This is a genomic window from Lactobacillus sp. VURO6/B1 (VP7), assembly GCF_058139575.1.
Window position 1 is genome coordinate 57,672 of record NZ_JBVOWJ010000009.1, and the last position, 52,033, is coordinate 109,704.

45 protein-coding genes, 1 tRNA gene and 1 pseudogene (1 of these 47 running past the window's edge) are annotated in these 52,033 nt (G+C 36.7%); 16 read left to right on the plus strand and 31 right to left on the minus strand.

Going from position 1 to position 52,033, the window contains the following annotated elements:
• From celB to ACZ2M0_RS06330, 7 genes are all read right to left on the minus strand, one after another.
• Positions 1 to 348, minus strand: partial view of a PTS cellobiose transporter subunit IIC gene (gene celB, locus ACZ2M0_RS06300; protein WP_490058903.1) — the start only. 957 nt of this gene lie to the left of the window's left edge; the window shows 348 of its 1,305 coding nt (coding positions 1–348); it begins with the start codon at positions 346 to 348; its stop codon lies off the left edge, out of view.
• Positions 349 to 888: 540 nt separating this feature from the next.
• Positions 889 to 1,812: a type II TA system antitoxin MqsA family protein gene (locus tag ACZ2M0_RS06305; RefSeq protein ID WP_490058904.1), complete on the minus strand. Its 924-nt coding sequence runs from the start codon at positions 1,810 to 1,812 to the stop codon at positions 889 to 891.
• 13 nt (positions 1,813 to 1,825) lie between these two features.
• Entirely contained in the window at positions 1,826 to 2,116 is a 291-nt protein-coding gene (locus tag ACZ2M0_RS06310; RefSeq protein WP_187160663.1) for a type II toxin-antitoxin system MqsR family toxin, read from the minus strand.
• Between the two features lie 300 nt (positions 2,117 to 2,416).
• Entirely contained in the window at positions 2,417 to 3,469 is a 1,053-nt protein-coding gene (locus tag ACZ2M0_RS06315) for a Fic family protein (protein WP_490058905.1), read from the minus strand.
• Positions 3,470 to 4,468: 999 nt separating this feature from the next.
• Complete coding sequence (locus ACZ2M0_RS06320) at positions 4,469 to 5,629, minus strand: GmrSD restriction endonuclease domain-containing protein (RefSeq protein WP_490058906.1); 1,161 nt, start codon at positions 5,627 to 5,629, stop codon at positions 4,469 to 4,471.
• A 3-nt stretch (positions 5,630 to 5,632) separates the two neighbouring features.
• Positions 5,633 to 6,811, minus strand: a complete 1,179-nt coding sequence (locus ACZ2M0_RS06325) for an adenine-specific methyltransferase EcoRI family protein (RefSeq protein ID WP_490058907.1) — start codon at positions 6,809 to 6,811, stop codon at positions 5,633 to 5,635.
• 315 nt (positions 6,812 to 7,126) lie between these two features.
• Positions 7,127 to 7,199 (minus strand) — tRNA-Thr (locus ACZ2M0_RS06330).
• A gap of 154 nt (positions 7,200 to 7,353) precedes the next feature.
• On the opposite strand from ACZ2M0_RS06330, the gene ACZ2M0_RS06335 reads away from it, so the two are divergent.
• Positions 7,354 to 8,055 (plus strand): MgtC/SapB family protein, encoded by a 702-nt coding sequence (locus ACZ2M0_RS06335; protein WP_490058908.1) that lies wholly within the window; start codon positions 7,354 to 7,356, stop codon positions 8,053 to 8,055.
• A 117-nt stretch (positions 8,056 to 8,172) separates the two neighbouring features.
• On the plus strand, positions 8,173 to 9,372 hold the full coding sequence (locus ACZ2M0_RS06340; protein WP_490058909.1) for a DUF2974 domain-containing protein: 1,200 nt from the start codon (positions 8,173 to 8,175) through the stop codon (positions 9,370 to 9,372).
• A gap of 77 nt (positions 9,373 to 9,449) precedes the next feature.
• Here ACZ2M0_RS06340 and ACZ2M0_RS06345 read toward each other — a convergent pair whose 3' ends face one another.
• The 14 genes from ACZ2M0_RS06345 to ACZ2M0_RS06410 all read right to left on the minus strand — a co-directional run bounded on the left by ACZ2M0_RS06345 (position 9,450) and on the right by ACZ2M0_RS06410 (position 26,421).
• Positions 9,450 to 9,608, minus strand: coding sequence for a CsbD family protein (locus ACZ2M0_RS06345; protein WP_109585634.1), 159 nt, complete (start codon positions 9,606 to 9,608; stop codon positions 9,450 to 9,452).
• Positions 9,609 to 9,776: 168 nt separating this feature from the next.
• A complete protein-coding gene (gene dnaB / locus ACZ2M0_RS06350; protein WP_490058910.1) occupies positions 9,777 to 11,156 on the minus strand; it encodes a replicative DNA helicase in 1,380 nt (459 codons plus the stop codon).
• Between the two features lie 36 nt (positions 11,157 to 11,192).
• Positions 11,193 to 11,648, minus strand: coding sequence for a 50S ribosomal protein L9 (rplI, locus tag ACZ2M0_RS06355; protein WP_490058911.1), 456 nt, complete (start codon positions 11,646 to 11,648; stop codon positions 11,193 to 11,195).
• A gap of 12 nt (positions 11,649 to 11,660) precedes the next feature.
• On the minus strand, positions 11,661 to 13,682 hold the full coding sequence (locus ACZ2M0_RS06360; RefSeq protein WP_490058912.1) for a DHH family phosphoesterase: 2,022 nt from the start codon (positions 13,680 to 13,682) through the stop codon (positions 11,661 to 11,663).
• A 253-nt stretch (positions 13,683 to 13,935) separates the two neighbouring features.
• The gene (rpsR, locus tag ACZ2M0_RS06365; protein ID WP_490058913.1) at positions 13,936 to 14,178 is read right to left on the minus strand and encodes a 30S ribosomal protein S18; all 243 of its coding nucleotides are present in this window, start codon (positions 14,176 to 14,178) and stop codon (positions 13,936 to 13,938) included.
• Between the two features lie 22 nt (positions 14,179 to 14,200).
• Positions 14,201 to 14,722: a single-stranded DNA-binding protein gene (gene ssb, locus ACZ2M0_RS06370; protein ID WP_490058914.1), complete on the minus strand. Its 522-nt coding sequence runs from the start codon at positions 14,720 to 14,722 to the stop codon at positions 14,201 to 14,203.
• A 54-nt stretch (positions 14,723 to 14,776) separates the two neighbouring features.
• Positions 14,777 to 15,070 (minus strand): 30S ribosomal protein S6, encoded by a 294-nt coding sequence (rpsF, locus tag ACZ2M0_RS06375; protein WP_034978626.1) that lies wholly within the window; start codon positions 15,068 to 15,070, stop codon positions 14,777 to 14,779.
• A 201-nt stretch (positions 15,071 to 15,271) separates the two neighbouring features.
• The gene (gene gyrA, locus ACZ2M0_RS06380; protein ID WP_490058915.1) at positions 15,272 to 17,758 is read right to left on the minus strand and encodes a DNA gyrase subunit A; all 2,487 of its coding nucleotides are present in this window, start codon (positions 17,756 to 17,758) and stop codon (positions 15,272 to 15,274) included.
• A gap of 9 nt (positions 17,759 to 17,767) precedes the next feature.
• Positions 17,768 to 19,732, minus strand: a complete 1,965-nt coding sequence (gyrB, locus tag ACZ2M0_RS06385) for a DNA topoisomerase (ATP-hydrolyzing) subunit B (RefSeq protein WP_490058916.1) — start codon at positions 19,730 to 19,732, stop codon at positions 17,768 to 17,770.
• On the minus strand, positions 19,722 to 20,861 hold the full coding sequence (recF, locus tag ACZ2M0_RS06390) for a DNA replication/repair protein RecF (RefSeq protein WP_490058917.1): 1,140 nt from the start codon (positions 20,859 to 20,861) through the stop codon (positions 19,722 to 19,724). Before recF ends, gyrB begins: the two co-directional genes overlap by 11 nt.
• A gap of 3 nt (positions 20,862 to 20,864) precedes the next feature.
• The gene (gene yaaA / locus ACZ2M0_RS06395) at positions 20,865 to 21,074 is read right to left on the minus strand and encodes a S4 domain-containing protein YaaA (protein WP_046331322.1); all 210 of its coding nucleotides are present in this window, start codon (positions 21,072 to 21,074) and stop codon (positions 20,865 to 20,867) included.
• Positions 21,075 to 21,300: 226 nt separating this feature from the next.
• Entirely contained in the window at positions 21,301 to 22,431 is a 1,131-nt protein-coding gene (gene dnaN, locus ACZ2M0_RS06400; RefSeq protein WP_462985146.1) for a DNA polymerase III subunit beta, read from the minus strand.
• A 172-nt stretch (positions 22,432 to 22,603) separates the two neighbouring features.
• A complete protein-coding gene (dnaA, locus tag ACZ2M0_RS06405) occupies positions 22,604 to 23,971 on the minus strand; it encodes a chromosomal replication initiator protein DnaA (RefSeq protein WP_419512634.1) in 1,368 nt (455 codons plus the stop codon).
• Positions 23,972 to 24,579: 608 nt separating this feature from the next.
• The gene (locus ACZ2M0_RS06410; RefSeq protein WP_490058918.1) at positions 24,580 to 26,421 is read right to left on the minus strand and encodes an FAD-dependent oxidoreductase; all 1,842 of its coding nucleotides are present in this window, start codon (positions 26,419 to 26,421) and stop codon (positions 24,580 to 24,582) included.
• A gap of 357 nt (positions 26,422 to 26,778) precedes the next feature.
• Here ACZ2M0_RS06410 and ACZ2M0_RS06415 point away from each other — a divergent pair, with 357 nt between their 5' ends.
• The 9 genes from ACZ2M0_RS06415 to ACZ2M0_RS06455 all read left to right on the plus strand — a co-directional run bounded on the left by ACZ2M0_RS06415 (position 26,779) and on the right by ACZ2M0_RS06455 (position 37,356).
• The gene (locus ACZ2M0_RS06415) at positions 26,779 to 27,060 is read left to right on the plus strand and encodes a hypothetical protein (protein WP_462985148.1); all 282 of its coding nucleotides are present in this window, start codon (positions 26,779 to 26,781) and stop codon (positions 27,058 to 27,060) included.
• Positions 27,061 to 27,304: 244 nt separating this feature from the next.
• Positions 27,305 to 27,445: a 50S ribosomal protein L34 gene (gene rpmH / locus ACZ2M0_RS06420; protein ID WP_003549412.1), complete on the plus strand. Its 141-nt coding sequence runs from the start codon at positions 27,305 to 27,307 to the stop codon at positions 27,443 to 27,445.
• Between the two features lie 52 nt (positions 27,446 to 27,497).
• The gene (gene rnpA, locus ACZ2M0_RS06425; protein ID WP_223902273.1) at positions 27,498 to 27,866 is read left to right on the plus strand and encodes a ribonuclease P protein component; all 369 of its coding nucleotides are present in this window, start codon (positions 27,498 to 27,500) and stop codon (positions 27,864 to 27,866) included.
• A gap of 1 nt (position 27,867) precedes the next feature.
• Positions 27,868 to 28,731 (plus strand): membrane protein insertase YidC, encoded by an 864-nt coding sequence (locus ACZ2M0_RS06430; RefSeq protein WP_046332870.1) that lies wholly within the window; start codon positions 27,868 to 27,870, stop codon positions 28,729 to 28,731.
• A 104-nt stretch (positions 28,732 to 28,835) separates the two neighbouring features.
• Positions 28,836 to 30,221 (plus strand): tRNA uridine-5-carboxymethylaminomethyl(34) synthesis GTPase MnmE, encoded by a 1,386-nt coding sequence (gene mnmE, locus ACZ2M0_RS06435; protein ID WP_490058919.1) that lies wholly within the window; start codon positions 28,836 to 28,838, stop codon positions 30,219 to 30,221.
• A gap of 10 nt (positions 30,222 to 30,231) precedes the next feature.
• The gene (gene mnmG, locus ACZ2M0_RS06440) at positions 30,232 to 32,130 is read left to right on the plus strand and encodes a tRNA uridine-5-carboxymethylaminomethyl(34) synthesis enzyme MnmG (RefSeq protein ID WP_223902275.1); all 1,899 of its coding nucleotides are present in this window, start codon (positions 30,232 to 30,234) and stop codon (positions 32,128 to 32,130) included.
• 276 nt (positions 32,131 to 32,406) lie between these two features.
• The gene (spxB, locus tag ACZ2M0_RS06445) at positions 32,407 to 34,218 is read left to right on the plus strand and encodes a pyruvate oxidase (protein ID WP_419512627.1); all 1,812 of its coding nucleotides are present in this window, start codon (positions 32,407 to 32,409) and stop codon (positions 34,216 to 34,218) included.
• Positions 34,219 to 34,328: 110 nt separating this feature from the next.
• Positions 34,329 to 35,714: an NADP-dependent phosphogluconate dehydrogenase gene (gene gndA / locus ACZ2M0_RS06450; protein ID WP_490058920.1), complete on the plus strand. Its 1,386-nt coding sequence runs from the start codon at positions 34,329 to 34,331 to the stop codon at positions 35,712 to 35,714.
• A gap of 85 nt (positions 35,715 to 35,799) precedes the next feature.
• Entirely contained in the window at positions 35,800 to 37,356 is a 1,557-nt protein-coding gene (locus ACZ2M0_RS06455; RefSeq protein WP_490058921.1) for a ClC family H(+)/Cl(-) exchange transporter, read from the plus strand.
• Between the two features lie 84 nt (positions 37,357 to 37,440).
• Here ACZ2M0_RS06455 and ACZ2M0_RS06460 read toward each other — a convergent pair whose 3' ends face one another.
• The 5 genes from ACZ2M0_RS06460 to ACZ2M0_RS06480 form a co-directional block, all read right to left on the minus strand.
• Complete coding sequence (locus ACZ2M0_RS06460; RefSeq protein WP_490058933.1) at positions 37,441 to 38,769, minus strand: MFS transporter; 1,329 nt, start codon at positions 38,767 to 38,769, stop codon at positions 37,441 to 37,443.
• Positions 38,770 to 38,899: 130 nt separating this feature from the next.
• A complete protein-coding gene (locus ACZ2M0_RS06465) occupies positions 38,900 to 39,190 on the minus strand; it encodes a hypothetical protein (RefSeq protein WP_490058922.1) in 291 nt (96 codons plus the stop codon).
• 146 nt (positions 39,191 to 39,336) lie between these two features.
• On the minus strand, positions 39,337 to 40,647 hold the full coding sequence (locus tag ACZ2M0_RS06470; RefSeq protein ID WP_223902280.1) for an NCS2 family permease: 1,311 nt from the start codon (positions 40,645 to 40,647) through the stop codon (positions 39,337 to 39,339).
• A gap of 138 nt (positions 40,648 to 40,785) precedes the next feature.
• Positions 40,786 to 42,231: a DASS family sodium-coupled anion symporter gene (locus ACZ2M0_RS06475; RefSeq protein ID WP_490058923.1), complete on the minus strand. Its 1,446-nt coding sequence runs from the start codon at positions 42,229 to 42,231 to the stop codon at positions 40,786 to 40,788.
• A 101-nt stretch (positions 42,232 to 42,332) separates the two neighbouring features.
• On the minus strand, positions 42,333 to 43,640 hold the full coding sequence (locus tag ACZ2M0_RS06480; protein ID WP_046332855.1) for an NCS2 family permease: 1,308 nt from the start codon (positions 43,638 to 43,640) through the stop codon (positions 42,333 to 42,335).
• A 226-nt stretch (positions 43,641 to 43,866) separates the two neighbouring features.
• Between ACZ2M0_RS06480 and ACZ2M0_RS06485 the strand changes: the two genes are divergently transcribed.
• On the plus strand, positions 43,867 to 44,658 hold the full coding sequence (locus ACZ2M0_RS06485; RefSeq protein ID WP_490058924.1) for a Cof-type HAD-IIB family hydrolase: 792 nt from the start codon (positions 43,867 to 43,869) through the stop codon (positions 44,656 to 44,658).
• Here the strand turns inward: ACZ2M0_RS06485 and ACZ2M0_RS06490 are convergent.
• The 5 genes from ACZ2M0_RS06490 to ACZ2M0_RS06510 all read right to left on the minus strand — a co-directional run bounded on the left by ACZ2M0_RS06490 (position 44,655) and on the right by ACZ2M0_RS06510 (position 48,417).
• Positions 44,655 to 45,509: an amino acid ABC transporter substrate-binding protein gene (locus tag ACZ2M0_RS06490; RefSeq protein ID WP_490058925.1), complete on the minus strand. Its 855-nt coding sequence runs from the start codon at positions 45,507 to 45,509 to the stop codon at positions 44,655 to 44,657. The genes ACZ2M0_RS06485 and ACZ2M0_RS06490 overlap by 4 nt on opposite strands.
• On the minus strand, positions 45,510 to 46,163 hold the full coding sequence (locus tag ACZ2M0_RS06495; RefSeq protein WP_490058926.1) for an amino acid ABC transporter ATP-binding protein: 654 nt from the start codon (positions 46,161 to 46,163) through the stop codon (positions 45,510 to 45,512).
• An 18-nt stretch (positions 46,164 to 46,181) separates the two neighbouring features.
• Positions 46,182 to 46,823: an amino acid ABC transporter permease gene (locus ACZ2M0_RS06500; RefSeq protein ID WP_462985157.1), complete on the minus strand. Its 642-nt coding sequence runs from the start codon at positions 46,821 to 46,823 to the stop codon at positions 46,182 to 46,184.
• Between the two features lie 241 nt (positions 46,824 to 47,064).
• On the minus strand, positions 47,065 to 47,754 hold the full coding sequence (locus ACZ2M0_RS06505; protein WP_109586950.1) for a deoxynucleoside kinase: 690 nt from the start codon (positions 47,752 to 47,754) through the stop codon (positions 47,065 to 47,067).
• Positions 47,755 to 47,766: 12 nt separating this feature from the next.
• Positions 47,767 to 48,417, minus strand: coding sequence for a deoxynucleoside kinase (locus tag ACZ2M0_RS06510; RefSeq protein ID WP_306268991.1), 651 nt, complete (start codon positions 48,415 to 48,417; stop codon positions 47,767 to 47,769).
• A 697-nt stretch (positions 48,418 to 49,114) separates the two neighbouring features.
• On the opposite strand from ACZ2M0_RS06510, the gene ACZ2M0_RS06515 reads away from it, so the two are divergent.
• The 4 genes and pseudogenes from ACZ2M0_RS06515 to ACZ2M0_RS06530 form a co-directional block, all read left to right on the plus strand.
• The gene (locus tag ACZ2M0_RS06515) at positions 49,115 to 50,743 is read left to right on the plus strand and encodes an ABC transporter ATP-binding protein (RefSeq protein ID WP_490058927.1); all 1,629 of its coding nucleotides are present in this window, start codon (positions 49,115 to 49,117) and stop codon (positions 50,741 to 50,743) included.
• A 217-nt stretch (positions 50,744 to 50,960) separates the two neighbouring features.
• Positions 50,961 to 51,326, plus strand: coding sequence for a hypothetical protein (locus ACZ2M0_RS06520; protein WP_490058928.1), 366 nt, complete (start codon positions 50,961 to 50,963; stop codon positions 51,324 to 51,326).
• A gap of 124 nt (positions 51,327 to 51,450) precedes the next feature.
• Positions 51,451 to 51,576, plus strand: a complete 126-nt coding sequence (locus ACZ2M0_RS06525; protein WP_490058929.1) for a hypothetical protein — start codon at positions 51,451 to 51,453, stop codon at positions 51,574 to 51,576.
• A gap of 169 nt (positions 51,577 to 51,745) precedes the next feature.
• Positions 51,746 to 51,907 (plus strand): annotated as a pseudogene (locus ACZ2M0_RS06530) (IS3 family transposase); the annotation flags it as partial.
• Positions 51,908 to 52,033: the final 126 nt, after the last annotated feature.

The following is a 52,033-nucleotide window of genomic DNA, read 5'->3' on the forward strand; positions in this document are numbered from 1 at the left end:
AGCTCCTATCGCTACAATCATTGCTGAAAATGGATCAATATTTTTATAGCTTCTGGCCAAACTGTATGAAATACCGGCTACAGCCACTAACCCCATAATATGAAATGACGCATTGGTAATATACTGTACTACATTAGACCAATTTGGGCCGAAAATACTGGCCATAAAGTCTAAATAGCCTTTAACGGGAAACTGACCAATAATCATAAAAATTGAGCCAATAATGATCATTGGTACAGCAGCTGTCATCCCATCACGCAACGCTACCATGTGTCTGGCACTAGATATTTTGTTAAAAAAAGGAATCAATTTTTGGTTAAGAAAATTATTTTCTTTTTTCTCAGACATTTTCCTCACTCCTACTACTAATTTAAAAGCAACTATGCAATCGCTTACATATAAATATAATCATTTTGTTTCAAAAAGTCAACTTTTTATGAAACATGTTTCAAAAAAGGCTCTAAAAATTGAATAATTATGGCTCGCAAAAAAATATAGAGTTTAAATGAATGATATTATATTTTCACTATTAAGCATGTTTGAGAGTTTAATTTTTTCTAAATCGTTTTTGGCGGCATTATTTCCTATGAACTGCAGCTGTAGCTACTGGCTGTTTAACAACTTTTCAAGACCAAAAAATCCGTTTTTTTACATTGCTTAAAGCTCTTCTGCTTTCTACAACAATTTCTTGCACAAGACTAATTTATTCATGTTATTGCCTAGATATAAAGAAAAAGAAGCCTTGTAAACAAGACCTCTTCTCTGAATTTCAAGCAACCGCTTTTAAGGCGGTTAGCTCAGTTATATGTTAAGCAAAAGACTGATACTACAACTCAGTAAATGTATTGAGCCCCAAATTAGGACACTTATTATTTATTTTTTATTAAACTATTCTTCTACTCCTCGTTTAAACGAATCAAAAATCAACTGGTCTTTAATTATCTCTCGATCAGGAGTTAAATCCCATGGTGATCCAGGTCGATGAGTCTTCTTACTTAATCCAGCAGCATTGTAATTAATGTAATCCTCATTAACTTTATCTAGTAAATTTGCAATCTCACCATTTTTAGAAACCAGGTTATAGTCATCCATGGCCTCTTTGTCTGGTTTACCAATATCTAAAACACGCTTACCATTAAACTTTTTATGTACTTCAGTTATTACTGGACCATATTGTAAATGAATAATAGGAGAAGAAAACAGTCTACTTCTAGTTTTAGCTAAAAATCTACCATATGCAAAATAGAGAAGCTTATCGACTTTCATTTGCGTTAATGGATCAATGTTCAAATCATTATCCCGCTCAAAGTAATTCTCAACTCGAAACCAATTGGCTAACTGCACAGCAGTGAATCTAGGTTGCTCAGGTTGTGATTCCACAACACTATCACTATGGTTCAAATAAGAATTAACCTTTGCTATCAATTCATCAGAATATTTATTCTTCTCATCAGAAATATATTGTTTAAGTACATTATCGCTTTTTATGAGAGCTTTTAACAACCTATTATTAGCCTTTGTTGGAAATGCACCCGCTTCGTAAAGAGCAATCGTATTTGGACTCAATCCGGTTAACTCTGCTAAATTACGTTGTGTTAAACCAACTTTAGCTCTATATTGTTTTATTTCTTTTGGTGACAATAAACCCATTTCGTCACGATATTTTTGACGGGCAATTTCAGCAGCTTGATCATCTAATGCCTTATCTGGAATCAGTTCATTGGTTTTACTGTCAAAAAGAGCTGGTGCTTTTACTGTATACTTATGTCCATTAATAGTATAAATAGTAGTGAAGTCCTTTTGGTAAGCCATATAAACCCCTCCTTTAATAATCAAGATGGAAACTAATAAATACTACTTTTTGATTGTCTTCAGTAAATACGAATTTAATGTAGTAAACTTGTCCATCGCTTGTTTTAAATACCCAGACAAATTGTAATGGATTACTTCTATTCGGTTCATGTTTAACAAAATCACTGATCGATAACTGTTTAACTATTTCTTTCGCCAAAGTTACTGAAACTGGCATTGCCATTTTGTCTCTTCTTCGGACCATTTGAAAATGATCATGCTTCACCAAGAATTTTAGCCTCGCCAATGCCTCAGCAACTTCCATTACAAACCTCCAAATATCATTTCTACATTATTATAGCATCTACTACTAATCAGTAGCAACTAGCAAATATTATACTTTGTAGTTCTATACAGGTTCGAAAAAAGAGGAGATAGAGACAACGTTGCCCTATCTCTTCTACGACTCTATAATTTATCCTGTTGGCGACCTCAACTTCAACTTTAAGTATAAAAAAGCAGATAAAAATATTGTCATACTTCTATCTGCTTCCTATTTAGGATGTTTGGCAAAGAGCCAAAATTTAATTAAATTTTGCACCGATAATTTATTTATTACACTGCTTTAGTCATTGGCAATATAGCGACTTGCCTTTCCTTTGCCTACTAAATCTATTTTTCTTTCTTTGCGCAACTTGGCTAAAGCATGCTTAATGGTACTTTCACCATATTGAGGCACTAAATTCATTAGTTCCTGTCTAGATAACGGCTTTAAACTATTAATAATTTTACTCAATAGCAATGATTCCGGATCCTTTTCCGTATTACTAGTGATGTCAATTCGTGAATCTAATTCACGGTAAGCTTGCAAAACGATACTTAAAAAGTAGTCAACATATGGTTCATAATCGTTTTCATTATTAATCCATGCTTTACCTGAACTTTCTAGCAAAGTCCGATAATATTGCGCCTTGGTTTTTTCAATTAAACGTTCCAAACTAATATACTTACCAACTCCGAAACCTAATTGTTGTAATTCAAGTAGCATTAACAAGCGTGACATTCTGCCATTGCCATCTCTAAATGGGTGAATTGATACAAAGTCCAACATAAATGCTGCCGCTAGTATTAATGGTGGGAGGGAATTATCACAAATTGCATTATTATAAGTTTCACATAAACTTTGGACTAATTTGGGTGTCATCCAAGCTGGTGGTGGAGTAAAGCGAGTTTCTTTATGACCATCTGCAAAGGTAGTAATAATTGCATTATCAATGTCCTTAAATTTACCACCCCAATTGCTTTCAGTAAAACCAAACAATTGCTTATGGAATGCCAATATATTATTGGGCGTAATCTTGATATATTTATAATTATCATGGATTATAGCTAAAACATCACGATAGCCAGAAATTTCTTCTTCACTGCGATTTTTCGGAGTCGTTTTTTTATCCATTAATTTCTTAAGCCGTACGTCACTTGTTGCAATTCCTTCAATTCGATTTGATGAGTCTGTACTCTCAATCTTTGCTACCATTAATAACTTATCCATTGTGTCTTTTGACTTTAAGGAGATATGATCCGTTTTACCTTTGAACTCATAGATCAGATTGAGTTTTTCAATCATCTTCGTGGTTACTTTCAAACCATTTAAAGTTTGGTAATCAAAAACTTTCAAAGTATTACGTCTCCTTTATAAACTAGTTTCTTCTTACATATTTTATACCAAGTATCAGTGCATTTAAAAGATTATCGGTGCAAAATTTAATTATTTTACACCGTAAATTTGTTTATTGCACCGAAAAATATTTATTACTACACAAAAAATCAGCCTTAACTTATCTGCGTAAAATGCTAATAAGTCAAGGCTAATCAGATCAAATGATTCTTCTGAATAAGACAATTATTCAAGCTCACATTGCCATATAGTCATCTGGTTTTTATCTTTTTAAAGAAATGAAAGGCAGACATAAAAAATAAGATAAATACCAAATACGAAATTAATATTCCCCATGTTAATGAAAAATTAATGTTTAAGGAATGCTCATTCATATTCGTAATTATTTTTAGTCCTAATGCGGTAGTCTTGATACCTGAACTGTTAATACTAAACAGCTCTATAATATAATCAATCATAAATGCAACCAGATATATACTACTTCCAGCATCAAAGGCTTTATAATAATTCATGATTTTTCACATCCCTTTTTTAAAACAAAGATTAAAATAATTAATAAAAAGACTGTTAGTGTACAGTAATCTGATTTTTGCTATAAGCAATGTCAAAAGAACTATCACACTTGCTATAAGCTAAAAAATATACTTTCATCACACTACCATAAGCTTTCGGTACAAAAATCCTAAAATAAATAAAAAGAAAGCCCATTAGCAGTATTAACCCATATAACACGTTACTAGTTATAAAATTTGTACCAACTATTATTTATAAATTTATATTTATTTAATAATAGCATTAAACAGGTCTTAAATCAACAAAATAAAATTAATAGTTTATTTTTATAACGCTGAAGTACTACTATTATTATGTGAGAATAGCCTTTAGTACTTGCTTTCAAACCACCAGTAAAATCTTTCATGAATGATGTAGGGATAATACAATATATTATTAAAGAAGTTTTCTTTACTCAAATTCAGTAAAAAACTAATTTTTTGTAAATCAATAATTAGATTTCATACTATTATGATGTTTACATAACATTTGAAGATTTGAAAGTTCAGTTCTTCCACCATCAGACCAGGCTTTTATATGATCTCCTTCCATTTCCTTGTACTTCCAAATATAATCTGTATGCTTATACTTTTTATCAGTATTACAAATTGGACAATTAGAAGTTCCTTCTTTTCTAGCTCGATTTGTTTGAGACTTATATTTTGACTTTTTATCATTATCCGAAAATTGTCTAATACTTAACAATTTAGGATCTTTTTCTCCACCTAATACGTACTCAAAAATTCCGGCTTTTTTTGTAACATCCGAATCTGCCATTAACTTTTGTACAAGTTTATTTATTTTATTAGGGTCATACGAATTATCATGATACTCTTCATATAGTTCACCCCAATTAGGCTGATTCATAGGTTTTTCTACTGTAATAAATGTTTCTGAAATCCAATCAATAACAGTATTAAAGTAAGATTTTAATTCATTTATATCATTATCATAACGATGCTTAGACATATATTCATCAATATGATCCTGACTAACCCAGTCTAATGCTGCTCTAAGGTAATCTTGTCTATTAGCTACACCTTTAATATATGCACTCCATTTTTGAATGTTTGAATTTTGACTATTAGAAAACTCTTTTTTAGCCATAGTGACAAACGGTCCTGAGTAAATAGCATTTAATAATTCTTGAGAATTAAGTGGAACACCTACAATATTGACAGTTTTAAACCATTCTTTCATCTCACTCTCTGAACCCTCACAAATATAAACTAATAATTTAGAATTCATAATCTTATTTTTTTGATCTTGACTTAAACCTGAAAAATAAGTTTCATTACCATTGATATTGATAGCAAACTTGCCTTTCGTGAATCTACCAATTGAGGTTATACGCTGCTGACCATCTAAAACTTCAAACTTGTCTTCTCCAACTTTATTAAAATAAATCAGTCCCAACGGATAACCTTTTAAAAGCGAATCAATAACCGCTTCTTCACGATTTTTTTCAGCATAAATATAATTTCGTTGATATTCCGGTTGAATTGTTAATTTACCAGATAAGCCAAACAATCCTTTTCCTTCATATTCATTGTAAACGAACCCATCTACTATTTTGCTAATTTCATATTGTTTTAAAGTTGTCTTCATAAGTTATCTTCCTTTCATTACAGCTTTATTTTTAATCAAAATTCTGGCATACTTTCTTTTATTGTCCACTACTCCACAGCCACCACGATCTAATCTATGTGGTGTATATTCAACATCTCCATAAAGACCAGTTTTACGAGAATTACCAGCAGCCAATCCTTCAACTTTAAATTGATCAGGATTATATTTATCTAAAAAAGTTATAGGAACACCCATGATGCCATTATAATCAGCTGGAATAGAATCAGTAAACGGTACTTCAATAGCATTATAATTATCATATTCTTGATATTGATGATCCTTAACCTGCTTATGTTTACTAAATTTTATATTGTCTGCCATAGACATCAGTGATAAAGGTTCGTGTCTTCTTCCATGATCAAGATTTGTAAACCAGCAAACACCAGGAACACGATTAACCTTCTGACCATCTATTTCTTTTAAGAAATGATAAGACTTTTTATATTCAAAATTATTAGGAACATTAAAATAAATTCCAGTATTAAAATTTGTAGCCCCAAGCCATAAATTATTATTTTTAATTAATGGGAAAATTTCTTTGTATGTAATGGCATTTACATTACCAATAATCAGGAACTGCTTTTCCTTTGGATTGATCCACTTAACAAATTCTCTGAACAATGAAAAAGGTGGATTAGTAATTATAATATCAGCTTCATCACGAAGTTTTGTTACTTCTCTACTTCTGAAATCTCCAGGAACATAATCCTTATCACCATGTAAATAGCTAAGTATTTTTGATCCTTTAGAACTATTTAAATTTAATTTTTCAGCTTGAAGAGCTTTTTCTACATCTTCAATATTAAAAACGCCATCATTATCAAAGTCATCTACATGAGTTAACTCTATTTTATAAGCCTTACCTGTTCTCATTTCTTTATCATTGTCTCCAAATAAAGAAAGTTGTTGGTTAACAATAGGACTAGAATCATAGCTTGTAGCAATAAGCTTTTTTAGCCTGTAATCATTAAAATGAACCGCAAAATATTTAAAAAAGTTACTTTCAAATGGATCATCTGCTGGTAATAAAATAGTCTTTCCTTTAAAAGCATCCCAATTGTACTCAATATAGGCACTAACTTCTTTTTCTATTTCTTCCCATCTGGTATAAAATTCATCTTTTTTATCTTTTTTAGCGTTGGTCAAATTTTGATTTGCCATTAATCCACCTCATAAATATCCATAAATCCATTTTACAACAAATATGCACACAAAAAAATGGTTCTATAACTTTTCCTGTTGATGACTTATCCATGTGATAGGCTGTTAACATGTTTTTTATTTTACACAAAAAAGGGGTTATAAATACCGTTATATCAGCCATAGTGCCTACCTAAAAGTTTTTGCATGGAACACAGCTAAAAACGTGTTCCGTATTGTGTGCATAATTATCTTTAATAAACAAAAAATAACCTTAACTTACCAACAGAAAACATTGATATATCAAGGTTATTTTACTAATTTTACTCTTCCGAATGCTGACTAGAGGATTCGAACCTCCGACCTCATCATTACTAATGACGTGCTCTGCCAACTGAGCTAAGTCAGCATTGTCATATCTCGACAACGATATTAATTAAAACATATTCTATTAGTTTACGCAAGCATTTTTTGACTTTTTCCCAGTTTTTGTGATAACTAATATTTAGCGCGCTTTTTTAAGAGTATAATATAAGAATAGATTTAGAAATGGAGTGGATGTAATGGCAAATTTAGCATCGATTAGCGCAGAACTGCCATGGCTATTGAGAATTGTAGTAGCTTCTTTGTGCGGAGCGTTGATCGGTTATGAACGTGCGATTCAAAGAAAAAGTGCCGGAGTGCGGACACATATTGTAGTTGCCTTTTCTTCCGCGCTATTTATGATAGTTTCAAAGTATGGTTTTGGCGATTTATTAAAAATGTCAGACGTTGCTTTGGACCCATCCAGAATTGCTGCGCAAATAGTTTCAGGTATTTCATTTATTGGTGCCGGCACTATTTTAATTAAAAAGCAACAGATTTCCGGTTTAACAACTGCTGCTGGTATCTGGGCAACAGCAGCTATCGGGATGGCAATTGGTTCTGGGTTATACTTTATTGGCATTCTAGCAACTGCCCTGCTCTTTGTTATCCAGATGATGTTTCATGATGATACTATCATTGATAAAATCATCATGCATATCAGGTTCAATATCCAGATAGAGGCCATCAATAAGCCTGATATCCTGAATACAATTGAGCAGGAACTGGAAATAAATCATGTTGAAAATGTTTCCGTTAAGATACTTTTTGTCAGCGATGAAAGAATCATCTTTTTCGTAGACGGCATTATTAACAATAATATTGATGAAAACGATATTATTATGGCCTTACGCAAGTATCCTGACATCAAGCGCATCAGTTATGCCAGTGTAGGTAAATAAAGCAAGTTACTTTTTAAGCAATAGTTAATTCTATTGTTTTTTTTGCATAATTTTTATCTTAACTGAGCAAACTCACTACAATATTGATATAAACTTTTTTGTGAAAGGAGAATTTATATGGCTGGACCACTTGATTATTTACGCTGGCGTGGTGATTTAACTTTTTCTGAAAAACCATTTAACAGTGTTGATGCATCACTGCTATCATCTATTGCTTATTTACCAGCTGACAGTTCTGCCACTGGTCATACTTTAGGAGAGGTAGCTGAAAAACTGTATAAGCTGCCCTCTTTTCAACATCAAATGTATGCTGAAACAGCAACTGAAGTCATGTTATTACCAGAAAGTCCTAGAATTGGCAACATTAAAATTCTGGATTGGACTGACAGACTGGAAAAAGAACCGCATCCCTTGCAATTTACTGCTGTCACCTTTTTTATTGATTCAAATACCATAGCCATTGCCTTTCGGGGAACCGACGGCACCATGATCGGTCTAAATGAAGATATGGGCATGAATTATTTACCGGAAATTTATGGTCAAGAAGTGGCCGCTAAATATCTTACCGAAATTGCACATAAGTTTAATGACCAGCAAATTTACCTCTTAGGTCATTCAAAAGGAGGCAATTTTGCTCAATTTGCTTTAAGTGCAGTTAGCCCTGAAATACAAAAACGGGTAATAAAGGCGATTAGCTTTGATGGACCGGGCTTTTTCCATAAAGTGTATACGAGTCCTGGCTTCACTGCTTCTATGCCTAAAATGAAAACCTACATCCCTCAAGGCTCAATCTTTGGTGCAATGCTGGATCATCCTGAACAAGTATTGGTTGTAAAAAGTACTGTGCCTATGCGCAACCAACATGATCCGCGCCGCTGGTCAGTAGGGCGCGACAGTTTTACCCTAGCTGACGGGTTATCATCAGGCAGTCGTGTTATCAGACATGCTCTTATTAATTTTAATAATTCAATCCCTGATCAAGAAAGAAGCGATGCTTTTTCTGATCTTTTCGAGGCATTTGAAAATTACGATATTGATGAATTACACCAGTTAACCAGTAATAAAATAGTAGGAACTTATCGCTTTGGCCGCGCCTTTTTATCCTTGGAATCCGAAGAAAGAAAATTGCTGACGCAGGTACTAAGCAACATCTGGAATTCATATAAAAAGAACATGACTCTACCATTGATGAACAGCAACTATGAACTTTATCCTAAAAGTAATGATTCTAATAAGGCTCCAGTCTTTTATGAATTTTACGATCCGGAACGTCCCAATATCAAGTTGCCAAAAAGCATCCAGCGTAAATTACGGTAAATTGTTTCATGTGTAACCCAAAAAAGAGGCTGAGAAAACATTTAGTTTTCCAGCCTCTTTTTTTGTTAATTAAACAATTATTTTTTCATTTTATCCTTAACGTCATCAACTTTGTCTTTGACGTTTTCAGTAGCTTCTTGAGCTTTGTCTTTGACATCACCGGCAGCTTGTTGAACTTTGCCTTTGACTTCTTTAGCTTTACCAGCTACCTTGTCTTTAAAACCTTTATCAGCCATTTTAATCGGTCCTTTCCCAAAAAATTAGCGAAATTTTGCTATTCACACCTTAATAGTACAATTTTGTATAATTATTGTCATTAAAAACGCCTTATTTTTTGTTAAAAGAAACAACAAATCAAAAAGCCATGGTATTTATCTTCAAAGAACCATGGCTTTTATTAATTTCTATTCGTTAGGCTGATCATGACTATAATCGAGGTTCGAAAAGCGATTATAGGGTTTAGAAAACATTAATTTCACTGTGCCCCTGCTACCAGAACGGTTCTTTTCAATGATAACTTCCACTTCACCATTATCATCTTCAGCCGATACTTCTTTATTTTCTTCGCCCTCTTCTTCATCACGGTAATAATCATCACGATAAAGAAAGGAGACAATATCCGCATCCTGCTCAATTGAGCCGGACTCACGAATATCGGACAAAACTGGTCTTTTATCCTGTCTCTGTTCAACTGAACGCGATAATTGTGACAAGGCAATCACAGGCACGTGCAGCTCCTTGGCCAATTTCTTTAGTTGCCGTGAAATAGCTGAAACCTCCTGCTGGCGTGATTCACTGTGCGGACCTTCAATTAACTGCAAGTAGTCAATGACAATCAAGCCTAAATTGCCTTTTTCTTTAGCTAAGCGGCGAGACTGCGCTCTGATTTCACTCATCTTAATACCTGGAGTGTCATCAATATAAATATTAGCTGTTGCTAAAGAACCCGATGCCGCAACCAGCTTAGGCCACTCATCTTCGTCCAGCTGGCCAGTCCGCAAGTGCTGCGAATTAATCAAGCCTTCTGATGCCAGCATTCTCTGCACTAACTGTTCGCCACTCATTTCCAAAGAAAACATTGCCACAGTTTTATCAGTATGCAAACCGACATACTGGGCAACATTAAGGGCAAAGGAAGTCTTGCCCACTCCGGGACGAGCAGCCACAATTACCAGTTCATCATCATGAAAACCCGTAGTCATTTTATCCAGTTCCACAAATCCGGTTGGTAGACCCGTAACCATATTGCCATCTTCAGGAATGTTGTTAATTTCATCAATCGTGGAATTAACAATATCCTTGATACTGCGAAAGCCATTGGCGTTATTTTCCGATGAGACATTCATAATCTCGCTTTCGGCGTTATCTAAAATGTCAGTAACATCATCGGAGTCCTGCATTGCATTCGTAATAATTTTTTGACTGGCAGAAATAAGCCGCCGCAATAATGCTTTGCGGTGAACGATTTTGGCATAATAAGTGACGTGAGCAGCCGTCGGAGTCGCCAGGGCCAGCTCAGAAACATAAGCAATGCCGCCAATATCATCAAGCTGGTTTTTTTTGGTTAATTCATCCTGCAGAGTTAACGGATCAATTGCATCCTCACGGTCAGATAAATCAAGCATAGCCTGGAAAACCAACTGATTTGCTCTCTTATAAAAATCATCCGGCTGAACCTCGGCACTGGCATCAGCTATTGCAGCAGGATCTATAAAAATCGCGCCTAGAACCGCTTTTTCAGCTTCATCGTCATGCGGTATCTGCTGTGAGACAATATTATCCATTAATTACGCCCACTTTTTTCAGAATTCAACTAAAGGCTAATCCTGTTCGGTAACATGAACGCGGATTTTGCCTTCTACACCCTTAAACAACTTAACCGGTACATTGGTGTAGCCTAATGATTTAATTGGTTCAGGCAGGCTTAATTTGCGTTTATCAATCTTAATACCAAATTGCTTTTCTAAGCCTTCGACAATTTTTTTACCAGAAATCGAACCAAACAGTCTAGAGTCTGAACCGGCTTTAGATTTAAAGTTAACTACTGTTTCATCTTTATCTAGTTCAGCCTTGATTTTTTCAGCCTCAGCTTTTTCAGCTTCATAAGTTGCCTTTTCGTTAGCAGCAACTCTTTCCAAAGTATGCATATTTGCTTTAGTAGCAGCTTTGGCTAAGCCCCTCTTAAATAAAAAGTTTTGGGCATAACCATCAGGAACATTTTTAACTTCACCGCGCTTACCACGGCCGTTAACATCTTTAGTAAAAATAACTTTCATTGTGCTCTCCTTTTATTCATTTTCTTGTTCATAAGTATCCACCGCATCCATCAATTTGGCAAGTGCCTCTTTAACAGATATCCCTTTAATTTGGGTAGCTGCATTAGACAAATGGCCACCGCCGCCAAGTTTCTCCATAATTACCTGGACATTAATATCACCCATTGAACGGGCAGATATACCAATTGTATCCTTATTCCGCCTGGTGATTGCAAAGCTGGCTTCGACATTTTCTAAATCAAGAGCCGTATCTGCTGCTTGAGCCGTGATAATAGGATCAATTTCCTTGTCATCTGGCCCGCATAAAACAGCCATTTTGGGCTTGATCATCTTTAAGCTGCTGACCAAACGAGCACGCTGCAAGAAACTGTCAATATCTTCCTTCAGCAGTTCACTGACACCCATTGTGCTTGCACCAATCGAACGCAAGTAACTGGCAGCATCAAACGTCCGAGTACCAGTACGCAAAGAGAATTCTTTGGAATCAACCGTAATTCCCGCCAGCATTGCCGTAGCATCAAGGTCAGTTAACACGCGCTTGCCGGAACTTGGTTGCTGATATTCCACCATTTCAGTTACCAGCTCACAGGCCGATGAAGCATAAGGTTCAACATACGTCAGCATTGGATTTTCAGGAAATTCTTCGCCGCGACGATGATGATCAATGACAATTATCCTATCTCTCAACCGGTCATATAATTCTTTTGCATAAGTAATAGAGTATTTCGAGTGATCAACCATGACCAGCATGGACTTGTCAGTCACTGCTTCCAAGGCATCCCCAGGAGCAATAAAAATATCATTATCTCCCTTTACCTTTGCCATTTTAGCAACTAAACGGCTGACATCATAATTGGTTTTATTAACATCTAAGACAAAATTTGCCTTCACATGGTGCAGACGAGCGATTTTAACGACACCAATGCCACTGCCGATTGAGTCCATGTCAGGGCTGGCATGGCCAACTACAAAAACGCGGTCTGCCTCTTTAAACAGCTCACTAATCGCCTGTGAAACCATTCTGGCTCTAACTCTGGTTCTTTTCTCCATCGGATTCGATTTACCACCAAAGAAACGAGCAGCCTTGCCTGGTTGACTGAGAACAACTTGATCGCCGCCCCTGCCTAACGCGAGGTCAAGGTTTGACTGCGCTTGATCAGCTAACTCGGTAATTAAGCTGCTGCCAAAAGCAATACCAATTGACAAAGTTAGAGGCGTATTATTACGACTGGTTTCCAAACGCATTTTATCCAAAACAGAAAACTTGTCTTTTTCCATTTTAGCCAAATCTTGCATGTGCAGTAACAACAAAAAGTGATCTTCATCAATGCGCTTAAGATAGGCGTTAAAATTTTTAGCATAATCACTCAAAGTATTCTGAACATATGCACTAGTTGTCGTTAGCTCCTGGTCATGCATGGTTTCGCTTAATTCATCGTAATTATCGATAAAAATCTGGCCAATAGCCAATAGTTCATTATTATACTTTTCCTCGATTTTGGCATAACGCGTAATATCAAGTAAATAAACAACACCGAGATTGTCCTGGATAACCATCTCAAATTGATGACCATCCCAATTTACCACATGATTCTCAGCTGTTTTAGCCTTCAATGATTCATCAATCAATTTATCTAGTTCAGGATCGACAGAAGCAATTGTATGGCCAATCAAATCTTCATTTTTTAAATAAAGCTGCAGGTAAGGATTAGCCCACTGAATTTGCCGATCCTTATCATAAAGTAAAATGCCGAGTGGCATTTTAATCATTGCCTCTTGCTCGCTGCGCTTAATCCGGTAAGACAAACTAACAGCGAAATTATTCGCATTGCCAGCTAAGATATACGCACCGTAAACGACGCATGCTACAGTCAAAATAAAGATCAAAACCATGGCCAAGCCAAATAATGGGTTCATGATCATTGCCACGATGCTACCCAAAAGCGATAACGCTAAAATAATAATGACTGAGGCCGTGAGCCTGGAATCTTTAATAAAAGCAGGAAATTCAAGCTTACGTAAAAAATCTTTCATGTAAGGTCCTTCCTAAAATAATGTACAATACATCATTATTATTATACATTGTATTCTCTGGATAAGAAACTAGGCAATATTCAGGTTTTAACTATCCTCTTACCTGCAAAAATTACACTCTTTAAATACTGTTGCTATGATATTTCATTTTAAATCTTACTAAGCAAAAAGCACCAAGCCATTATCAGCTTGATGCTTTTATCTTTTTCACTTTACAACCAATATTAGTGCAAAGCTATTTTTTATTTAGTTACTAGTCTTCACTAACAAATGGCAACAAGCCCATAATGCGAGCTCTTTCAATTGCCTTAGCTACCTTACGTTGATTCTTAGCGCTGGTGCCAGTGACACGACGTGGTAAGATTTTACCTCTTTCGGAGATAAAACGTTTCAACAAATCAACGTCCTTGTAGTCAACGTAATCAATATGGTTGGCAGCAATGTAGTCAACCTTACGACGACGATGAGCGCCGCCGCCTCTTCTTTGTTGAGCCATATCCTAGGTCCTTTCTGTTAATTTAGAATGGTAAATCATCATCAGAAATATCAATGGTATCACCTGAACCTGCAAATGGATCCTGAGTATTGTCTGGTCCATTATTAACGGAGTTATTCTGGTTAGATGCTCCCATGTTAGGGGTATTATTAGTATTCTGATTGCCAAAATTGCCATTATTATTTGGTGCGTAACCACCATTTTGTCCACGGGATTCACGATCTTTACGTGATTCAAGCAATGCAAAGTTGTCAACGACAACTTCTGTTACATATACTCTTTGCCCATCTTTATTATCGTAACTTCTGGTTTGAATTCGGCCATCTATACCAACAAGTGAACCTTTAGACGTAAAATTACAGAAATTTTCTGCAGATTTGCGCCAAATGACACAACTGATAAAATCTGCACCTCTCTCACCTTGAGCGTTAGTATATTGACGATCTACAGCAAGAGTAAACGTAGCAACCGAGATTCCACTCCCAGTAGTACGTAATTCAGGATCACGTGTTAAACGGCCAACAAGTACAACTCGATTAATCATACTTCAGGTCCTTCCTTTCCTAAATCACGAAAACGATAAAGTTTTTGTTATTAATTAGCCAACTTTAACGGTCATTGAACGTAAAACGGCAGTATCAATCTTGGACAAACGGTCAAATTCATTAACTGCGTCAGCGTTATCAGCAGTGAAAGTCATAACGTGATATAATCCCTCACGATATTTATTAATTTCATATGCGAAATGACGCTTTTCCCAGTCTTTTGACTCAACCATCGTACCACCGTTATCGGTAATAACCTTATCATAGTTTTCAACTAATGCCTTTTTTGATTCTTCATCAATATCAGGCTTAATAATATAAGTTATTTCGTACTTAGTAGTTGTCATACTAGTGCACCTCCTTCTGGACTAAATGGTTCTTGCTAAAAATCAAGAACAAGGAGTAATTTTATTACTCGCAATCTCTAATTCTAGCACATAAACAAAAAATTACCAAACTATCTTCACGTGATCCAATAAGAAATTTTTAGTTCTTACTAGTAAGTACGTAAAATAATCTGATAATTTTTAAAAGTTTTAGTTCAGTAATTAATCTTGCTCTTCATCAGTTTCTGCAGAAGTTGCTACTTCTTGGTCTTCTTCAGCAGGAACAATTGCCAGACTGGCAACTTTATTGTTGTCATTGACTTTAATCAAGCGCACACCGAGAGTGCTACGACCTGTTTGAGAAACATCGTTGGTCTTAAAGCGAATCATGATGCCATCATCAGTGATAACCATAATATCCTGACTGCCATCAATCACTGTTACTCCTGACAAGGGACCATTTTTCTCAGTAATATTTGCGGTTTTAATACCTTTACCGCCACGACCCTTTGTCGGATATTCGGCAGCGGCTGTTCTCTTGCCATAGCCTTTTTCAGAAATGACCAAGACTTCATCACTATTCTTAATGACACCGGAACCAACAACATAGTCGTTTTCGCGTAAATTAATTCCGCGAACACCGGCGGCTGTTCGACCCATTGATCTAACATTTTTTTCATTAAAACGCACTGCATAACCTAAGTGAGTACCGATTAAAATATCCTGCTTGCCATCTGTAGCCAAGACATTATTCAACTCATCGCCATCACGCAAAGTTAATGCAATTAGACCACTATTGCGGATGTTACCAAATTCACTGACATGAGTACGTTTGACCGTTCCCATCTTCGTAATAAAGAACAGGTACTGGTCATCAGCATCTTCAGGAATATTGACAATTGTTTGGATCTTTTCGCCTTTTTCCAGTTGCAACAAGTTGACTATTGGCAATCCTTTGGCAGTACGACCAAATTCTGGAATTTCATAGGCTTTCTTGGAATAAACCTTGCCCTTGTTGGTGAAAAACAGCAACATATCGTGGGTACTGGAGTAAATTAGGTTCTCAATAAAGTCTCCGTCCTTAACGCCCATGCCCTTAATACCTTTACCACCGCGATTTTGGGTCTTAAATTCAGTAATTGGCATCCGCTTAATGTAGCCACTATGGGTTAAAGTCAGTAAAACATCTTGTTTTTCAATTAAATCTTCATCTTCAATTGAAACTACTTCACTGGCACCAATTTTAGTCCGTCGCTCATCACCAAAACGCTTTTGAGTATCCAGCAATTCATTGTAAATGATCTCATTAATGCGCTCTGGTTTTGCCAAAATATCTTTATAATCGGCAATCTTAGCTTGCAAATCTTTGTATTCAGCCTCAACCTTATCACGTTCCAGTCCGGTTAACCGTACCAGCCGCATGTCTAAGATCGCTTGTGACTGCTTGTCATCAAGACCAAAACGACTGATTAAGGCAGCTTTTGCAATATCACTTGAATGACTCTGACGGATTATATGAACAATTTCGTCAATATGATCAAGAGCAATTTGCAGACCTTCAAGAATATGAGCTCGGGCCTCAGCCTTTTCCAACTCAAATTTAGTTCTGCGGGTAACAACATCTTCTTGGTGTTCCAAGTAATACTGGAGCATTTGCTTGAGGCTGAGAAAGTGCGGTGCGCCATCGACGATTGCCACCATGTTCATCCCGAAGTTGGCCTGCATTTGGGTCAGTTTAAACAAATTATTTAAAACCACACTGGCACTGGCATCTCGGCGGATATCAATAGTTATTCTCATCCCTGTCTGATCTGATTCATCACGCACACCGGTAATACCATCAATTGTTTTTGCCCGCGCTAAGTCGGCGATTTTCTTAACCAGTTCAGCCTTATTAACTAAGTAAGGTATTTCAGAAACAACTATTCTTTCGCGACCACTTTTTTCAGTTTCAATACTAGTGTTGGCACGAACGACAATATTCCCGCGACCAGTTTCATAGGCACGATAAATACCGCCGCGACCCATGATAGTGCCACCGGTAGGAAAATCTGGGCCCGGAATTGCCTTCATCAATTCTTTAGTAGTGACATCAGGGTTGTTCATCAACATGTGCAACCCCTTAATCACTTCTGATAAGTTATGCGGCGGTATGTTGGTAGTCATACCGACAGCAATACCGCTGGTACCATTAACTAATAAGTTTGGTATTCTAGCTGGCAATACAACTGGTTCATTTTCAGAATCATCGTAATTACGCTGCCAATCAACAGTATTTTTATTGATATCGCGCAACATTTCAACGGCAATTTTGCTCATGCGCGCCTCAGTATAACGCATTGCGGCCGGTTCATCGCCATCAACTGAGCCAAAGTTACCGTGGCCGTCAACGAGCATATAGCGGTAACTGAAATCTTGTGCCATATGTGCCATAGCCAAATAAATTGAGGAATCACCGTGAGGATGAAACTTACCCATAACTTCTCCCACGATTCTGGCTGATTTTTTGTATGGTTTATCTGGTGTAACTCCTAGTTCACTCATGCCATAAAGAATCCGGCGTTGAACTGGCTTCAAGCCATCACGCACATCGGGTAAAGCCCGTGCTACGATAACGGACATGGCATAATCCAAAAACGAACTATTCATTACGCTGGTCAGATCAACGTTTCTTATTCTATGATCCTGACCTTGATTGTCGTTATCCATTTAAACCTCCTATGCATCCAAGTTTTCAACGTATTTAGCGTTAGTTTCAATAAAATTGCGCCGTGGTCCTACTTCATTGCCCATTAGCAATTCAAATACTTCATCAGCATTTTTAGCATATTCCGGGCTAACACGGTCAAGCCTCCTATTTTCAGGATTCATGGTTGTATCCCATAATTGTTCCGGATCCATTTCACCTAGTCCCTTATAGCGCTGTACCAGCGGCTTGGGACTCGGTTGTAAACTACCTAAATAGTCATGCAATTCTTCATCGGTATCTAAATATCTGACGACTTTGCCCTGACGCACTTGATATAGAGGCGGACGTGCAATATAAACGTAGCCTTTTTCAATCATCGGACGCATGTAGTTATAAAAGAGGGTTAAAAGCAACGTCCGAATATGAGCCCCATCAACATCGGCATCAGTCATAATGATTAATTTGTGGTAACGAGCTTTAGAAACATCAAAGTCTGCTCCAAAACCGGTTCCTAAAGCTGTAAACAGTGACCGAATTTCTTGGTTAGCCAAAATGCGGTCCATTGAGGCTTTTTCAACGTTCAAAATTTTACCACGGATTGGCAAAATTGCCTGAGTTAATCTTGAACGTCCTTGTTTAGCAGAACCACCAGCAGAATTACCCTCAACTATGAATAATTCAGAAATGCTAGGATCATTACTAGTGTTGTCAGCCAATTTACCAGGCAGGTTAGCAATTTCCAGTCCTGACTTTTTACGTGTAACCTCACGAGCACGTTTAGCAGCTGTCCGAGCCCGTTCAGCTAATTGAGCCTTTTCAACAATTTTGCGGCCAACTTGCGGATTTTCCATTAAGAAACGGTTAAAGGTTTCAGAAAAAGCCCGATCTACGGCTGTTCGAGCATCAGAGTTGCCTAATTTAGTCTTAGTCTGACCTTCAAATTGGGGGTTAGGGTGTTTGACAGAAACTACAGCTGTCATTCCTTCACGAATATCTTCGCCAGAAAGATTATCATCACTGTCTTTTAGCAGTTTAGTTTTATGAGCATAGTCATTAACTACCCGCGTTAAAGCCGTCTTAAATCCAGCCTCATGCATTCCGCCTTCATAAGTATGAATGTTGTTGGCAAAGGTCATTAACGTTGTTTTATAGCCTTTTGTATATTGCAAAGATACTTCAACGTTAATATCGTTGTCGTTACCTTCGACATAGATTGGTTCATCGAATAATACTTCTGTATCACGGTTTAAGAAAGAAACATACTCCTGAATACCACCTTCATAGTGGTAAACATCGGTTTCTGCACTATCTTTGCGCTTGTCGGTAAAAGTTAATTTTAAGCCTTTGTTTAAAAAGGCCAGTTCACGAATACGATTTTTAAGGATCTTGTCATCAAAAGAAGTAGTTTCAGTAAAAATATCAGGATCTGGGAAAAAGTGTACTATTGTACCATGTTCAGATAAGGGCACGTTTCCAATCATTTTCATTTCATCAACTACGCGACCACGACTGAAGTCAATAAAATACTTTTTCCCGTCACGCATTGTTGTAACGTCAAGCTTAGTTGACAAAGCGTTAACGACAGAAGCACCAACCCCGTGCAAACCGCCAGATACTTTGTAGCCGCCACCGCCAAATTTACCGCCTGCATGTAAAACAGTAAAAACCGTTTCAAGTGCTGGTCGGCCAGTTTTCTTTTCAATATCCACCGGAATACCACGCCCATCATCTTGAACGGTGACACTGCCATCTTCATTAATAGTGACTTCAATCTTACTGGCAAAGCCTGCTAGACTTTCATCAATACCATTATCAATTATTTCCCAGACTAAATGATGCAATCCCTGAGAGCTAGTTGAACCAATATACATTCCTGGACGTTTACGAACTGCTTCAAGTCCGCCTAAGACTTGAATCTGACTGGCATTATATTTATCGGCTTCTTTTTCGTATTGCTTAATTTGATTAAGATTTTCTTTGTTATTATCTGCCATGCAATTTCCCCTCTTCTAAATAAATTTGTCCAGATTTTATGCGGTATATTTTCGGCTTTTTAATTATTTCCCAGGAAATACCCTCAAGATCTGTTGTCGTAATAAATGTTTGCGTTTTGCCGTGGATGTAGTTAAGTAGAGCACTTTGACGGTTATGATCAAGCTCGCTCATAACATCATCGAGCAATAATAATGGATACTCATCAGTTATCTGGTGCACAAGTTGAATTTCGGCTAATTTGATGCTAAGTGCGATAGTTCTTTGTTGGCCCTGAGAGCCAAACAGATGTGCATTTTTACCATTAAGTTCAAATTCAATGTCATCCCTGTGAGGACCACTTAATGTTGTACCTTTGAAAATTTCAAGCTTTTGATTTTTTTGAAAATTATTTAATACTTTATGGTAAACTTCTTCGACACTGTCTTTTGCAGAAATTTCCTTTACTGATGGTCGATAAATTACCTTCAATTTCTCTGCACTGGTACTAATATGCGCATATGCATCTCTAGCATATTGGTCTAAATAATTTAAAAATTGAAAACGACGAACAATTACTTCTGCAGCCACACCTGCCAGCTGATCTGATAAGACCTCTAAAAACATAGTGTCCTGGGCTTCGCCCTTGGCTAACTGTTTTAAATAATTGTTTTTTTGCTGCAAAACTTGCTTGTACTTGCCCGCAAAATAGAGGTATTCCGCACTAATTTGACCAAATTCCTGATCCATAAAACGTCGTCTTAAATTAGGTGCACCTTTAATCAGATCTAAATCTTCAGGAGAAAATAAAATAGCGTTCAATTGTCCCACATACTTGGATAATTTCGCTTGTTCGACTCGATTTACCCAAACTTTTTTACCCTTAGTGGTAATTAAAACCCGCAAGGATAAATCAATTTGACTTTTATAAATGTGCCCCGAAACATTGGCATAATCTTTACCAAAAGCAATTAGTTCTTTGTCGTTGCTGGTCCGGTGGGATCGTGTTAAAGCCAAAAAATAAATTGCTTCAAGCAGATTAGTTTTGCCTTGCGCATTTTGTCCTATAAAAATATTGACGTTAGGATCAAAATCTACTTCAAATTGCTGCAAGTTGCGGTAATTTTGAGCGATAAAATGCTTGAGATACATAACCTACCGCAATTCGTAAGATTCGTGGTTAACTTCAAGTTTATCACCGGAGCGTAATTTCTTACCCCGCCTATTTTCTTTGACTCCATTCACTAAGACCGGATTTTCTTGCAGATACCACTTAGCTTGACCACCTGAAGAAATAATACTTTCTTCTTTTAAAAACTGCCCTAGAGTAATGTATTCACTCGTTACTTTAAATTCTTTGATCATAACCACCTTCACCCTTTAAATACCTATAATAAGTATATTCGTTTCACAAGCAAAAAACAACTAAAAGCCCATATAAAGCCATATAAACGGATTTTTTTCAAATAAACAATTCATAGTGATTGACCTCAAAAATAAACCAGCAAGCTTTTGTGGTCGATTATAAAAATTCTGCCAGAAAAAAAGCCATCAATTGATGACTTTTTCTTTTTGTTAAGTTTGACAATGATTAAAATGTTCTAACCGGTGTAATTAATTGAACAAAATTAATATCAGTTTTATCTGGATTCACAGTAAATGGACGCAGCGGCTGGGTGAAATCCATTATGACAGAATCTGTTACTGAAGCTTTTAGTGCATCACGTAGATAATCCGGGTTGAAAGAAATCTTTAAATTGTTGCCCTCAAGTTTCTTAAAACTGACATCTTCTTCAACATTACCAATTTCTGCTGATTCACCCGATAATTTAGCACTTTGTTTTTCAGTATCTAATGTTAAGTCGACCACATTATTACGTCCCGCATGCGTCAATAAACTTGCCCGATCTAACGCACTGGAAAGTTCCATCAAATCAAATTCTACAGTTGTTGTACTGTCAGTCGGAATCAGGCGCTCAGTATCAGGGTAACTACCTTCAAGTAAACGTGAATAAAACAGAATGTTGCCAATTTCAAAAAGTACTTGATTTTCACCAGGGCAAACTTTAATTTCTGGATCTGTTTCACCGATGATGCGCGCAAGTTCCAATAAACTCTTTCCCGGAATAATCAGATCCGTTTTAGCTTGCGGTCCATTTTCCAAAGTCAATGCTCGACTAGATAATCTGTGTGAGTCTGTCGCTACAGCATGGATTTTGTCAGGACTAAAAGTAAAGTGGACACCTGTCAAAACTAGGCGACTTTCCTGCGTTGCTACCGCAAATTGGGTTTCATTAATAATTTCACGAAAAGTTTTTCCCGAAATAACAAAAGAGGACTCGTCTGGAATTTCCGGTAATCTGGGATAGTTATTGGCATCTAAGCCATTGATAGTAAATTCACTGTTTTCAGAGATAATTTGTGTTTGAAAACTTTCTTTGACTTCTAATGAAAATTCTTTTCCTGGCAAACGCCTAATAATTTCGCTAAAAAACCGAGCCGGTAAAACAATTGAACCTGTTGAGTCAACAGTTAAATCTTCACTTACTGGTATCTTTATCTCAATTGAAATATCTGTATCACTACCAGTTAAGAGCAATTCCGTTTCCGTTAAATTAAGCTTAATTCCGCTAAGAATTGGAATTGTTGCCCTTGAAGAAATAGCATGCATTACATTGTTTAAATTGTCTAAGAAAAGATTTCTATTTACTGTAAATTTCATTTGGTGCCTCCTGTTATTTTGTCTGTTTCCTTTATATTAATTATATATTTAATTAGTAGTATTAGTAGGTCCTGTGATTTCTGTTGAAAAGCTAAATGACACTTAAAATAACGTAATTATTACGGTTAAGAAAATGTGTACAAGTCTGTTACTTATCCACAGTTAATAACTTTTAGCGATCAAGCATTTGCTTTAAGTCAAAAACTGCAGTTTTAATATCAGAATTCGTTTTAATTTCCCTGCTAATTTTTTCATAAGCATGCATCACGGTTGTATGATCCTTGCCACCAAATTCCTGACCAATTTTAGGCAGGCTGGAGTCAGTCAGTTCACGAGACAAGTACATTGCAATTTGCCTAGGAACCACAATTTGTCTGACCCGCTTTTTTCCTTTCAACTCCGTTGTTGAAGTTTGGAAATAATTAGCAACAACTTCTTGAATTTTTGAAATTTGCAGACCTTGGTTTTTTTGAACTAGTTTAAGGTCTGCCAAAGCTTCTCGAGCCAAATTAACATTGATATCTTCATGCTCAATTGTGGCGTGGGCTTGTACTTTTACCAAAGCCCCTTCTAGTTCACGAATATTAGTGTCAACTTGCGAAGCTATGTAGTCTAAAGTGCTGTCGTCGATTGTTAAATTTTCAGCCTCAGCTTTTTTGCGTAGAATTGCAATCCGCGTCTCCAAATCAGGCGGAGTAATTTCAACTTGCAAACCCCAAGTAAATCTTGATACCAGCCGTTCTGACAGATCAGGAATTTCAGTTGGCAGGCGATCACTCGTCATGACTATTTGCTTTTGATCATTGTAGAGAGTCTCAAAAGTATGGAAAAATTCTTCTTGAATACCCTCTTTTTTAGCAAAAAACTGAATATCATCTACAAGTAATAAGTCGCAAGTGCGATATTTTGCGCGAAATTGATCCTGAGTTTTATTTTTGATTGAGTTAATAAAATCATTAACAAAAGTTTCGCTTTGAATATAAACGACTTTGGCATTGGGCCGCTCGGCCAGCATTTGATGCCCAATAGCTTGCATCAAGTGTGTTTTTCCTAGTCCCACGCCACCAAAAATAAAAAGTGGGTTATAAAAGCTGCCCGGACTGTCTGCAACGGCCAAGGCTGCACCCGCGGCCAATTTATTGCCTTCACCCTGAACAAAATTGTCGAACGTATACTTTTCGTTAAGCTTAAGATTCCGCACAAACGCATTTTCCATTTGTGGCCGCGAATTTTCTGATATTGACTCGTTTTTTGGCTTAGGTGTTACCAGTCGTTCACTGCTTTTTTCACCTTCAATTTGAAAAACAGGCATGACCTCAATATTAGCATAGCCGTAGGCAGATTGAATTAATTGTGAAGCCAAATTTTTTTCCCAATATCCTTTGGTTACAGGATTTTGCACGGCAATTTTCAGTTCGTGCGTATCTTTATTGTAGGAAATTGGTCTGGTATTTTTAAACCATGCATTATAAGCAACTTCATTAAAATGTTCACGCATCTCGCTATTGAAATGATGCCAAAATTTATTAATGTCAAACAAAATAATTCCCTCCGCGTACGTTAAGCAAAACTTATTTTACCATCTATTAAAAATGTTTTCCACAAGTGCACAAAAAGAATTCAGAATTAACAAGCTGTGGATATAATTTACAGGAAAATACACAAAAAAGTGAGTAATTTTGAGCTGTTTTTGCTTATTTACAATTTTAACTGTGGAAATCTTTTGCTTTAATAGCAGTAAATTTCACGGAGCGTGAAACATATTATCCACATAGTGTGCATAACTTTTTTAACAAGCTGTAGATTGTGGATAAATTTGTGCAAAATGCTGTGAGTTAGGAACATGTGGATAAGTTAAAGGCTGCTATTTTAAACAAATAAAACGAAGTTTAAATGGAAAGTTGCCTTTTGTCTTAACATAAAATAAAAGCTAATATCTATCTAATATAATTAACAATTGTGACTTTTAAAATTCTTACTGCTAATAATATAAAGCTTATACTTGCTTGGTTATGAACCAGCGGATAGTTTTATGAATAATTTTGAAGAGATTTTCTAAGTCTATTAAAACTTGTAAATGAATAAAAAGCGTCTCTACTAAAATAAATTAGTAAAAACGCTTTTTACAATTTTCTAAAAATTAGTTTTTTAATATTCTGATGAACCGGTTGTTACATCAGTTTCTGCAGGCGTAACATTGACTTCTTCTACTAAACCGGAGAGGACTCTGCCGACTCTGCGGCCTGAATGCATTCCCTCGGCTAAGGCAGTACCTGATGATGGGTAATAATTTGCATTCCAGCCACCAGAGTTGCAGCCGACAGCATACAGGTGAGCAATCTTTCGGTCATCTTGATCAACTACTTCATAATTAGTAGTTACTTTTAAGCCGCCAATTGCACCAAAATTGCTGTCCTTGTGAGCATAAGCATAGAATGGAGCATGTAATTCTTGCAGGCCTTCTTTACGACCAAACTCTTTGTCCGCACCATTTGCGGTGTTTTTATTCCAGGTCTCTAGTTGCTGCGTTAAGTTTTCAGCTGGTACGTTGATTTTAGCAGCTAATTCTGCAATTGAGTCTGCTTTAAACATTTGTCTGGAATTAATATCCTTCTCCGTGTCTGCAGCAGATTTCCAAGGTGTAAATGGAGCAGAGAAAGTCGATGAATCGAAGATCTGCCAAGTCGGCTTATTCCAAATTAATTCTTGCTGATAGGTAGCACGGGTTAGATAGCCGTAAGTAGTATCTTCGTTAACATAACGTTTTCCATTGCCATTTACGTAAAACATTGGTGGCGTCGGCAAATTATCTGCTGCACCTACATTGCTCTTAAAATCAACATCCATAGAGCCGCCCAAACCTTCAGTTGCAGCGTTAAGTGCTAATCCCATCAAAATACCGTCGCCGGTATCGTATTTAGAATTAGTCAAGGCATGATTTTTAATATCACGATATTGCTGAGGCGCAAATTCTTTAGCTAATTTTTCGTTATAGTCAATACTTGCAGTAGCCAAGACTACACCTTTATTAGCGCGATAATAACTAGTTTTGCCTTTGCAATTTGTTACTACGCCAACAACTGATTTGTCAGTATAGCTGCTAGTTACTAAATTAATTACAGGAGTATCAAAGAAAATCTTTATTCCCAAACGGTCAGCTTCTTTTCTTACAGCGTCAATCATTACGCAGCCACTGCCTAAACCGCCACCGTGTTCATAAACGTGAATTCTTTGCGCAAAGTAATCTTTGTTTTCATAAGGAATGACTCTGTGGCCATAGACAGAGGTCCATTTTATTCCTAAACTTGCCAGCCATTCGATGTTATTAGCAGCATCCTCGGCTAATTCTTTTATCATTTGAGGATTTACTCTGCCTTCACCGGCTTGAATTAACTCTTGAGCATGTAGTTCAGGATTGTCATTTTGATAGCTTGTAAATTCTTTTTGATATTTATCGCCAGAACCCTGAATAACGCCAGCGGAATAATTACTGGTTCCGCCGACCATACCTGTTTTTTCAAAAATAACTACGTTGTTGCCATGCTTTTTGGCTTCAATAGCAGCTGATAATCCAGAGATACCTGAACCAACAACAATCACGTCATAGGTATCATTAAATTGCACTTGAGAAGCGATATACTTGTTACTGTTTACTTTGGCATAAACCGGATAGTTTGGCTTCTTACTTGGTTTTACTTTAGGATTAACTGCATCGTCTGCAGTTAATTTTCCCTGAGCAACTTCCAAGGCTTTATTTACGCCATTAACAACTGCTGAAGTACTTACTGAAGCGGATGTAACAACATCAACATCGGTATTGCCTGCTTTTTCAATTCTGTTAATCATCGTTGGAATTGCATAGGATCCAACTGTATATGGCTGGATACCGTCAACTGCAACTTTGATTATTTTACCATCCTTTAATGTAACGTTACTGGTTAATAAGCTGTGAAAGCCTTGAGCAGCACCTTTAAAAACACCACTTACCATAAAAATCTCCTTTTTTATATCAAAATTATTTAAAGCACTATGGAAAGCGCTTGTCTACAAAGTCAATTTTATCATTAATAAGTAATAGAATGATTAAAAAAGTGTAAAGAATGTGAAATACTGAGTAAACCAAATTGATCTTAAAATAATGTTATTGTGGCAAGTAAGTGCACTCTTTGAAAAAGGTTTCAAAATCAATACCATGATATTATTTAGAGCAATTTGTGAAAGGTAAAACAAAACTCATAATTAAACTTGATAGTAAAGTTATAAGCAAGCTTTTTTTTGATACAATTAACAGTGCCGAATAATCTAATCATAAGCAACTGAAAATATTTCTTTTTATGAGGCACCAATATGAATTATCAAGATTATGTTGAACAAGGTTTAAAAGATGACGGCAATTTAAAGCTGATTCTTAAAGGAAATGTAGAAAATAACGGCCATAATAAGATTGGGGTCGTCAGCGTTGTTTACATTACAAAGGATGTTGAAAAAGCTAAACAGAAATTAAGTGAATTAAATGCCAGTAAGAAAGAAGAAGACTATTACATGGTTTATAGCTGCCCTTTAGATAAATATTTACCAGATCTGGGACATTATCCGTCAATTGAAATTACGCAAGGTGACTTGTCCTAGGGTATATCTTTAGATATGAACGGGATAAAATTAAAATCAGGTCACATCTTTGAATAAGGAAAATGGAGATTATAAAGTTAGCCAAGCGCTTTAATGAAAAAGGTCAAGTCCTATTAGAATGAGGCCGTATATTTAGGTAATAAATTCGCATTTTTTGACTTTTTACTTGGTTTTTTACTTTAATCATGGTATTCTAGATATTAAATTGTGCAGTCTGCATACAAAAAATTGGAGGTGTAGTTTAATGACAACTAAAAGAACTTACCAACCTAAAAAGCGTCACCGTTCAAGAGTTCATGGCTTTATGAAACGGATGAGTACATCTAATGGCCGTAAGGTTTTGGCTAGACGCCGTGCAAAGGGTAGAAAAGTCTTATCTGCTTAAACCACTGAAATCCCAGTGGTTTTTTTAATTTATAAGAGTGGAATGAAACGTTTTGAGAAAGTCTTATCGCGTTAAAACAGAAAATGATTTTCAAACAGTTTTTAAATCAGGTAATTCAGTAGCAAACCGGGCTTTTGTTGTTTATCAACTGGATAAACCAGAAAACAAGCATTTTCGCGTTGGTATTTCTGTTGGTAAAAAAGTCGGGCATACTGCTGTAGTTCGTAATCGCCTCAAACGTTATATTCGTGCAGTTCTTACGGAAAATAAACCTTTAATTAAGCCACATGTTGATTTTCTAGTCATTGCTAGACCGTATGCGCGTAATTTTAGATGGGATGATGTTCGTAAGAACCTCTTGCATGCACTCTTTTTAGCCAATATAATTGAAGAGATACCGAATAAAGTTGAGGAAAATTAGAGTGAAAGACATTTTAACTAAAAAGAATGTCAAGCGTCTACTTGTACTGCTGACAGTGGTTGCATTAGCAGTTGTTTTAACAGGATGTGCATCCACTGGCACGCTAAAACCAGTTTCACATACAAGTGGCAGCTGGTGGGATCGCTGGGTCATTTATTATATGTCCACGTTTTTGTTGTGGCTGTCGAAACTGATTGGCAACAATTACGGCTGGGCAATTATTATCTTTACAATCATTGTACGGCTAATTTTGTACCCGCTTAGTGCAATTCAGATTAAGAGCACTACTAAGATGCAAAAAATTCAGCCGGAAATGGACGCTTTGCGTAAGAAATATCCTGGCAGCGATACAGAGTCGCGTACTTTACTTTCGCAAGAAACAAATAAGCTCTATAAAGAAGCTGGGGTTAATCCCTATGCCGGCTGTTTGCCTTTAATTATTCAGATGCCAGTTATGCTTGCATTATACGGAGCGATTGCGCAAACTCCCCAGCTCATGACTGGCCACTTTATGTGGATGGATTTAGGTAAGCCTGACCCATACTTTATTATGCCGATTTTATCAATGATTTTGACATTTGCGTCAACATACATTAGTCAACTTTCAATGCCAAAGGAATCACAGACTTTGTCATCAAAAATTATGACTTACGGGATGTCAATTATGGTTGGTGTAATGGGGATTTACTTCCAGTCAGCTATTGTAGTTTACTGGGTAATTTCTAATTTATTCCAGGTAGTTCAGACTTTTATTCTGCAGAACCCAATTAAATATCGGCGTGAGCAGGAAGAAAAAGAGCGCCAGGAGCGTGAACGTAAACGGCAACTGAGAAGAACGTATAAACGGTTAAAACGCAGAAAATAATATTAATCTAAATTAATGATTTAGATAAAGTAGTCAAAGTGCTTTATCCATCATGATTATTCATGGTGGAATAATGCGCTTTTTTTATTGAAAAGGAGAAAATCATGGCACAAACTTTAACGGAGTTTGATACAATTGCAGCGATTTCAACGCCAATTGGTGAAGGTGGGATTTCTATTGTCCGCATGTCTGGTGAAGAAGCAGTTAAAATTGCCAATCAGGTTTTCAAGGGTGCGAATTTAACTAAAGTGCCAACGCATACTATTCATTATGGACATATAGTTGATCCTGCAAGTGAGCAGGTGATTGACGAAGTTATGGTATCTGTAATGCTGGCACCTAAGACTTTTACCAGGGAAGATATTGTTGAAATTAATTGTCATGGCGGCATTGTTGTTACTAATCGTATTTTGCAATTATTATTAAAAACTGGTGCGCGCATGGCCGATCCTGGTGAATTTACTAAAAGGGCGTTTGTTAATGGTCGCATTGATTTAACTCAGGCTGAAAGCGTAATGGATATTGTGCGCGCTAAAACTGATAAGGCCCGGCAAGTGGCTGAAAATCAGCTGCAAGGCGGCCTACTTGAGAAAATTAGGGCAATGCGGCAGGAAATTTTAGATACACTAGCCAATGTCGAAGTTAATATTGATTATCCTGAGTATGATGCAGATACTGTCACGGGCAAGCAGATGACCAGTGTTTCCCAGGCAGTTATTGCTAAAATAGATAAATTGCTCAAAACGGCAAGTGAAGGAACGGCGTTACGTAACGGCTTAGCTACTGCAATCATTGGTCAACCTAATGTCGGGAAATCATCTTTACTTAATTATCTGACTCAAAGTGATACGGCAATCGTGACAGATGTTGCCGGCACGACGCGTGACACATTAGAAGAATATGTCTCGGTTAAAGGCGTCCCCTTAAAATTAATTGATACTGCCGGCATCAGACATACTGATAATAAGGTAGAAAAAATTGGAGTTGAACGTTCCAAAAAAGCACTGGCAAGAGCTGATTTGGTTCTACTCTTGTTTGATTCAAGTAAGGAATTGACCTCTGAAGATTATGCCTTAATTGATGCCACTAACGGTAAAAAGCGTATTGTCATTTTGAATAAAACGGATTTGGGACAAAAAGTTTCTGCTGCTCAGGTTAAAAAGTTGACCAAGAGTCCAGTAATCGCTATTTCAATCTTACAGAAACAAAATCTTGATCAGTTAGAAGATGCAATTAAGGAACTGTTTTTCCAGGGTATTGAGAATTCTAACGATCAAGTAATGGTAACCAACCAGAGACAAGTAGGCCTGCTGGAAAAGGCCAAAAAGCAGCTGCAGGATGTCGTTCAGGCGTTAAAAGACGAAGTACCTTTAGATATTGCCCAAATTGATTTCAACGGTGCTTGGGATACATTAGGCCAGATTACAGGAGAAAGTAGTCCGGATGAATTAGTTAATGAGTTATTTAGTCAATTTTGTTTAGGAAAATAGGTGGAAGTTAATGATTAAGAGTTATGACTCAAATGATTATGATGTCATTGTAGTTGGGGCTGGTCACGCTGGCAGTGAGGCTGCTTTAGCTAGTGCCAGAATGGGCCAAAAAACACTACTGTTAACGATTAGTCTGGATATGGTAGCATTTATGCCCTGCAATCCATCAGTAGGTGGCCCTGCCAAAGGTACGGTAGTGCGAGAAATTGATGCTTTAGGCGGCCAAATGGGTAAAAATATTGATGCAACCTATATTCAGATGCGCATGTTAAATACGGGTAAAGGACCAGCTGTACGGGCCTTGCGGGCACAAGCTGATAAATGGCAATACCATGAGCAGATGAAAAAAGTGATTGAAGAAACGCCTAATTTGACTTTAAGGCAGGCGACAGTTGATGAACTGATTGTCGAAGATGGGGTCTGCAAAGGCTTAATTACTAATACTGGGGCTAAATATCACGCTAAAAGCGTTGTTCTAACCACTGGTACGTCAGCTCGCGGGCGCATTTTTATTGGTGAATTAAATTATTCTTCCGGACCTAACAATACTGTTCCAGCAATTAAATTATCAGAAAATCTGGAAAAATTAGGCTTTAAACTGCGTCGTTTTAAAACGGGCACGCCTCCACGTGTTAACAGCAACACCATCGATTACTCTAAAACTGAGGAAGAACCTGGTGATAAAGTTCCGCGTCATTTTTCTTATGAAACTAAAGATGAAGACTACCTCAAAAATCAGGTTTCCTGCTGGATGACATATACTAATAAGACTACACATAAAATAATCAACCAAAACCTGACCCGGTCCCCAATGTTTTCAGGAGAAATTAAGGGAGTGGGACCACGTTATTGTCCCTCAATTGAAACCAAAGTAGTTCGTTTTGCGGACAAGCCGCGTCATCAGATTTTTCTAGAGCCAGAAGGTAAAAATACTAAAGAAGTTTATGTCGGCGATTTTTCAACCTCAATGCCGGAAGAAATTCAGTTAAAAATGCTGCATTCGGTTGCCGGCCTTGAAAACGCGGAATTGATGCGGCCAGGCTACGCCATTGAATACGATGTAATTGATCCCTGGCAGTTAAAACATACCTTGGAAACTAAAAATATCAAAAATTTATTCACTGCGGGCCAAATGAATGGCACATCAGGCTATGAAGAAGCGGCAGGACAAGGTCTGATTGCTGGTATTAATGCCGCTTTGCGAGCTGCCGGTCAGCCGGGCTTTACCTTAGGCCGTGATGAAGCTTATATCGGTGTTTTAATCGATGATTTAGTAACTAAGGGGACAGAAGAGCCTTATCGTTTACTAACTTCACGTGCAGAGTACCGTTTGATTTTGCGTCATGACAATGCTGATTTGCGTTTGACGGATTACGGTTTTCAACTGGGCTTAATCTCTGAAGAGCGCTATTCCCAGTTTTTAGCAAAGAAAGAACAAATTGCGCAGGCTGCTAATGCTGTTAAAAAGATTACTGTTCACCCCACTAAAGAGGTACAAGACTACCTTGCAAGTATCGGAGAAGACAAGCTTAAAGCTGGTGTTAAAGCAGATGTTTTCTTAAGAAGGCCCAAAGTTAGGGTAGCGGATATTGAACGCTTGACGGGGATGCCTATTTCGAATGAACGCTATGTCAGGGAGCAGATTGAAATCAACGTTAAGTATGCTGGCTATATCAAAAAGGAACAGCAGCAAATTAATAAATTACACCGTCAGGAAGCAAAGAAAATTCCTGCAGACATCGACTATAATGCAATTGATGGTTTAGCAACGGAAGCGCGCGAAAAATTTGCCAAAATCAGGCCAGAAACAATTGCGCAGGCTGAACGGATTTCGGGAGTTAATCCGGCAGACATGGCAATTCTAAGCGTTTACGTGCAAAATGGTCGCTACGCTAAAATTCATAAATAAATTTAGTAAAAACTTAAAACTTATAAAAAATATTTTTCTTTAAATAATGCACACAAAAGAATACACAAATTTTATGGTAATGATCAGACAATCACAAATATGATTACTGCTATTACCTAAAAGTTATAAATTAATTGCTTAACTTTGTGAAGATAATATTTTTACAAAGCGCTTACATCTTGTGATAATCGTTAATTTTGGTCACTTGAAATTGTGAAATTATATGTTTTAATACAATATGTAAGTAAACATGTATTTAAGGAGATGCACTTTAAAATGGCAAAAATTAATGGCGCAAATGCCATGCTCCAAGTTCTATTGGACTGGCATATTGATCATATTTATGGTTTTCCGGGTGGCTCATTTGACTCAACAATGAATGCTATCCATGACTTTAAGGGTAAGATGAAGTATATTGAGGTTCGGCATGAAGAAGCCGGTGCTTTAGCTGCTTCAGCTGAGTATAAATTTACTGGCAAGGTCGGCGTATGTTTTGGTTCAGCCGGTCCTGGTGCTGTTCACTTGATGAACGGTTTGTATGACGCAAAATACGACAAGGTACCTATGGTAGCTATCGTAGCTAACGTTCCAACTGGTCGTCAGGATATGGATTTCTTCCAAGCTTTTGATGAAAAGCCTTGGTTTGATCCAGTCGCTGTTTGGGATCACCAAATCAAGCGCGCAGATCAAATTCCTTCAATGATGGATGAAGCAATCCGTCAAGCATATGCTAAGAAGGGTCCAGCTGTCTTAATTCTTCCTAAGGACTTTGGCTGGGACAAGATTGATGACAATTTCCGTGTAAATTACAATGCATTGCAAGCAATTCCTAATTATGCAGCTCCAAGAAAAGACGAAGTTGAAGCAGCTGTAAAAGTTCTTGAAGAAGCAAAGAACCCAGTTGTTTACTTCGGTTTAGGTATGAAGGGTCATGGCGATGTCTTAGAAAAATTCGCTGAAAAATTCAAGACTCCATTGATGTCTTCAGTTATGGCTAAGGGTGTTGTTGAAGATAAATGCCCAGCTTACATGGGTTCAATTGGTCGTGTTGCTCCTAAGCCAAGTGACGATATTCAAACTCATGCAGATGCTGTTATCTGGGTAGGTAATGACTCACCATTCTCATTGTTCTTCTTTGACCCTAAGGCTAAAGTTGTACAAATTGATGTTGACTCAGAAAAATTAGGTAAGCGTCACGCAGTTGATGTTCCAATTTTGGCTGACGGTGCTAAGACTTTACAAGCTATTATTGATGCTGGTCAAGCTCGTGAAGAGTCACCACTTTATAAGGCTGCTATTGCAGATCGTCAAAACTGGGAAGAATGGGAGCACAGCTTTGATGATTCAGACGAAATGCCAATTCGCCGTGAACCAATCTTTGACATCATCAACAAATATGCTGATGATGATGCACAATTTGCTATTGATGTTGGTAACATCAACATTGACTTCCAACGTTTAGTAAACTTGCATGATGACCAAACTTGGGCAACTTCAGGCTTGTACGCAACTATGGGCTTTGGTTCACCAGCTGCACTTGCTGCTGCAACTGCTCACCCAGAACGCGAAGTTTGGAACTTGAGTGGTGATGGTGGTTTTGCCATGATGAGCCAAGAATTGTTGACTGAAGCTCGCTACAACATGCATATCTTAAACGTTGTCTTTACAAATGAAACTTTAGGTTACATTGAAGCTGAGCAAGTTGATGAATCACACCAACCATTATCAGGTGTTATTATGCCTAATAACGACTGGGCTAAGGTTGCTGAAGGTATGAACGTGAAGGGTGTAACTGTACGTACTAAGAAGGAATTCGAAGACGCAGTTAAGGAATTCAAGCAAATGGATGGACCAATGTTGGTTGACATCAAGTTCACTCATGACATGCCTTACTCAAGTGAATTGAATGCTCTTGATGATCCAGAATTCGTTAAGAAGTATCAAGCAGAAGCATTGAAACCATTTAGCTACTTTGCTGACAAGTACGGTGTAGTAGCAGATGTTGCTTCAGGTGCTTCAGAAGCTGAAGAAGAGGAGCCGGAGCCAGAACCAGAACCTGACACAACTTCAGGTGCTTCAGCTCACTAATAGCCATATTTATAGGTTTGAAAAAAGCGAAACTTTTTGAAAGTTTCGCTTTTTTGCGATCTTACAAGTATAATGGTAGAGTATGAAACTTAAATGATGGAGGACTATAAATGCAACAGTTCGGAATTATAGGCTTATCAGTAATGGGTAAGAACCTTGCTTTGAATGTAAGAAATAATGGCTTTTCCGTTTCTGGTTTTTCTATTGATAAACCAGAAGTAAATGCTTTTGCTAAATATGAAGATGATAAGTTGAAACCAACATATTCATGGGAAGAATTTGTTGATTCTTTGGAAAAACCACGTAAGATTTTAATCCAAATTGCGGCTGGTAAACCAGTTGATGAAACTTTACAAAAATTATTACCACTTTTGGATAAAGGCGATATTTTACTTGACGGTGGAAATTCAAACTTTCATGACACTAACCGGCGCTATCATGAAATGGAACAACATGGTATTCACTTTATTGGCATGGGTGTTTCAGGCGGTGAAGAGGGTGCTTTAAATGGTCCAGCTCTGATGCCAGGTGGAGATGAAGATGCTTATAAGAAAGTCGCTCCGATTTTAGAAGCAATTGCAGCTAAAAACTCTGAAGGTCATCCATGCGTCAGCTTTATTGGGCCTGAAGGCAGCGGTCACTATGTTAAGATGGTACATAACGGGATCGAATATGGCATTATGCAGGAATTTTCTGAAGTTTATGATATCCTACGTAAAGTTGCAGGCAAAACAAATGATGAAATGTCAGCTATTTTTGCTCACTGGAACGAGGGGCTGGTTAAAGCCTACCTAAGTGAGATTACGGCTGAGGTTTTAAAGCAAAAAGATAACCTAACCCCTGACCATGTAATTGATCATATCTTAAACGTGGCTTCTTATAAGGGTACTGGGAACTGGATGTTGGAAGACGGTGTTCATCTGGGAGCTCCAATCAGCGTTATTGCAGAAGCAGTTATTAGTCGCTTCATGTCTAAGGCCACTACTCGTGAAGGTAAAGAAATAAAGTGGAATGGTGAAGTCCCTCAAGATTTGATTGATAATTTGGGTAAAGCACTACAATTATGCCAAGCTGTTGCTTACGCCCAAGGCTTCCAACAACTAAAAATGGCTGCTGATGCATATAACTGGGATTTACGCTATCCTGCAATTGCTCAATCTTGGGAAGCAGGCTGCATTATTCGCTCATCAATGCTAAAAGATATTGAAAAGGCATTTGCTGAGGGTAAAAAACTCGATAACATGTTCCAAGATCCTTACTTTAAAGACTTAATGGATAAAAATATCCCAGCATTACGTAATGTGATTTTACTGGCAACTAAAGCTGGTATTCCAACTCCAACATTAAGTGCATCATTGAACTACTTGGAATCGATTTTCAATCCTAGTCTACCTGCAAACTTAATTCAGGGTCAACGTGATTACTTTGGTGCTCACACTTACTTTAGAAACGACCGTGATGGTGTTTATCACACAGAATGGTATGAAGAAAAATAATGTTACACGTGTAACAACTAAAACCAGTTAAGTCGCGACTTTAACTGGTTTTTTGCTAGTGTTAAATAAAGAAAGTGGAGGTAAAATGAGAGGTAAAAAAGTACAGATAAAACTCTTAGTAGAAGCGATACTAGTAGGGCTTGCTAGTGGCTTTGTCGTGGGAATTTTTCGCTTTGGCATAGGAAAGATGACGGAGCTGTGGCTTAACTTGTTTCACGTGGCACATCAAAGTGCATTGTGGTTCATCCCAATTATATTTGGCCTTATTTTAGTTGGATTAATCGCAGGTTATTTTGTTAAGCAATATCCCCATGTTGGCGGCTCTGGTATCCCGGAAGTTAAATTGCAACTTGAAGGAAATTTAACCTTACAATGGTGGCCCACATTATGGCGTAAAGTTATTGGGGGTATTTTAGTAATCAGTACAGGCCTGTTTTTAGGCCCTGAGGGACCTTCTTTACAAATAGGCTCAACTATCGGTCAAGGTGTTGGCGAAGGCACTAAGGAGTCGAAAACTAATGCTCGAGTACTATTAGCTACCGGAGCGGCCAGTGGATTAGCTGCAGCTTTTGGAGCACCATTAAGTGGTGCGTTGTTTGTACTTGAAGAAGTTTTTCATAATTTCTCTCCCCGCGTTTGGCTGAATGCACTGGCGGGAGCATTAGTATCAGATTTTGTTGTATCAAATATTTTTGGTCAAAAGCCATCTTTGTCTCTCGTTTATCGTCATACTTTTCCTGTAAAGCTCTATGGTTACTTGTTACTTTTAGGCTTAATTTTAGGTTTACTAGGTCACTTTTATAAAGTTGGTTTATTTAAGGGAAAAAAGTTATATGCTAAAATTACTTTCTTACCTAGTTGGCTATATGGATTAATACCTCTTATTTTATTGATACCAATTGCCTATTTTTGGCCCTTAATTACTGGTCCGGGAAATAGATTGATTTTAGCCTTACCACAAATTATTAAACAAAGTAGCTGGAAAATAGTTGGAATGTTACTGTTTTTCTTTATTGTGAGAATTATTTTTTCTATTATTTCTTATGATTCAGGCTTGCCTAGTGGTATTTTCTTACCCATATTGACAATGGGAGCTGTGATTGGTGCCAGCTACGGCCTTATTTTGGTTCAATTACATTTATTACCTGCAAAATTGGTAATTAACTTGATTATTTTTGCAATGGCCGGGTTCTTTGCTGCTGTAATTCGAGCTCCATTTACTGCTATTATATTAATTACGGAAATGGTGGGGTCACTGCTGCATTTAATGCCTTTGGCTGTGGTAGCTTTTGTTGCCCTGCTAGTTGATGAATTGCTTAATGGAGACCCAATTTATGGCACATTGGCGCGAGCAATGGTCGCAAACAATAAGGAACCTACCCCCGCGATATCAGGTAAAACTGACCAACTAACGGTACCAATTTATGAGGATAGTCAGCTCGCAGGCAAAAAAATCATGCAGATTAAGTGGCCTAAACATACATTGGTTAAGGCAGTGTATCATGATGGCCAGTATCTGATTCCCAACGGACGAACATTAATTAAAGCTGGTGATTCATTAGTTTTAACACTAGATGCCGGCCAACGTGGAGAAGTATTTGGCCAGATTAAACAAATGCAAAGAGTAAAATATGATGGCTAAAAAGAAGCCTTAGTTACAATAATACCCCCGAATTTGCTCTAAATTTGGGGGTATTTCATAATGTTTTTTGACTGGCTTTAAATTTTATTTTTTTAGATATTTAGGCGAAGTTTCTGGTGCCCAGATTAAACAAATGACAAAAGCAAGAAAGAGAACGCAAGCACAAATAAGCATTGCTAAGTTGGGTCCACCAAGTTCTGTTAAAATTGGCAATAAAAATGTACCAGCAGCAGCGCCAATGCGACTGATTGTAATGCAAGTTCCCACGCCGCTTGCTTGAACTTTGGTGTCAAATAATTCGGTAGGATAAGGATAGTCAAGTACCAGACCTGAAGATAAAATGACTGCAAAAATTGAAAAGATAACTATTTTAATTAAAGAAGAAACATGAGGCATTAATGCTAGAATTCCTATTAATAGTGCGGATAATAGAAAATTACTGATTAAAAACAAACGGCGACTGAGATGATTAAAAAGATAAATGCCTAAAAATATTCCAACTAGCATGCTGACATTGTAAAGATCTCCTGAAACTTTAGGATTACTAATGTCCATGCCTTGCAAAAGAATTGGTAAAAAAATACTGATTCCAAAAAATGCAAAGGTTTGGCAGGCGTAAAAACTTCCTCCCACTAATGTACTGCGTAAGTATTTTTTACTAAAAAGAACTGTCCATGAAGTTTGTCCAGCCTTTTTAGGACGCTTAAAGTGACGTGAGATGCCCCATTTATGACCTAGTATTCTACCAATAAGTCTGTTAGCGGCTTTAATTTTACCTTTGCTGGCAAGCCATCCGGGTGAAGGTGGCAATGGAAATAGGCTGCGAAAGAGCGCAGTAATCAATGCTGGAATAGCACCTGTTGCTAAAATGATCTGCCAGGTATGACTACCATAGCCTACCAAATATGTACCGGTTAAGTATGAGGCAATGAAGCCTAAAACCCAATAGATTAACAAATGACTCTGCCTTTTGCTGTCTTCGCCTTTAGGCAGCCATTCAGTCAATAGAGCATTTCCAGCGGTATAATCAATCGCCATCATTAGTCCAATGCCGATCCTGATTAGAAAGGTTAAAGAAAGACTGGTTGTCAGAGGATGAAAAAGAGAAAGAATGGCTAAAACATACATATTGCTCATCAGTAATTGACTGCGACCAATTTTATCGGATAAGCGACCAATCAGAGCACTGCTGGATAAGCCTAACAACCCACCGGCTCCAATTAATCCAGTCCACATGTTACTAATTTGAATGTATTTGGCAGCACTGTTCATAGCTACGCCAGTAATTCCTAGTGAAAAGCCACAAGTAAATTGCCCTAAAGCAATTGCAGTCATTACACGTAAATGAACTTTTGAAAGAGGTGCCTTTTTATAATCTTTTTTAATTGTTTTTGTCTTTTTTTCTTTCATGATAATAGACTAAATACGAGCTACTTAATCTACTTTACAACTTCCCCTTCATTGAATGAATTAACTGCTACATAACATAACAAATTTTGACGATTCGTGCAAAAATAACCTAAAATAAATCAAAAGCAAAAGTTCATTTTTTAAAAATTAAAATGAATATAACTAAAATTAAGGCTGCAAGGAGCCAAATACTAAAATTTACCACTGCTTTTGCAGCATTTTTATTATCAAGGTTAGTGTGATTAATCAAATATTCGCAGGCAAATATCAAAAAGCTGAATGTGGCCAACCACAAAATGGCGCAGAGTCTTCCAGCAGTTGAATAAGGGAAAAAGCCAGAATTAAGACTGGTTAGTAAAGCAACAACAAAAAACGTAACAGTGCCAATATAGCGGCTGAACCATTTCTCTTTAGTGTTGGACATGATAATTTACCTTCTTTCATGAATAAAATGTAAATATTTTTATGAATTATAATAGCAAGTAAATAAAAAATAAAGTGTAATTTATCAATTAAATATAAACAAAAAGGTCACTTCAAAAAGTGACCTTTGTAATTAGACAGATATTCTTACATATTTGTGATCAGGAAAAAGAGGACAAATACGACTAATAGAACATACATCATTGGTGAAACTTTCTTGGCCTGTTTAGAAGCGATCATAGTAATCGGGTAAGCAATCATGCCTAAAGCTAAACCGTCTGAAATGCTATAAGTTAATGGCATACCAACTACCGTTAAAAACGCTGGAAAAGCAATTTCAAACTTATCCCAGTTAATTTTCTTCAGGTTGCCTGCCATGAGCACCCCAACAATAATTAATGCTGGAGCAGTAACTGTAGTAGGGATAACTGCTAAAAGTGGACTAAAAATCATTGAAATCAAGAAAAAGATTCCTACAAAGATTGCAGTTAAACCTGTGCGACCACCCATAGCGATACCGGCACTTGATTCAACAGATGTACCAAGTGGTGCAGTTCCTAAGACTGCTCCTTCAACCATGGCTAACGAATCCGATAGGAACGCTCTACCAATTCGTGGTATTTTACCATTTTGATCAACCATTCCTGCTTGTTCAGTCATGCCAATCAGCGTTCCTGCAGTGTCGAAGAAAGTAACCAGTAAAAAGGTTAAAACTACCATGAATAGTTGGGGAGTATTAATATCTTTTAAATGAAATACGGCTTGACCAAAGGTAGGAGCAATGCTTGGTGCGCTGGCGATAATTCCTTTAGGAACAGCTACTTGGCCAATAATAACCCCAAAGACAGCTGTTACTACCATACCGATAAAAATGGAACCTGGCACATTCATTGCCATTAAAATCACAGTTAAAACTAAACCAAAGAGGGTAATCCAAACGGCTGGTGAATTAAATTTGCCCAAAGTAACTAAATTTGAATCACTATTGACAATTAATTTGCCGTTTTGCAGGCCAATAAAGGCAATAAATAAGCCAATACCAGCCGAAATAGCATATTTCAAATCCTGTGGAATGGCATCGACTACTATTTCACGAAGTTTCAAAACTGTTATTAAAATAAACAAAACAGATGCAACTAAAACAGCAGCTAAGGCAGTTTGCCAGTTAATGTGCATTCCGCCACAAACGTTGTAAGCGAAAAATGCAGCACTGCCAAGTGTGGGAGCCAAGGCTACAGGATAGTTAGCAACCAGACCCATAATAAAACAGCCTATTGCAATTGAAACTGCGGTTACTGTAAAAGCCGCTCCCTTATTAATACCTGCTGCGTGTAAAATGTTAGGGTTAACAAAAAGGATGTAGGAGAGACTGACAAACGTGGTTAATGCAGCTATTAACTCGCGCTTAACAGTGGTATGAGCATCGTTTAAATGAAAGACTTTATCTAATGTCGTCATTTTTCCTCCAAAAAATATTAAAATTATAAAGAACTAATATAACTAGTATATAACTTATTTAGTATAAAAATCCATTTTATTCAAAATTATTTCCCAGGTAATAAAAAAAGCAAATCTGGATAGATTTGCTTTAACAGCTTACCACATACCAATTAGTTTCATCCAGGCTAATCCGATTATGCCATAAACTAAGATATAGAAGATACCGAATATAAAACTAAGTTTCCACCATTCATTTTGCTTAACATATCCTGAAGAAGCTAAAACAGAAGCGGCAGGGCTGGAATAGTGAGTTGTGGAACCCATAATTGCTGAAAATAGCGCTAAAAACTGTGCTGCCAGTAATTTTGGTGCTCCTGCTGAGATGGCTACGGTTAAAAGTGGCAGATACATTGCTGAATTATGAGCTGTGGCACTTGCAAACAAGTAATGGGTGTAGAATAAAACAAGTGCTAAAACTACTAGAACTAATAGCCAGTTGAGACCCTTCATTGCACTGGAAATACTAGTTGATATCCAACCTATTAAACCGAATTGAGTTAGTTTTTCAGCCATGAATACTAAAATAGATAACCAGATCAGAATGTTCCAAGCTCCGGTTTCACTTAGCAAGTCTTTTGGTGCTAATACACCTGTGAGTAGTAAAAGTGAAACGGAAATAAATGCAATTAATGTAGCATCTATTCCTAGAGTACTGGAAAGCATCCAGAGTACTAAAGTAATTGCAAAAATAACTGCCATTAATTTTTCAGACAAAGTAAGTTTACCCATTTTTGCCAGTTCACCATCAGCCCACTCTTTAGCGTTAGGAGTTTCCTTGATTTCTGGCGGATAAAGCTTATAAACAAAATATGGTACAACAAGTAAGCAAATTGCTGCAGGAACAATGCTGGCCATTAGCCATGGCATCCAGCTAAGAGTTACACCTGCTTTACCAGCAAGTGCAACAGCGATTAAGTTGGGTGCGCAAGCAGTCATAAATAATGATGAAGTAATAATGTTAACTTGAAATTCCGTAAAAGTTAGATATGCCCCCATCTTTTTACGTGATGGGTCATTGGGCTTAGAGTCAAATGTATTTGCTAATGATTGAATTAATGGATATACTACGCCACCTGCTCTAGCACCGTTTGAAGGAGTTGCAGGAGAAACTATTAAGTCAATAGCACCAATAGCATAGCCTAAGCCTAAGGATTTATGACCAAACCATTTAACAAAATATAAAGCAATTCTCTGACCTAAGCCGGTTTTTACAATACCACGTGAAATCATAAAAGCCATAACGATTAGCCAAGCAGATGAATTAGAGAATGCGTCAATGGCACCTTTTGCAACAACTTTACCGTTAACAACTTTGTCGGCAAGGGGTGCAAGCCCAAGGCAAATTGTAAGAGTAAAGCCTATTAAAGTCACACCGCTAATAGCTATTGGTAACGTAATACAACCAATGATAGTTCCAATAAATATTGCCAGCATATGCCAGGCTTGAACTGATACTCCTGCAGGACGAATTGGGGTTGTAAACCAGATAATAAGACCAAACAATAGTGGCAATATAAATTTTTTATAATCTATCGTCTTCATAAAAGACTCCCTTCTAAATAAAAAAGCAAATATATTAGGCGAATAAACACCCTTATATTTGCTTAGTTTAACATATTATTCTTTTAAAACAATTAGTAAGTTTAAAAATTCAATACCCATAAGAACACGATGAATACGAAGAAAAGTATCCACATCATTGGTGTAACTTCTTTTATTCGCTTAGCAGCAACCATACAAATAGGATATGTTATTAGTCCTAGGGCTAAACCGTCTGAAATTGAATAAGTTAAAGGCATACCAATTAAAATTAAGAAAGCGGGAACTGCAATTTCCATTTTATCCCACTGAATATGAGCTGTATTTTGAGCCATCAAAACCCCGACTATAATTAAAGCTGGAGCGGTGACGTGAGTAGTAAATAGTCCTAAGAGTGGACTGAATATCATTGAAATTAAAAAGAAAATTGCTACAAAGACTGCAGTTAGACCTGTTCTGCCGCCAACAGCAATACCAGCACTAGATTCGACAAATGCACCAACTGGTGAAGTTCCTAAGACTGAGCCAACCATCATAGCCGTGGAGTCTGAAGCCAGTGCTTTACCTACCCGGGGCATCTTATTGTCTTTCATAAAACCGGCTTGTTGGGCTAAGCCAATTAAAGTACCTGCAGTATCAAAGAATGTTACTAAAAGAAAAGTAAGAACAACAACCCACATTTGTAAAGTATTGATGTCTTTAACATGAAAAATTGCTTGACCAAATGATGGAGCGATACTTGGTGCAACAGAAATTATTTTAGTTGGTAAAGAAATTTGCCCTGTGATTACACCAAAAATGGCTGCTAAAACCATTCCAATAAAGATAGCACCTGGTACATTTAAGATCATTAAAATAACGGTAACAATTAAGCCAAAGATAGTAATCCAAACAGCTGGATCATGAAGTGATCCTAAACCAACTAAAGTTGATTTATTTGCTACGATCAAGCCACCATCTTGCATTCCCAAGAAAGCGATGAACAAACCAATTCCGGAAGAAATGGCAAATTTTAGATCGGAAGGAATGGCGTTAATTATCATCTCTCGTAGCTTAAACATAGTAATTAAAATAAAGATGATAGATGCTACGAAAACAGCAGCTAAGGCTGTTTCCCATGAAACATGCATGCCTATGCAAACTGTATAAGCAAAAAACGCATTGATACCCAGGGCAGGAGCTTCTCCAATAGGGTAATTGGCAACAATTCCCATAATTGCGGTACCCAGAGCACTAGCTAAAGCAGTGGCTGTAAAAACTGCACCTTTATTCATGCCACTGGCTCCCAGAACACTAGGATTAACGAATAAAATGTATGACATACTGATAAAAGTTGTTAATCCAGCTAGAAATTCGATTTTAACACTGGTTTTATATTTATCGAGTTGAAAATAACTCTTTATAAAGTTCATCTAACCTCTCCCAAAATTATTGTTCGCGTTTTATATCAAAATCAACGCCTACAATAGTTTATCATTCATTTAAAACAATGTAAACCCGAATTATATTAGCGAAAAAGCCATAGAATAACTATAATTTTTAACTAAGTACATTCGGCTAAGAATTGACCAACTAATGCTTTAATCGGTAAAATGAACATAGGTCAGTAGTAGATTATGCATACTGTTAGGAGAAAAAATGGGAATACTAATTTTTTCGGATATAGATGGCACATTAATTAACTCAAAGCAAGAAGTAACACCGAAGACTAAACTTGCTATTCGTAAACAAATTATTAAAGGCAATGTGTTTGTACCAGTTTCTGCACGTATGCCTAAAGCAATTATGTCGGTTGTGGGAGAAATTACCAAATCATGTCCAATGGTAGCCTACAATGGTGCTTTGGTTTTAGATGAAATGGGTCATATCCTTGATTCGCATTTTATGTCTTCTTCAAAAGCTGCCAAAATATGTTCTTATATCGAACGTAAAAATAATGGCGTTGTGTGGAATGTCTATAGTAACGACAACTGGTATTATTTCCCAGGTAATAATAATGGTTTGGTTGAAAATGAGGAGAAAATTGTTAAATTTAAAGCTCAACCTAGCTCGATTACTGAAATAGAGCAACTCAAAAATGTACATAAAATTTTGCTCATGGGAACGCCAAGCCTATTAGATGCTACTCAAAAAGAACTAAGGCTGCTTTATCCAGAACTCTATATAGTAAAATCTGCTGCAAATCTATTAGAGGTCGTTGTTAAACGAGTTTCTAAAGGTCAAGGAGCAAAAGTAATAGCCCAGGCCTTTGGTATAGAACTAAAAAAGTGCTGGGCTTTTGGGGATAATTATAATGATGAAAAAATGCTTCAATCAGTTGGCCATCCTGTAATAATGGGGAATGCACCGCAAGATTTAAAAAAGAAATTTAAAACTACTTTAGATAACAATCACGATGGAATAGCTGCAATACTTGACAATTTAAATTAATCTTTTTTAGTTTGAAGTAAAGGAGAGTCGGCTTTGTTGCCAAACCATTTGTGATTAATCTTTGTTAAAGTGCCATTTTTTGCCAGCTTTTCTAAGGCGTAATTAATCTTCTTATGCATTGTTAAGTCGCTTTTTCTCATGCCTACGCCAAATTCTTCTTTAGGGAATGGACTGTCAATTTCGGTAAAATTTTCCGGGTGTTTTTGCCGAGAAATATAATAATTCGCATATGTGCTGTCTATCAGCAAACCTTGGATACGGCCTGCATTTAGGTCTATAAATGCATTAGTGAAGGAATCATAGAGAATCGGGTCTTGATTTTTAATATGATTTTTAAAAACTTTCGGATATATCATTACGTCATTATAGCCGGAAGAGCCGGTTTGAACGCCCAAAGTCTTATTTTTCATTGCGGCAATGGCATTAATTTTGTTCTTTTTAAGACTTACTAATACTTGAGAAGTATATAGGTAAGTCTTACTAAAACTTACCTTAGCTTCACGCTCGGGATTTTTGCTAAAACCATTCCATATAAGGTCAATTGTGCCGTTTTTTAATTCGGTAGTATTCATGGACCAGTCAATTGTTTGAAAACTGACGTTAATACCATATTGTTTAAAAACAGCATTTGCGAGATCAACGTCGTAACCAATTAACTGACCATTTTTTTGCCTAAAGTCCATGGGCACAAAAGTATCATCTACACCAACTGTAACGTAGCCACGTTGCTTGATATGAGACCAGTTGTCAACTGCGTTAGCTTTTCTATTAACTGATATGCCACTGCAGGCAGAGATAAATAAAGTACAGATGAGCGTTATTATGAGGGTTAAGAGGCGCTTTGTTTTCACTTATATTACCTTCTTATCATCTAATGCTTTTACTTTGAATACCTGATCGGCCACTTGGCTGGCAAATTCCATGTCATGAGTGACAATAATTTGCGTCATGTTGTTATTATTTTTAAGCTTTAAAATTATTTCTCCGACTTTTGTTCTTAAAGCAGGATCTAAAGCAGAAGTGGGTTCGTCATAACATAGAATATGGGGTTCCATTGCTAGAGCACGTACAATAGCTACTCTTTGTTGCTGACCTCCAGAAAGCTGATAGGGATAGAGCTGTTCTTTACCCGTTAAATCTAGTTGTCCAAGTAACTTTCGCGCACGGGTTTGTGCTTGATCTGCACTTTCTTTTAAAACTAGTGTTGGTGCCAAGGTAATATTTTCGATTACAGTTAAATTGGGAAAAAGTTCATAGCTTTGAAAAACGACTCCGATAATATGACTTTTACTATCAGGAGCGGCCGGATCAAACTTTTGCCCATCCCACAAAAAATCACCGGAATCAATTTTTTCTAAACCACTTAAGCAGCGCAACAAAGTAGTTTTGCCTGCTCCAGATGGTCCTACAATGGCTAAAATTTGTCTGTCAGGAATAGTTAAGTTTAACTTGTTTAAAATCGTACGAGAGCCAAATTTTTTAGTAATGTTTTTAAGTTCTAGCATAGTATTATTTCCCCTAATTTACTTCCACTTTGCAAAATTGTGTTCAATTTTTTTCAGCAAAAATGATGCGATACCTGTCATTAATAGATATATTATACCGACTATCACTAAAGGAATTAGCGTTACATCTCTTGCTGTAGCAACATTGCCAGCACGTAAGAGTTCACCCAACCCAATTACATAGACTAAAGAAGTATCTTTAACTAAGTTGATCACTTCATTGCCAATTGAAGGTATAACTATTTTGCTGACCTGAGGAATAATAATATGGGTCAGTGTTTGCCAGTAATTTAATCTTAAAACGCGAGCACTTTCGTATTGACCTACAGGGATTGATTGAAAGCCACCACGGAATATCTCAGCAAAATATGCCGTATAGTTTAAAATAAAGGCGAAAAGTGCTGCATCATAGCGCTCAAAAATGATGCCGACTATAGGCAAACCATAGAAAATAAAAATTAATTGCAGCAGAAGAGGAGTACCCCGCATAATCCAAATGTAAAATTTTAAGATTAATCTTAAGGGCTTAAAATGCGAAAGCAAGCCTAGGCTGACTATAATTCCCAAGGGAATAGAAACAATCAAAGTCCAAAAGAATAAAATTAATGTCATCTTTGCACCTGAAATTAAAGAGGGCATAATTGAAAGGATATAGTTCATTTTTTCTCCTTTTTACTGAAATTAATTTGATTAGAGAGGCTAATAGGGCAACTCTTTTGATACTAGCTAAATTATATAAATTGATTAAAAAAATATGTGAAAAAATATATGTTTTAATCATAACATAGTTTTCGAAATTTTATTTAAACAATATGGAAATTTGTAACTTGCTGATAGTTAATTTTGATAAACATTACATGAAAAAAGCCACTAGCTGTAGCTAATGGCTCTTTAAAATGGTTTATGGTTGCTCAATTTGAATATCTGTTGGTTTATCCCAAGAGTTAGGTAATTTACCCATTTCTTTTAGCTTGGCAACGATTTGATCAAGTACAACTTCTCTAGCATGGTCATCAGTCATGAAGTCTAGCTTGTCACCATCTATTTCCATTTTAGGAGAGTAATCGTATTTTTCATACCAGGGTTTGTAGTAACGCAAAAGTCTCTTATAATAATCTTCCAGCGTCGCGTCATAACTCAGCTGTTCGTATGGTCGACCACGTTTTTGAATCCTTTTAATCATAGTGTCATATGAAACCTTAATATGAACCAGAAGATCAGGATTTTTCTTTGGCATGTGCTTAAGTTCGCCCATCATATTATTGAGCAGTTCATAATATGTATCAACTTCTTCTTTGGTAGCCCGACCAATGTCTGCATTCATTTGGAAGAAAAGGGCATCTTCATAAATTGAACGATCAAGAACGTTATTATCATCAGTTAATGCATCCTTGATACTACGAAAACGAGTATTTAGGAAAAATACCTGAAGTAAGAATGCATACTTTTTAGGATCGGCATAAAAAAGTGGCAGAACAGGATTGTTATCGACACTCTCATAAAATGGTTTGGTTCCTAAATACTTAGCTAATATACTGGTTAAACTGGATTTACCGGCTCCAATTGGCCCGCTTAAAACAATAACTGTCATCACGTTCCTTCTCTATTCTAAATTGCCTATTGCGTGCAATTTGTCATCAATCTGACGTAAAACTTCTTTTTTGGCATCTTCATCGCAGATAAAATCGTATTTATCCCCGTCGATTTTAATCTTAGGAGATGCATCATAATTTTCATACCATGGTTCATAATACTTAATTAACCTGGCATAGTAGTCTTTTAAACTAGGATCAGTACTGATTTGTTCAAATGAACGTCCACGTTTTTTAATGCGTTTAAGCATAGTATTCAGGGAAACATGAATGTAGATTAGTAAATCGGGTTTTTTGCTAGGATTGCCCGGCGTGTCTTCCATCATATTTTCTAGCAAACTATCATATATTTTAAATTCAGTAGGGTCTGCCACTTTACTATCTGCATTCATTTTGAAAAAGAGTGCGTCTTCATAAATCGAACGGTCTGAAACACTGTTTTTCTCTCGGATTGCCTGGTTGATTTGTGCTAAACGATGGTTAAGCAGATAGATATTAAGCAAAAAAGTATAGCGTTTCATGTCTTGGTAATATAAAGGAAGAACAGGATTATTATCTACTCCCTCGTAAAAAGCTTGTGTACCTAAGTGCTCAGCTAAAATACTAGTTAAACTGGATTTACCGGCTCCAATTGGCCCACTTAAAACAATAACTTGGATCACGTTCTTTCATAAATACAATATATAGATTCTTATTTAGTTTAATACGAGATATAGTGGTATACAAGCAAAAAGTAAATTAAAATTTTAATCAAAAAGTCAAGTAATTTTGTATAATACAGAATAAAAAATTAAGTATTCAAGTAAATAATTTAATGCCAAAATTAGATGTTACACGTGAAACCAAAAAATCTGACTGATAAATCTTAATTAATTATTTGGCAGAGGATTGATGCCGATATTATTCGGTGTTAAGCCCTTTATGCTGTACTTTGATTCTTTCGATTCTGTGATAAATAAAGTAGTCAATAATTGCTCGTTTTGATTGCATTAAGTATGATAAGCGATTTTGCAATTATAGAACGAATTATTTTGTTTTTTAAAGGCTCGAAAAAGTTGCAGTTGATATTTATATACTGTTGCGATGGGAAAAATTCTAAGAATAAAAATTAAAAATAAATTGTTTTAATGTTAAAAAAGATATAAGATAGCAAGTAAATTATAAAATTATTAGTAAATCACGGAAATAAGAGCGCATAACTGATATCTTGAAAAGATTTTTATCTTTAGATAGTACGACTCGTACTGTGAGTAGCAGTGACGAACTTTTTGAAGAAGTAATGCAAATATATCTTATTTATTAAGCCAAATTCATTTTAGTATTAGCTTTTAAAACAGGCATTTAATTAGGAGATAGATAATGGAAAATTCTCTAACAAAATTTTCGCTTTGGACTTACGTTAAACGTAATTCAGGTATGTATGTCATTCTGGCCATTTTCTATTTCGGGCGGAATTTGGCACAAACTGCTGCCAGCATTTTTAAAGGTAATGCACTTACTGCTTTGACTCAGCATAATTTAAAGGGCTTTATGATTGATACAGGTTTAAACTTGCTAAGTTGGGGCTTTTTTCTGATTTTCTTTTTTTGTAGTTCACGGTATTCCGCTGTAATCATCAAGGCTGTCGATAATTCCATTAGGAACGCATTGGCCCATATAATTGGTCGTCAAGAGTATGAAGACTTCAACAAACACACGGAAGCTGACTATGTTTCTTGGTTTACTAACGATATTAACCAAATTAATCAAGATGGCTTTTTCAGTTTAGAGCAAACATTTAGCAGTGCACTCTTAGGCATTATTGCCAGTGTCATCCTGTTTTCTTACCATCCACTCTTATTTGTAACCACTTTGGTTTTTGCTGTTGTTATGATTTTATTTCCCCGTCTTTTTAAGAAAAAGTTGGAAGAGTTGTCGCAAAAACAAAGCAGGCAAAATGAAGTATTAACGGCAAAAATAACTGATGTTCTTGAGGGTTTTGTCAATCTGCTCACACTTGGTCAGCAAAAATTGCTCAATAAAATAGTTCTTGCGGCATCAGATAAGACTGGACAGGCTCGGGTTAATTACATTACGGAAATGTCCTTTTCTAATGCACTGATTAACCTGATTAGTGTATCTGCTCAAACTATTTTAACTGTTGAATCCGGATATCTGGCCTTTCACAATCAGATTCCAATTGGTGCTATTTTAATTGTTGGTTCAATGTCTGGGAATGTCTTTGGCAGCTTGACAGAAATCAGTATTGATCTAACTTCAATTCGGGCAGTTCAGCCTATTTTTGACAAATATAATAAACTAGCTAATGTGCAGAAGAAGACAGGGGACAAGGATGTTGCTCCTTTGACCCAGCAAATTGCATTTAGCAATCTTTCATTCAGCTATCCCAATAATGACAGACCTATTTTAACAAATGTTGTCGGCAGCATTAAACGAGGCGAACGCGTGGCCATTGTTGGTCCGTCTGGTTGTGGCAAGTCAACCCTGGTAAAATTAATCGGTGGTTTGTTAACAGATTACCAAGGTTCACTTACTTGGGATAATGATGAATACAACGAACTTAATTTTAGTTCGCTGCACAAGCAGATTGCTTACATTGACCAGTCTGCCTATATTTTTGACGGCAGTCTACGCTATAACATCACTTTAGATCGGAAGACAACTGACAAAGAAGTTAATGCTGTAATTACGCGCGCTGGTCTCGAAGAGTTTGTTGCTGACAGTGCCAACGGTCTTGACACTGTTTTAAAACACGCCGGTAACAACATTTCGGGTGGACAAAAGCAACGAATTGCACTGGCACGGCAATTGCTGGGTAATCCGCAAGTTATCTTAGCCGATGAAATTACTTCAGCAATAGATGAAAAAGATGGCCAGAAAATTGAACAAAGTCTGCTTGATTTGGACAACGTCACTTTAGTCTATATTTCCCATCACTTGCGACCTGAAATTAAAAAGCAGTTTGATCAAGTAATAGAATTGGGATGATAGAATAATACTTCTTTTATCAACCAATTAAATAAGCTGTGAAACCCTAATCTTTTAGATTAGGGGCATAGTGTTTTTTGCAGATACGGTCAATGCAGATACTCTTAAATGCAAATGCAGCTATTACCTAAAATTCTGCAGAAATAAGCGGTAAAATTGATTGTTTCTTAGGAAATATAATATTTCCACGCACCGCCTTTTAAATGGAATGATAAAAATGAATGATGAACAATTTTTTAAATTAAGAAAGATGCTAGATCTTTTTAAAAAACAAGCTCCGACAGCTATTATTGAAGAGAATGTAAATAGCATTGAAAATTATAAGGCAGAATCTGCTGATGAGTATAATAGAGCAAAAAGATATCTTGGCGAAAATAATAACTCGTTTAAATTTTTTCATGTAAGTGTGGCTTCAGCAAAAGATTTCTTGTGTTTATTGAACTTGCTGGGTGCAATACATGCAAATTTTAATATACGTTCAAAGCCTTTTATAATAGAAGGAGAAGAAAGCAGTAAGTCGCTAAAAAAAGAGAACGACTATTTAACAATTGGATGGAATGTTTTTCAAACTATGAATTTATAATAGTTGATTTTGATGAAACTGCTTTAGACCAGGATCAATATTACGGTTAATTTCATTAATTCATAAAAGGCAGTAGAGTTATGAAATGACCCCCAAATTTAGGACAAATTTGGAGGCTATTTTTATGACTAAATTATCTAAACAAGATAAAATTAAAATCTATCATCTTTGGTATGATTATCAAATTGGTTCTACTGAAATAAGTCAGCTTTATCGGGTTGGCAGGTCTAATATTGATTATATTTGTTGACTTTGATTGACCATCACGGTCTAGCTATTTTAGACCAGCCTTTTACTATTTCATACAAGTAATTTTAAGGAGCAAGCTTTCAAGGTATGATCAAACCTGACCTGATTAAGCGCAGCTTCAGTGGGTTTTATCCCAATCACAAATATGACAGAGTTCAAGCAAAGACCATGGCATTAGTCAATCACTGTCACGCAAGGGCAATTGGCTTGATGATGGTAATGGCAGGCTACTTCGGGATACTCAAACAAGAAGTGTTTTATGGATTTGTAGAGCAGTTTAAGAATCTCACTGAACTGGAAGATGCGATTAGAGACTACATTGAGTATTAAATTAGCAAAGAATCAAAATCAAACTAAAAGGACTAACTCCGATTGAATATCGGCTCTATAATTTATCCTGTTGATGACTTATCCATGTGGTAAGCTGTTAATAGGTTTTTTATTGCATAAAAAAGGAG

Bases quoted from the DNA above. Each gene is read 5' to 3' on its own strand.
- spxB (WP_419512627.1), top strand. From the start codon at position 32,407: ATGGCAAAAATTAATGGCGCAAATGCCATGCTCCAAGTTCTATTGGAC.
- gyrB (WP_490058916.1), bottom strand. From the start codon at position 19,732: ATGGCAGATAATAACAAAGAAAATCTTAATCAAATTAAGCAATACGAA.
- ACZ2M0_RS06495 (WP_490058926.1), bottom strand. From the start codon at position 46,163: ATGCTAGAACTTAAAAACATTACTAAAAAATTTGGCTCTCGTACGATT.
- ACZ2M0_RS06475 (WP_490058923.1), bottom strand. From the start codon at position 42,231: ATGAAGACGATAGATTATAAAAAATTTATATTGCCACTATTGTTTGGT.
- ACZ2M0_RS06325 (WP_490058907.1), bottom strand. From the start codon at position 6,811: ATGGCAAATCAAAATTTGACCAACGCTAAAAAAGATAAAAAAGATGAA.
- ACZ2M0_RS06320 (WP_490058906.1), bottom strand. From the start codon at position 5,629: ATGAAGACAACTTTAAAACAATATGAAATTAGCAAAATAGTAGATGGG.
- ACZ2M0_RS06505 (WP_109586950.1), bottom strand. From the start codon at position 47,754: ATGACAGTTATTGTTTTAAGCGGGCCAATTGGAGCCGGTAAATCCAGT.
- ACZ2M0_RS06470 (WP_223902280.1), bottom strand. From the start codon at position 40,647: ATGACGACATTAGATAAAGTCTTTCATTTAAACGATGCTCATACCACT.
- dnaN (WP_462985146.1), bottom strand. From the start codon at position 22,431: ATGAAATTTACAGTAAATAGAAATCTTTTCTTAGACAATTTAAACAAT.
- ACZ2M0_RS06500 (WP_462985157.1), bottom strand. From the start codon at position 46,823: ATGAACTATATCCTTTCAATTATGCCCTCTTTAATTTCAGGTGCAAAG.
- rpsR (WP_490058913.1), bottom strand. From the start codon at position 14,178: ATGGCTCAACAAAGAAGAGGCGGCGGCGCTCATCGTCGTCGTAAGGTT.
- ACZ2M0_RS06480 (WP_046332855.1), bottom strand. From the start codon at position 43,640: ATGAACTTTATAAAGAGTTATTTTCAACTCGATAAATATAAAACCAGT.
- ACZ2M0_RS06305 (WP_490058904.1), bottom strand. From the start codon at position 1,812: ATGGCTTACCAAAAGGACTTCACTACTATTTATACTATTAATGGACAT.
- ACZ2M0_RS06520 (WP_490058928.1), top strand. From the start codon at position 50,961: ATGAATGATGAACAATTTTTTAAATTAAGAAAGATGCTAGATCTTTTT.
- rplI (WP_490058911.1), bottom strand. From the start codon at position 11,648: ATGAAAGTTATTTTTACTAAAGATGTTAACGGCCGTGGTAAGCGCGGT.
- ACZ2M0_RS06465 (WP_490058922.1), bottom strand. From the start codon at position 39,190: ATGTCCAACACTAAAGAGAAATGGTTCAGCCGCTATATTGGCACTGTT.
- ACZ2M0_RS06345 (WP_109585634.1), bottom strand. From the start codon at position 9,608: ATGGCTGATAAAGGTTTTAAAGACAAGGTAGCTGGTAAAGCTAAAGAA.
- mnmE (WP_490058919.1), top strand. From the start codon at position 28,836: ATGGCACAAACTTTAACGGAGTTTGATACAATTGCAGCGATTTCAACG.
- ACZ2M0_RS06515 (WP_490058927.1), top strand. From the start codon at position 49,115: ATGGAAAATTCTCTAACAAAATTTTCGCTTTGGACTTACGTTAAACGT.
- ACZ2M0_RS06455 (WP_490058921.1), top strand. From the start codon at position 35,800: ATGAGAGGTAAAAAAGTACAGATAAAACTCTTAGTAGAAGCGATACTA.
- ACZ2M0_RS06485 (WP_490058924.1), top strand. From the start codon at position 43,867: ATGGGAATACTAATTTTTTCGGATATAGATGGCACATTAATTAACTCA.
- ssb (WP_490058914.1), bottom strand. From the start codon at position 14,722: ATGATTAATCGAGTTGTACTTGTTGGCCGTTTAACACGTGATCCTGAA.
- gndA (WP_490058920.1), top strand. From the start codon at position 34,329: ATGCAACAGTTCGGAATTATAGGCTTATCAGTAATGGGTAAGAACCTT.
- yaaA (WP_046331322.1), bottom strand. From the start codon at position 21,074: ATGATCAAAGAATTTAAAGTAACGAGTGAATACATTACTCTAGGGCAG.
- ACZ2M0_RS06335 (WP_490058908.1), top strand. From the start codon at position 7,354: ATGGCAAATTTAGCATCGATTAGCGCAGAACTGCCATGGCTATTGAGA.
- dnaB (WP_490058910.1), bottom strand. From the start codon at position 11,156: ATGGATAATATTGTCTCACAGCAGATACCGCATGACGATGAAGCTGAA.
- ACZ2M0_RS06410 (WP_490058918.1), bottom strand. From the start codon at position 26,421: ATGGTAAGTGGTGTTTTTAAAGGTGCTGCTCAAGGCTTTCACAGCTTA.
- ACZ2M0_RS06360 (WP_490058912.1), bottom strand. From the start codon at position 13,682: ATGAAAGATTTTTTACGTAAGCTTGAATTTCCTGCTTTTATTAAAGAT.
- ACZ2M0_RS06310 (WP_187160663.1), bottom strand. From the start codon at position 2,116: ATGGAAGTTGCTGAGGCATTGGCGAGGCTAAAATTCTTGGTGAAGCAT.
- ACZ2M0_RS06340 (WP_490058909.1), top strand. From the start codon at position 8,173: ATGGCTGGACCACTTGATTATTTACGCTGGCGTGGTGATTTAACTTTT.
- rpsF (WP_034978626.1), bottom strand. From the start codon at position 15,070: ATGACAACTACTAAGTACGAAATAACTTATATTATTAAGCCTGATATT.
- gyrA (WP_490058915.1), bottom strand. From the start codon at position 17,758: ATGGATAACGACAATCAAGGTCAGGATCATAGAATAAGAAACGTTGAT.
- ACZ2M0_RS06415 (WP_462985148.1), top strand. From the start codon at position 26,779: ATGAATTATCAAGATTATGTTGAACAAGGTTTAAAAGATGACGGCAAT.
- mnmG (WP_223902275.1), top strand. From the start codon at position 30,232: ATGATTAAGAGTTATGACTCAAATGATTATGATGTCATTGTAGTTGGG.
- recF (WP_490058917.1), bottom strand. From the start codon at position 20,861: ATGTATCTCAAGCATTTTATCGCTCAAAATTACCGCAACTTGCAGCAA.
- ACZ2M0_RS06525 (WP_490058929.1), top strand. From the start codon at position 51,451: ATGACTAAATTATCTAAACAAGATAAAATTAAAATCTATCATCTTTGG.
- rpmH (WP_003549412.1), top strand. From the start codon at position 27,305: ATGACAACTAAAAGAACTTACCAACCTAAAAAGCGTCACCGTTCAAGA.